This window comes from Collimonas sp. OK412 (genome assembly GCF_900112135.1).
In the GTDB taxonomy this organism is placed as follows: Bacteria; Pseudomonadota; Gammaproteobacteria; order Burkholderiales; family Burkholderiaceae_D; genus Collimonas; species Collimonas rhizosphaerae.
Genome location: NZ_FOLC01000005.1, coordinates 113,211 through 170,682 on the forward strand (window position 1 = coordinate 113,211; position 57,472 = coordinate 170,682).

Sequence of the window (57,472 nt, forward strand, 5' to 3'; positions counted from 1 at the left end):
GCAAGCACCTTTATTCCGGCGACCTGGCGATATCGCCGATGTCGACCGTATTCTGGACTTCCATGATCAGGCCGTAGGAAATATGGTTGAAGACACGGAAAATGAACAGGGTACCGTATTGTTCGTCCGGCAGTTTGACCTTGTTGTTGTGATCGGCAGGATCCTTGATGGTCTTGCCGAAACGGTACAGCTGTAGCACGGTGCCGATATCGATATTGTCAGCCTTGCCGCGGTTGATGCTGAGGATCTGGTTCTGCGCTGCGGTCGCCACGCCGCCGTAGATCGAGACCACACGGGCGTTGACTTCGCCGGCAGGCGCATGCGGCACATAATTCAGGATCGGTTCGACCGGACGCGGAATGATGCGGTCGCCGACCTGCATTTCCTCCTTGGTGTCGACCACGCTGAATGTAGCCGCTTCGTCAGGAGTCTTGCCCCTGCGCTCCAGCTTCAGGGTGCCGAGGTACAGCGCTTCATTGGCGATCACCTTGCCGGTGTCAGGATCCTTGAGCGGATTGCCTGGACGGAATACCTGGAACGCGCTGGCGTCCGCCAAGTCGCCGCGGACATAAGCCTTATCGCCCTTGCCGAGGCTCAGGTGGCCATCCTGGACCGCCACGATATGCGGCGAACTGTCCAGCGCGTCGTCTTCAACGATCAGCGGCTGCGACAAGAACGGCCCGATGGCGTCGGTGGAAATGGCGCTGATCGCATCGCGGCCAATGCCTTGCACGCGCGTTTGCGGCGACAATTTCACGACACCGGGCTCGCCTGCCGACTTGCCGAGGCGCAGGCGGCCGTTGACGCGGTCGAAATAAACGATCTGGCCTGGATAAATCCAGTGCGGATTGCGGATCTGGTCCTGGTTCAGGCCCCACACCTGCGGCCAGCACCATGGATGTTGCAGGAACTGCCCGGAGATTCCCCACAGCGTATCGCCACGCACTACAACGTGCTGATCCGGGGCATTGGGCAAGAATTCACAACGCATGGTCTTGACCGCTTGGGCATGGGCCATGCCGCCAAATCCGGCACTTAAAGCAAGAAGGAGTGCAGCTGTGCTAAACTTTTTCATATTGTTTCCGGTGGATACTGCGTTAAATTGGCGCCTACACCATCGTTTCGTCGCCACGGCTTTGATCGGCAAAGCAAAAAACTTGCCATAGTGAATCAAATTTTGCCCATAATCGATTGAACTAGCAAGAGAAAACCCCTTCCAAACCGCCTAAATTGTCACGCAATCTTGTATGTCCTTATTAAATATCCTGCGTTATCCTGACGTCCGTTTGCACAAAATTGCCAAGCCAGTGACAGTTTTTGACACACGGCTCAAAAAATTGATCGCCGACATGGCCGAAACCATGTACGAAGCGCCCGGCGTCGGGCTGGCCGCTTCGCAAGTCGACGTCCATGAACAGCTGGTGGTGATCGACACTTCCGATACCGGCACCGACCTGCGGGTTTTCATCAATCCGGAAATCCTCTGGGCCAGCGAAGAAAAACAGGTTTACGACGAAGGCTGCCTGTCGGTGCCCGGCGTCTACGACGGCGTCGAACGCCCGGCGCGCGTCAAAGTGCGCGCCCTGGATGCCGACGGCAATCCGTTTGAAGTCGATGCCGACGGCTTGCTGGCGGTGTGCATCCAGCATGAAATGGATCACCTGAAGGGCAAGGTTTTCGTCGAATACCTGTCACCGCTGAAACGCAACCGGATCAAGGCCAAGATGCTCAAGGAAGAACGCGAGCTGAAACGCGACAAGCAATACGCTACAAGATAAGCAATTTTTTTATATATTGCGGGACAAATTGCAAGGAACCCGGTTCCTGCATTTTGTCCCGCAACTATTTTGAGCTCCTGTACCATCCTCCTCATGAAAATCATCTTCGCCGGAACTCCCGAATTCGCCGCCGTGGCGCTCAAGGCCTTGCACGACGCCGGCCATCAGATCCCGCTGGTGCTGACCCAGCCCGACCGCCCGGCCGGCCGCGGCATGCAGCTGCATGCATCGCCGGTCAAGCGATTCGCGCTGGAGCACCAGATACCGGTGGCGCAGCCGGTATCGCTACGGCTGGACGGCAAGTACCCCGACGTCGCCAGGGAAGCGCATGCGCTGTTGCGCAACACGCCGCACGACATCATGGTGGTGGCTGCCTACGGCCTGATCCTGCCGCTCAGCGTGCTGGACATACCGCCGCGCGGCTGCCTCAACATCCACGGTTCGCTGCTGCCGCGCTGGCGCGGCGCGGCGCCTATCCACCGGGCGATCGAGGCCGGCGACAGCGAGACCGGCATCACCATCATGCAGATGGACCAGGGGCTGGATACCGGAGCGATGCTGCTGGTCGAGAAAATGGCGATCGGCGCCAGCGATACCACCGGCACACTGCATGACAAGATGGCAAAACTCGGCGGCGACATGATTGTCGAAGCGCTGCGCCGCCTGGAGCAGGACGCCCTGCCGGCAACACCGCAGCCGGAGCAAGGCGTAACCTACGCCGCCAAGATCAGCAAGGAAGAAGCCGTCCTCGATTTCTCGCTGCCGGCCGAAATCCTGGAGCGCAAGATACGCGCATTCAACCCGTTCCCGGCCGCCTGCGCCGTGTTCGCAGGCGTCACCCTGAAGCTGTGGCAGGCGCAAGTGCTGGCCGGCGACGGCAAGCATGCTGCGGGAACGATCATCAGCGCCGATCCGCAAGATGGCGTGATCGTGGCGTGCGGCAGCGGAGCATTGCGCATCACCGAATTGCAGAAACCGGGCGGCAAACGCTTGCCGGCGGCCGAGTTCCTGAAAGCCTTCCCGATGCAGGGCGGCAAATTCGACTAGGCGACCAGCACGCACTCCAGGTTTTGGGCGCCGCTCCAGCTCGTGTCCGGCGCCAGCAGGACCGGATGCTCAACTGTGGCGGCTTCGATGCAGACAAAATGCCGGTAAGAATCCAGCTTCAGGTCGGCAATTTTTGCGCAGCCGTTTTCCCAGGGATTCCACACCACCGCATCGGCAAACCCGGCCTGGGTCGCAATCATGCTTTGCTTGCGGCCGCCCAGGGTAATCGGCTTGTCGACCGCAAAATACACCCGGTCAACCTCCTCGGCGATATGCAGGATCTCCTCCTCCGCAATCTTGATGCGGCGGTTGTCGACCGAGTCGCGATAGCGATAGCCTTGCAGCCCGTACAGGGCAGCCTCCGCGACATGTACATTCAGATAGGTATGCAAGGCGCAGGTGAATGCGAAAGGCTGCTTTCCGGTATTTGTCACCACCAGCTCGGTATTCAGGCTCTGGCCGGAAAATGTGATGCGCAGCTCAAGCGTAAAGGCATGCGGAAAGACCTGCCTGGTCTGCTCTGAGTCGGCCAGCCCGAGACGGACCAGCCCGCTGCCGTCCAGCTGCCGCGAAGACTCTAGCAAAGCCCACGCGCTCAGGCGGGCAAAACCATGTTTCGGCAACGGCCCCTCGCTGGCGAACTGCGGGAAAATCACCGGGATGCCGCCGCGGATAGCCGCATCGCTGCGCCATGAATTCAGCGGACTCATGAACAAGCGCTCGACGCCGTCCGGCCCGCGCCAGGAACAGACGTGGGCGCCGTGCAGCGCCACTTCCACCCGCGCGCCATCGGCCGCGATGGCAATGATGAAATCGTTGGTTTCTTGCAGGTTTTCTGGATTTAGCATAATCATTTCTCCCGTCGCTAGCAGCACATCATGCAGAAGTTCATCCGTTTACCGATTGGGGAAGCGGGACCGCCAAACTGATTCCGTGCTGCGTGAAGCCGAAATGTTCATAGAAGCGATGCGCGTCCATGCGCTTCAAGTTGGACGACAGCGCAATCTTGTAGCAGCCGGCCTCGCCGGCGATGCGCACCGCATGGTCCAGCATCACGCTGCCGATACCCTGGCCGCGGCAAGCGCGGCTGATGACGACGGCGTCCATCACGGCCTGTTCGCTGCCTTCATGGGTCAGGCTGCAGAAAACCAGCAGGCTGAAAGTGCCGACCGCTACCCCGTCGGCAAACACCAGGAACGCCCGGAAGTATGGATAGGCCGCCATCCTGGCCATGATCTGGCGTGCGCCTTCAGCGTCCAGCACGGCGCGGGCGGGCTCATCATCCATCTCGGCCAGCAGCGCCACCAGGACCTCGGCGTCGCCAGGCGTGGCCTGGCGCACTGTCACGTGCGGCAAGGGATGGTCGGAAACGGCGGAAGTCATTGCTCTTTACTCCGTATCGAAATTATTCGAGAGAGTAAAGACTATACCGAAAATTCCGCGCATAGAAAAACGGCGCAGCCGCCTTGCGGTAAATCGCAAGCGGCGCGCCGGTTAGTGATATGAAAACTGAAACGGAATATTTAAATAAACAATTTGCGCAAACGCGACGAAACCAGGTCGATCATGCTCACCGCCAGCACGATCATGATCAGCACGGCGCAAGTCTGGCCATATTCGAAGCTGCGGATCACTTCCCATAAAATCACGCCGATGCCGCCGGCGCCGACCATGCCGACTACCGTTGCCGAACGGACATTGGCTTCGAAGCGATACAGCACGTAGGAAATCCACAACGGCATCACTTGCGGCAGCACGCCGTAGACAATCTCTTCCAGGGCGTTGGCGCCGGTGGCGCGTATTCCCTCGACCGGCTGCGGATCGATGGCTTCGACCGCTTCCGAAAACAGCTTGGACAAGGTGCCTGTGGTTGCCACAAACAAGGCCAGCACGCCGGCAAACGGCCCCAGCCCGACCGCCACCACGAACAGCATCGCAAACACCATTTCATTGATGGCGCGCGCCGCATCCATCAGACGCCGCACCGGCTGGTTGACCCAGGCCGGCGCGATATTGGACGAGGCCAGCAAACCGCAGGGCACTGCGCACACCACTGCCAGTGCCGTACCCCAGACCGCGATCTGTATGGTCACGATCAATTCCTGCAGGTAGGTGCGCCAGTCATGGAAATCGGGCGGAAAAAAACTGGCGGCGTAAGTGCCCATGTTGCCGCCGTCGCGCAGCAGTTCCAGCGGCCGCATGTCGGCCCCGCGCCAGGAAGCGATCAGGACTGCCAGCAGCACGCCCCAGAACAGGGTGCGGCCTATCGATTGCTTGGGCGGCGCGGGAAACGCGGTTTCCATTTTCAGGGACACAGGACTTGTCATTGCTTAGGATTTGGCCAGGTCGGACAATTTACGGTTGATATCGTCCAGCTTGGCTTTCTTGTCGTCGGCGCTGAGGTTGGCGTCCGCTTCCAGCTTGCCCTTTTGCTTGAACAGTTCGAGCTGGCGGATCGGATTCAGCTGCGCATCGCTGGATTCTTCAAAGCCGCTGTATTCCAGCTTGGCCAGCTGCGCTTTTTCCTGTGCGGCGTTAGGACCGGTCTTGCCGTAGGTAACGAAAAATTCCTTGATCTTGGCCTTGAGGTCGGCCGGCAAGTCTTTGCGCCATACCAGCGGATCGGCGGCGATCAGCGGCGATTTCCAGACGATCCGGACTTCCTTGGCAACGGCCGGCTGGCGCTCTTCGATGCGAGCCATGGTGTCGGAAGCAAACACGGCGGCGTCAATCTGCTTGTTGGCGACCGCCAGGATGTTGGCTTCATGATTGGAAGTACGGATCACTTTGAACGCTGTCTTCGAATCGACATTGTTCTTTGCAAAAATGTAGTAGCTCGGCACCAGGAAACCCGAGGTCGAATTCGGATCGCCGATGCCGAAGGTCAGGCTCTTGGCGTTTTTCAAGATGTCTTCGATGCTCTTGTTCGGGCTGTCCTTCTGCACGCCCACCAGGCTGTAGTAGCCGGCGCTGCCGTCCGGATTGACCACGTGCGCGAACACTTCGCCGCTCGCGCGGTCGACCGCTTCCATCGCCGACTTGTTGCCAAACCAGCCCATCTGCACCTTGCCGAAGCGCATGCCTTCAATGATGCCGGCGTAGTCGGAAGCAAAGAAACCGTTGACCTTGATGCCGGTACGCTTGCTCAGTTCATCGAGCACCGGCTGCCAGTCCTGCTTCAGGTTTTTCGACGATTCGGTTGAAATGATGCCGAAGTTCAGCACCTTGACGTCATCGGCGTGCGCAGCCGACGCTGCCAGCATCGCCATGGTGATTGCGGCGCCGGAAAATAATTTTGCAAACATGATGTGGAACTCCTGAGTGGAAAGAGGTGATATTCAATGACGAGATGTATTTCAGGCTGCCACCGCCAGCGCCGGTACGCTGTCGAAAGGCGTTGGTACGGCTACAGCGGGCCGGGTCAAGGTGTTGGAGCCGCCCAGGATGTCTTCCGCTTCGCTGCCATACAGTTCGCGCAGCATCGGCTCGGTCAGGGCGCTGGAAGGGCCGTCGTATACGACGCGGCCTTTATGCAAAGCCACCGTGCGCGGGCAAAAGCGCAAGGCGACATCGACCTGGTGCAGCGACACCAGGACCGTGCTGCCGTCGCGCTGGTTGACGTCGGCCAGCGTCTGCATCACACGCCGCGCCGACTCCGGATCGAGCGAGGCGATCGGTTCGTCGGCCAGCACCACGCGCGCCTTCTGCACGATGGTGCGGGCAATCGCGGCACGTTGCTGCTGGCCGCCCGAGAGTGCGGAAGCGCGTTTGTACGCATGGTCGGAAATGCCGACCCGCGCCAGCGCTTCCAGGCCCAATGCTTTTTCTTCGGCGGTAAACAATTTGAAGCAGCTGCGCCAGAGCGGCATGCGCGACAGGCCGCCGGTCAGGACATTGGTCAGCACCGGCAGCCGGCCCACCAGGTTGAATTGCTGGAAGACGAAACCGACGTTGGCGCGCACCGCGCGGATATTGCGGTCGACCATGCCGTCCTTCTGGACTGACTGGCCGTCGATGGAGATTGTGCCGCCGCTGTTATCTGCAGCCATCAATCCGGAAATATGGCGCAAAAGAGTCGATTTTCCAGAACCGGATGCGCCGATCAAGGCTACCATTTCGCCCTGCGCGAAGCGCAGGCTGACATTGTCGAGGGCGCGGAAACCGCCACGGAACGTCTTTGACAAACCTTTGATTTCAACCATGATATGTACCGCCGTTACGCTTTTGAATGGCGGAAGTATTGCGGTCAAATATGTCAGGCGTATGAAATTTGTGTGACCATTCGGTTACCGCAAACCGGGCCCGGCGCCACGGTCAGGGCCGATCCAGGCTCAGGGAGCCGAACCGCAAGAGGTGCGTTGCCATGCAACGATGGCAAGGAAGAACAAGGGAGAAGGTAGCAAATCTGCTAACGCTGCACGACAATCGCCGTAGCGCCGGAACGTTGCCGGATCTGCTGCAAGATGCTGTCGGCGTCAGCACGGCTGGAATACGGTCCGGCATATAAACGATACATGCCGTTCACCGCAACGCTGTCGAGCGATGTCACCACGCCCGACAGCTCCTGCATCAGGCGGGAACGCGCACCGTCCGCATTGGCTTGCTGTGCATAGGCGCCGAACTGCAGGTAGAAACCTGCCGCCAGCGAGCTACTGCTGGCTGCGGGAGGCGCTGCGGGCGTTGGCGACGTCTGGCTGATCAGCAGCGGTTGCGCGGTCAGCACTGGCATGTCGACCGATTCGGTTGTGACTACGGCAGGTGCCGTGTTATCCCTGGGCGGCTCGGCAGCCGGCGCCGGCAATGCCGCGGCCTGCGGCGCCGGCGTGCTGCCGCGCTGCCTGTTCAGCGCGATGATGTCGGCCGGCAGCAGGCGCTCCACCTCCAGCTGGCTGCTGCCGCTGCTCAGGTAACCGAGTTTCAGCGCCGCGGTGTAGGACAGGTCGATGATGCGGCTAGAGTGGAACGGACCGCGGTCGTTGACCCGCACGATCACCTGGGCGCCGGTCTTCAGGTTGGTTACCCGCGCATAGGAAGGAATCGGCAAGGTCGGATGGGCGGCGGTCATCTTGTACATGTCGTACAGCTCGCCGGAGGATGTCTTTTGCTTATGGAATTTCTTGCCGTACCAGCTGCCGATGCCGCGTTGCTTGAACGGCTGGTCGTCGGTCAGCGGCGTGTAGGTCTTGCCAAATACGACATAAGGCTTGTTGCCGGTACGCGAGTAGGGTTCAACCACGGGAACTGCGTCCGGGGTGTCCAGCAGCCCCTCAGGGGCGGAATCGCCCGGGCCGTCATCCTTGTAGTAGCCGCCGCGGCCGGATCCGGCAGGCGGTAGCGCCGGCACGTTGCGGCCGGCGATGCCGCCTGCGCCCGATTTGGCCGGGGCGGCCGGGATTGAAGAGGTTTTCGGCGAGGTGCCGCAGCCGGCCAGGATCAGCGACAGCAGCAAGGCGCTGGAATATGTAGCAACGTTGTGGCGGCGCCTTAGCATGCACTCTCCTGATGATGGCGATTCAAAACAGATAATTGCATCAATGGACCCGGTTCCGGCCGCACAAGTTCAACGTGCTCAAGTCTGTATCAGCTTGCGATGGCGCTGGATGCTCATCAGTATGCCGGCGCCCAGCCCCAGCGTGACCAGCGCGGTGCCGCCGTAGCTCATGAATGGCAACGGTACGCCGACCACCGGCAAAATGCCGCTGACCATGCCCATGTTAACGAATGCATAAGTAAAGAAAATCAAGGTGATGGAACCGGCCAGCAAGCGTGTAAACATGGTTGGCGCATTGGCGGCGATCATCATGCCGCGCCCGATCAGCAAAATATAGAGGAACAGCAGGACGCAGTTGCCGATCAGGCCGAATTCTTCAGAAAATACCGCAAAAATGAAGTCCGTGGTGCGTTCCGGGATGAATTCCAGGTGCGCTTGCGTGCCTTTCAGCCAGCCCTTGCCAAACACGCCGCCGGATCCGACCGCGATGGTTGACTGGATGATATGGAAACCTTTGCCGAGCGGATCCGAAGTAGGATCGATCAGCATCATCACCCGCTGCCGCTGGTAATCGTGCAGCACCGACCACAGCACCGGCAGGCTGGCGCCGGCGGCGACCGCCAGGCCGATCAGCACGCGCCATGACAAGCCCGCCAGGAAGATCACGTAGAAACCCGCGGCCAGCACCAGGGTGCCGGTGCCCAGGTCCGGCTGGCGAATGATCAGGCCGACCGGCAGCGCCAGCATCACCGCCGCCACCAGGTAATCGCGCCAGCTGATCATGCCCTCGCGCTTCTGGAAATACCAGGCCAGCATCAGCGGCATGGCGATTTTCATGATCTCGGAGGGCTGGATCACCACGCCGACATTGATCCAGCGGCGCGAACCTTTCTTGACGATGCCGAACACCGCCACTGCAATCAGCAGCGCCACCCCTATCGTATAAATCGGCACGGCAAACCGCATCAGGGTCTGCGGCGGCACGTTGGCGGCGACCCACATGATGACAAACGCGACCAGGATATTGCGCAGCTGGTCCTCGACCCGGCCCGGGAAATCGATGCCGGCCGAATACAAGGTGACAATGCCGACCGCCAGTATCAGGAAAATGATCAGCGACAGCGCGCCGTCAAATACCGCGATATGGGATTTGATGCTGCGCAGCCAGTGGTGTTTGTCGCTCAGGCTCATCGCTTGCTCTCGCTCATTCCCGCTTATTCCCTGTTGCCTGGCGTTTCTTCGCCCGGCTTGTAGCTGTTGTCGGTGCCGTCCGCCGGCTTCGTGTCTTCGTCGACCGGCGCCGGTTCTTCTTCCAGCACCGCGGCCTTGTTGCCATCGCCGGGGCGCTTGCCCAGCAAATAATAATCCAGCGCCTTGCGTACTATCGGCGCCGCCGCCGCCGCGCCGAAGCCGCCGTTCTCGACAATCACCGCAATCGCGATGCGCGGCTTGTCGGCCGGGGCGAACGCGGTGTACCAGGCGTGATCGTGCATGCGCGCATTGAGTTTCTTGGCATCGTATTTTTCACCTTGCTTGATGCCGACCACCTGCGCCGTACCGGTCTTGCCGCCCGACTCGTAGCCGGCGCCGGCAAACACCTTGGCGCCGGTGCCTTCATGCGTGACGCCGACCATGGCGCGCTTGATGAAATCGATGTTTTCCTGCTTCAGCGGGATACGGTAGCTTTCCTTCGGCACCGTCTGGGTGTGCTGGCGCGTGACGCCATCTTCGATGATCTTGACCAGGTGCGGCTTCATCACCACGCCGTCGTTGACCAGGGTCGCCACCGCGTGCGCCATCTGCAACGGCGTGAAAGCATTGAAACCCTGGCCGATGCCAAGCGAAATGGTGTCGCCGCCTACCCATTTCTGCGCCGCCACGCGTTTGTAGTATTTGCGCTTCCAGTCGGTCGACGGCAGGATGCCGCGCTGTTCATGTTCCAGGTCGATGCCGGTCAGCTGGCCGAAACCGAAGGGTTTCATGAAATCGTGGATGGTGTCAGGACCGAGGTCGTTGGCCAGCATGTAGTAATAGGTGTCGCAGGAAACCACGATCGATTTGTACATGTCGACCCGGCCGTGGCCGCCCACCTTGTCGTCGCGGAAACGGTGGCCGCCCAGCATGAAATAGCCGATATCGTTGATCGCGAAAGCCGGCGTGCGCTTGCCCAGCTCCAGCGCCGCCAGCGCCATGAACGGCTTGTAGGTCGAGCCCGGAGCATAGCTGCCGCTCATGGGGCGGTTGATCAGGGGATGGTCGGGCGAGTTGTTCAGCTCGTCCCAGCTTTGCTGGTCGATGCCTTCGACAAACAGGTTGGGATCGAACGATGGCTGCGAGACATATGCCAGCACGTCGCCGGTGGACGGTTCGATCGCCACCAGCGCGCCGCGGCGGTCGCCGAATGCTTCCTCCACCACCTTCTGCAATTCGATGTCGATCGACAGGATCAGGTTGTTGCCGGGCGTCGCTGAGACATGCGACATGCTGCGCACGGCGCGGCCGCTGGCGGCGATTTCGATTTCTTCGTAGCCGGTGTTGCCGTGCAGCTGCTGTTCGTAGCTCTTTTCCAGGCCATCCTTGCCGATGTAGCTGGTCCCTTTGTAGTTGGCGGCGTCCTCGCTGTCGTCGATGCGGTCGGCGTCTTTCTGGTTGATGCGGCCGATGTAGCCGATCACGTGCGCCGCCACTTCGCCCAGCGGATACTGGCGGAACAGGCGCGCCTGCACGTCGATCCCCGGGAAGCGGTAGCGCTGCGCGGTGAAACGCGCCACTTCTTCGTCGGTCAGGCGGGTGCGGATCGGCAGGCTGGCGAAACTCTTGGAATCTTCCAGCAGCTTCTTGAAACGGCGCCGGTCTTTCGGCGTGATGCTGACTACCTGCGCCAGCTCGTCGATCACGCCTTCCAGGTCGCCGCGGATCTTGGAGCGGGTGATTTCCAGCGTGTAAGCGGAATAGTTGCGCGCCAGGATGACGCCGTTGCGGTCCATGATCAGGCCGCGGTTGGGCACCACCGGCACCAGCGAAATCCGGTTGTCCTCGGCTTGCGCCGCGTAGGCATCGTGGCGCACCACCTGCAGCCAGATAAAACGCGCGCCGAGCAAGCCGAAGCAGATCAGCACAAAAGCCACGGCCGCGGTAATCCGCAGGCGGAACTTGCGCAGTTCGTGTTCGGTGTTTTTGAATTCAGTCATGAATGCGGCTAGATTGGACGGTTATCGTCGCGGTCGACCGCACGCCGTTGCGGCGCCAGCAGCAGCCACACCACGACAGGCCACAGCGCCACGCAGACGAAACTCTCGGCAAAATACAGCCAGCCCGGAAACTTGCCGCTGACGGACATCCGTATCACCAGCTGTATCAGCTGCGTCAGCAGCATCAGAGGCAGGACGTGCAGCGCCTGCACGCTGACCGAGAACCACAGCACGCGGCGATGGATCATGATGGCAAAGTAAGACAGCAGCGTGTACGCCAGCGCATTCTGGCCGAGCAAGGTAGCTTCGTGCACATCCATCAGCAAGCCCATGCAAAAGGCGATGCCGATGCCGATCTTGCGCGGCTGGTGGATGCTCCAGAACACCAGCACCAGCGCCACGAAATCCGGCACGCCGGGCCACTGGCCCCAGGGCAGCAGGTTAAGCAGGAATGCCAGCAGCAGCGTCATCGCAATGAACAGCGGATTGGCCGGCAACAGGATGTAATGTGGACGCATCATCGGACGCCGGCTCCTTGCGGATTTTTACGCGCGGCTTCGGCATTGCTTTCTTTCGCCGCTTCCCTGGTCTTGTCGCGCGTGCTTTCGGTCAGCCGGCGCTTGCTCAATATGTCGGCCTTGCTGTTGGGGATCGCAGCTTCATCATCCGGGCGCGCTACGGGATTGGGATCAACCAGCAGGATCAGCAGCTGGGTATGGCGGTCGATGCCGGCCACCGGTTCGCAGACGATATGCGCAAAGGCGTCAGCCGACTTGGTTTCGACCTGCACCACCTTGGCTACCGACAGGCCGGCCGGATAAACGCCGTCGATGCCGGAAGTCACCAGCAGGTCGCCCTTCTGGATATCGGCGTTGGAAGACATGAAACGCAAGTCCAGGTAGCCCGACTGGCCGCGCCCGTAAGCCACGCTGCGCAAGCCGTTGCGCAGCACCTGCACCGGGATCGCCTGGTCCTTGTCGGTCAGCAGCGTCACTTCGGAGGTAAACGGGAATACGCGCGTCACCTGGCCGACGATGCCGGCGTCGTCGATCACCGGCTGGCCGGTGGCGACGCCATGCTGGGAGCCGCGGTCCATGATCACCTTGCGGGCAAACTGGTCGCGCGCGTCGTACAGGATTTCGCTCATCACCGATTTCACGGACAGCCGCTGTTCGACCCCGAGCAGTTTGCGCAGCTGGGCATTTTCAGCGGCCAGCTGCTGCGCCTGCTGCAATTGCTGGGCGCGTTCGCCTTGCTGGTTGCGCAAGGTCTGGTTTTCTTTTTCCACCGTCGACAGCGAAGAAAAATAATCGACCACCCTGTTGGCCGCGTCACGCGGCATCAGGGCCACCATCTGCAAAGGATAAAGCGCGGTGCCGACCGCCTGGCGCAGCAACAGCAAGGCGTGGATACGCGAATCGGCAATCAGCAGGGCCAGCGCCAGCAGCGTGCATATCACCGCCTTGGCGCGGGCCGAAGCGCCTTGCTTGAAGAGGGGTGGTGGACTGTATTCCATCAGTAATGGACGGGTTCGGTTTGGTCAATGGCTGGCGGTACAAACACGTTCATGCGCATGTTCATGCCGTAGATACGAAAGCGGGTCGCATGCATCAATGCACCGACCCGGTTGCCGCTGCCCGACCTCAAGAGCACGCTGGAGAGGCTGGGCAAGCGTCGCATCAATCTGGTTTACTCGTAGGAAAAGATCGAGCCCAGCTTGTCCATCCGCTCCAGCGCCATGCCGGAGCCGCGCACCACGCAGGTCAGCGGGTCTTCGGCCACGATTACCGGCAAACCTGTTTCTTCCATCAGCAGGCGGTCCAGGTCGCGCAGCAAGGCGCCGCCGCCGGTCAGCATCATGCCCTTCTCGGCGATGTCCGCGCCCAGTTCCGGCGGGGTCTGTTCCAGCGCGTTCTTGACGGCGGAAACGATGTTGTTGAGCGGGTCGGTCAGGGCTTCCAGGATTTCATTGCTGGAGATGGTGAACGAGCGCGGGATGCCTTCCGACAGGTTGCGTCCCTTGACTTCCATTTCGCGCACTTCCGAACCCGGGAAGGCGGAGCCGATTTCCTTCTTGATCGCTTCGGCGGTCTGTTCGCCGATCAGCATGCCGTAGTTGCGGCGGATGTAATTGACGATGGCTTCGTCAAACTTGTCGCCGCCGACGCGGACCGAGCCCTTGTAGACCATGCCGCCCAGCGAAATGATGCCGACTTCGGTAGTGCCGCCGCCGATGTCGACCACCATCGAACCGGTGGCGTCCGATACCGGCAGGCCGGCGCCGATTGCCGCCGCCATCGGCTCTTCGATCAGGAATACCTGGGATGCGCCGGCGCCCAGCGCCGATTCGCGGATCGCGCGGCGCTCAACCTGGGTCGAGCCGCAAGGCACGCAGATGATGATGCGCGGCGATGGTTTGAACAGCTTGGTGTCATGCACCATGCGGATGAACTGCTTGAGCATCTGCTCGGTGACGGTGAAGTCGGCGATCACGCCGTCTTTCATCGGCCGGATCGCTTCGATATTGCCGGGAACCTTGCCCAGCATCTGTTTTGCTTCCCGCCCGACGGCCTGGATTGTTTTCTTGCCGTTAGGCCCGCCCTGCTGGCGAATTGCGACAACCGACGGCTCATCGAGGACAATACCTTGGTCGCGTACATAAATCAGCGTATTCGCGGTACCCAGGTCAATCGCCAGGTCATTCGAAAAGTAACTGCGTAAAAATCCAAACATGAATTGTTCCAATGCGCAACAATGATGCGCTCAAACGTTTTTTAGGGGGGTGTCTAGTATCCGGCGCATGGTAAAGATCGATTACCTGCCGCATGGACGCAACATTCTACCTTATAATTTGACTCAAATTAGGGCGTATAGCGCTCAAAATGCTTGCTTTTTACAAAAATCTGAGAAGTTATCGGCAAGCAAAGTGTTTCCATTTTAATCACATGCGCCTGAGTGCGCGCTCGAAAAACGAAAATCATGTCATTAGCCCTTTCCGACGTTAAGCGCATTGCCAACCTGGCACGCCTCGAACTCACTGAAGACCAGGCCGCTTCCACACTCGATAAACTGAACGGCATTTTCTCGCTGGTCGAGCAGATGCGCGCGGTAGACACCACCGGCATCGAGCCGCTGAGCCACCCGATTGCAGCGCTGCAGCAGGATTTGTCGCTGCGCTTGCGCGACGACGTGGTGACCGAATCGAATCATCGCGAGGAATACCAGAAAGTGGCGCCGGCAACCGAAGACGGCCTGTACCTGGTGCCGAAAGTAATTGAATGATTTGTGGGACAGAGCTGCCCGGGTAGGGTTTAAGAGCCGCCGAAGCGCGGCGAATTACACTTTCCGTGCGACTCTGTCCCCAACTGATCAGATAAAACATCTAAATTGCAAAGAAAAACATTGTGGGACATTGCTTAGCAACGCAGCTAACTTTGTTCACAAATTAGTCAGCAAATTTTAAAGATTCTCATGCATACCAAAACACTCAAGCAACTGTCTGTGCTGCTGCACGAAAAGAAGATCTCGGCCGAGGAACTGGCGCAGCTGTACCTGGCCAGGATCCAGCACAGCGACCTGAATGCGTTCCTGCACGTCGACCAGGAGTTGACGCTGCAACAGGCGCGCGCCGCCGACTCGCGCCTGGCGCAAAACGACAGCACGCCGCTGACCGGGGTGCCGATCGCCCACAAGGATATTTTCGTGACGCGCGGCTGGCGCGCCACCGCCGGTTCGAAAATGCTGGAAAACTACATCAGCCCGTTCGACGCCACCGTGGTGGAACATTTCAACAACGCCGGCATGGTGACCCTGGGCAAACTGAACTGCGATGAATTCGCCATGGGTTCGTCCAATGAAAATTCGCACTTCGGCCCGGTCAAGAATCCTTGGGACAAGACCGCGATTCCTGGCGGTTCATCGGGCGGTTCGGCAGCGGCCGTTGCGGCGCGCCTGACGCCTGCCGCGACCGCCACCGACACCGGCGGCTCGATCCGCCAGCCAGCCTCGCTGTGCGGCGTCACCGGCATCAAGCCGACTTACGGCAGCGTCTCGCGCTTCGGCATGATCGCCTTCGCCTCGTCGCTGGACCAGGCTGGCCCGATAGCGCAAACCGCGGAAGACTGCGCCTTGCTGCTGAACGCCATGACCGGTTTCGATGCGCGCGATTCGACCAGCCTGGAACGCAAGAAGGAAGACTTCAGCGCCGGCCTCGACCAAGACCTGAAGGGCCTGCGCATCGGCATTCCGCGCGAATATTTCAGCAGCGGCCTGTCGGCCGATGTCGAACAGGCGGTGCGCGCGGCGCTGCAGGAATATGAAAAGCTGGGCGCCACGCTGGTCGACATATCGCTGCCGAAAACCGAGCTGTCGATCCCGGTCTACTACGTGATCGCACCGGCCGAAGCATCGTCCAACCTGAGCCGCTTCGACGGCGTCCGCTACGGCCACCGCGCCGCCGATTACAAGGACCTGGCCGACATGTACAAGAAGTCGCGCGCGGAAGGTTTCGGCGAAGAAGTGAAGCGCCGCATCCTGGTCGGCGCCTATGTGCTGTCGCACGGTTATTACGACGCCTACTACCTGCAGGCGCAAAAGATCCGCCGCCTGATCGCCCAGGATTTCCAGAACGCGCTGACCGGCCCGGACCGCCAGTGCGACGTCATCATGGGGCCGGTCTCGCCGACAGTAGCCTGGGACCTGGGCGCCAAGGCGGACGATCCGGTCGCCAACTACCTGGCCGACATCTACACGCTGTCGACCAGCCTGGCCGGCCTGCCCGGCATGTCGATACCTTGCGGTTTCGGCCAGGGCGAGAAAAATGCGCGGCGCCCGGTCGGCCTGCAGATCATCGGCAATTATTACGAGGAAGCCAGGCTGCTCAACGTCGCGCACCAGTACCAGCGCGTGACCGACTGGCATTTGCGCAGCCCCGAGTAAAGAGCGATCGCCTCGTGATGTCATCGATCTTGCTTTTTTCCCGGAATCGCCGCGCCAGGCTGGCGGCATTGGCTTTGTTCGCCTTTGGCGCCACGCTGTTGACGCCGGCAATCCAGGCGCAGCAATTGCAGACCAAATTCGGCTGCAACCTGACGCGCGAAACGGATGGTGAAAAAGTGATCTACGGCGACACCGGTGAATTCAAGCTGGACGGCGACCGCATCGAAGCATTGCGCTGGGAATCGGCGCTGTACCGGCCGACCCACGGTTTCGAATGCAGCATCGACACCGGCGATGACCCGCAAGCCGAAGTCCGGCAGGATGGCGGCAAGGACAACTGGCGCATCACCTTGAAAGATGCGGCCGCCGCACGCCGCCAGCGCGGCTACGATTTTTACGATCACGGCATGAATTGCAGCATCCGCCTGCAGCGCGACGGCGACAGGTTGCACGTGATACCAAGCTGCCCGGCGCTGTGCGGCTCAAGAGCGAATTTTACGGAACTGTCGGTGGATTTGAAAACCGGCGAGTGTAGTTACCAAGATAAATAAGGAAATCATTATGCAGTGGGAAGTCGTGATCGGTCTGGAAACGCATACGCAACTCTCGACCAAGTCAAAAATCTTCAGCGGCTCGTCGACCCAGTTCGGCGCCGCTCCCAACACCCAGGCCAGCCCGGTCGACCTCGCGCTGCCTGGCGTGCTGCCGGTGCTCAACCGCGGCGCGGTGGAGCGTGCGATCCAGTTCGGCCTGGCGGTGAACGCGACGATTGCGCCGCAGTCGATCTTTGCGCGCAAAAACTATTTCTATCCTGACCTGCCGAAGGGCTACCAGATCAGTCAGTTTGAAATTCCGGTGGTCCAGGGCGGCAAGGTTTCCTTCGTGCTGGAAAAAGACGGCAAAAGCGAACTCAGGACCGTGCAGCTGACGCGCGCCCACCTGGAAGAAGACGCCGGCAAATCGCTGCATGAAGATTACCAGGGCATGAGCGGCATCGACCTCAACCGCGCCGGCACCCCGCTGCTGGAAATCGTCACGGAACCGGACATGCGCAGCGCCGCCGAAGCGGTGGCCTATGCCAAGGCGTTGCACTCGCTGGTGATGTGGCTGGGGATTTGCGACGGCAACATGCAGGAAGGATCGTTCCGCTGCGACGCCAACGTCTCGGTGCGCCCGGTCGGCCAGGCCGCTTACGGCACCCGCAGCGAAATCAAGAACCTGAACTCCTTCCGCTTCCTGGAAGAGGCCATCAACTACGAAGTGCGGCGCCAGATCGAAGTGATCGAAGACGGCGGCAAGGTGGTGCAGGAAACCCGCCTCTACGATCCTGACAAGAAGGAAACGCGCTCGATGCGCAGCAAGGAAGATTCCCAGGATTACCGCTATTTCCCGGATCCCGACCTGCCGCCGCTGGTGATCGGCGCGGAATGGGTTGAGCGCGTGCGGGCCACCATGCCGGAACTGCCGGGCGCGATGCGCGAGCGTTTCGTGCGCGATTTCGGCCTGTCGGAATACGACGCCGCAGTGCTGACCCAGTCGAAAGCGATGGCCGGCTACTTCGAAGCGGTTACCGTGAAAGCCGGCAAGGAGCAAGCCAAACCCGCCGCCAACTGGCTGATGGGCGACCTGTCTTCGGCGCTGAACCGTGAAAACGTCGAGGTTGCCGATGCGCCTGTCAGTGCGGTCCAGCTGGCAGTGCTGCTGCAGCGCATCGCCGACGGCACGATCTCCAACAAGATCGCCAAGGAAGTGTTCGGCGCCATGTGGGACGCCCGGTCCGCGCAGGAGAACCTGGCCGACGAGATTATCGAAAGCAAGGGACTGAAGCAGATTTCCGATAGCGGCGCGCTGGAAAAAATCATCGATGAAGTTTTGGCGGCCAACGCCAAATCGGTCGAGGAATTCCGCGCCGGCAAGGAAAAAGCGTTCAATGCCCTGATCGGCCAAGCCATGAAAGCCACCAAGGGCAAGGCCAATCCTGCGCAACTGACCGAGCTGCTGAAGCAGAAACTGACTGCTTAAAAAAAATAGCGGCTGGCGCTATCGCCAGCCGCTATGGCTTGACCATCTTCCTTCCTGCCTAGCGAGACACCTGCGCCTCCGGCATCGCACCAATCAATTCCCTGTAGTGTTTCAGCGTTTCGTCGAACTTGCCGTTGATGCGGCCTAGCTCAGCCTGGTGGTCCGCCATGCTTTTCTGGTTGTAGGCGATGTCGCGGTTGGCGTCGTCGATCTTGCTGCGCAGCGAGGCCGGCAAGGTTTTCCGGCGCTTGTAAAATTCAGCTTCGGTATTGGCGGCTTTCAGCTGGTTCTGCGCATCGTCGATGGCTACCTGGTCGCGTTTGATCAGGTCTTGCGACAGCGACAGGTAATAGCGGCGCGAAGCTTCGATGTCGGCTTCGCTGCGATAACGCGACAGCAGCGCGCGGTCCTGCTGGCGCCGCTGTTCTTCCGCCGCCTGCTCGACGCGGCGCTTGTCGTCCAGCGCCTGCTGCTGGCGCTTTTGCTCGGCCGTCAGCGGTGCCGGGATTTCGCGTTTGACCACGCCGGCCTTGCTCAGCTCCAGCACCTTGCTGTTGGAGCATTCCGGCATCGGATGGTCCCCGGTGATGGTGTGGCCGGCCGCATCCTTGCAGGTATAAATCTGGCCGTGCGCAAGCAACGGCAGCAGCCCAGCCGCACTGAAAAACAAACTCCGCAAAAAAGTTAGATCAATCCGATTCATTCCCATCATCCACGACAGCTACACATTGATTTGCCATCCGGCGCAGACGACGGGCCTGCCGTCATGCTACGCCGTAACGCTCGCGGTAAGCCGCCACTGCTGCCTGGTAGCGGTTCAGTTCAGCGTCGGCGCCAGCGCCGGAAATATATTCCAGCAAGTCGTTCAGGTTGCCGATCGAAATCACCGGCATGCCATACGCTTGCGTTACTTCTTCTACTGCCGAGTTGGCCGACAGCGCATCGTCCTTGCCGGATTTCTCCATCCGGTCCAGCGCGATCACCACCGCACATGGCGTGGCGCCGGCCGCGCGGATCATCTCTACCGATTCGCGCACCGAAGTGCCGGCCGAAATCACGTCGTCGATGATCAGCACGCGCCCCTTCAACGGCCCGCCGACGATATTGCCGCCCTCGCCGTGATCCTTGGCTTCCTTGCGGTTATAGGCAAACTGCACATTGCGTCCTTGCGCCGCCAGCGCCACCGCGGTCGCCGACGCCAGCGTGATGCCTTTATAAGCTGGCCCGAACAACATGTCAAATTGCAAACCAGAATCAATCAGGGTACGCGCATAAAACTGCGCCAGCTGCCCCAGCGCGGCGCCCTCGTTGAACATGCCCGCATTGAAGAAATACGGTGAGGTGCGCCCTGCCTTGGTCACGAACTCGCCGAATTTCAGTACTCCAGCCTTGACCGCAAATTCTATAAATTGTTGACGTAAATTGTTCAAAATGCACTCCAGACGGTTGAGGCTGACAAATTTTGTCGCTGTTTACGGCACATTAGCGACACCAGACCGCCATTTTAAATGGAGTTCATCCCTTCCACAGCAGTAAGTGCAAACACCATGCCTGCCCGCAGACCGTTTTTAACCTGCAACCTGCCTCGCGCACGACAACGGGCCTTCGGTTATCCTTAGGCATCTCCTTATACCCTTTTTTATCGACCAAACATGCCAAGAATCATTTCCGCCAATCTCAACGGTATCCGCTCAGCGGCCAGAAAAGGCTTTTTTGAATGGATGGCCAAGCAGTCAGCCGATTTCATCTGTGTCCAGGAACTGAAGGCGCAAGCCGCCGACATGACGCCGGAATTCCTGGCGCCGGAAGGCTACGTCGGCCACTTCCACTACGCTGAAAAGAAGGGTTATTCGGGCGTCGGCCTGTATAGCAAGCGTAAGCCCAACGCTGTGCGGATAGGCTTCGGCAATCCCGAATTCGACGCCGAAGGGCGTTATGTGGAGTGCGATTTTGGCGACCTGACGGTGATTTCGCTGTACTGCCCGTCCGGCTCCTCCAGCGAAGAACGGCAGATCGCCAAGTTCCGCTTCATGGAAGCCTTCCTGCCGCACCTGCAGCAACTCAGGGAAAGCGGCCGCGAAGTCGTCATCTGCGGCGACTGGAATATCGCGCACCAGGAACGCGACCTGAAAAACTGGAAGGGCAACAAGAAAAATTCCGGCTTCCTGCCGGAAGAACGCGCCTGGCTCACCCACCTGTTTGAACAAGTGGGCCTGGTCGACGTGTTTCGCCAGGTCGACCAGCGCGACGAACAATACACCTGGTGGAGCAACCGCGGCCAAGCCTGGGCCAAGAACGTCGGCTGGCGCATCGATTACCACATCTCCACTCCCGGCATCGCCGCCAATGCGCATGCCGTCGCCATCTACAAGGACGAGCGCTTCTCGGACCACGCGCCGCTGACGATCGACTACACCTGACTTAGGCCTGGACCGGCTGGCCGTCGACAAACACGATCAGCTCGCCTTCGCCGAACTTGGTCCACACTTCGTTGGTGGTGAGCGGTTCGGTGACGATCACCGCTACCCGGTCTTGCGGCGTCGTCACTTGCGAGAAGTCGACGCTGACGTCTTCGTCCGACAGATGGGCTTCGGCAAACGGAAACTGGCGCACGATGTAATACAGATTGGTGGAGCAATGCGTGTACAGGGCCGAGCCATCCGACAACATCACGTTGAAAGTACCGTGGGCGGCGATCTCCTGCGTCAGTTCGCGCACGGCGAGCGTCAGCTCGGCCTGCGCCGGCGGCGTATCGCCGAAACGGCGCCGCAGCTGCTGCAGCAGGTAGCAGAAAGCCAGTTCGCTGTCGGTATTGCCGACCGGCCGGTATGGCCCGTCCAGCTGCGGCGCAAATTCCTTGAGATCGCCGTTGTGGGCAAACACCCAGTAGCGGCCCCATAGCTCGCGCACAAACGGATGGCAGTTTTGCAAGGCGACCTGGCCCTGGGTAGCTTTGCGGATATGGGCGATGACATTTTTCGACTTGATCGGACAGCGCCGGATCAGCTCCGCTACCGGCGATGCAATTGCTGCCTGGTAATCGACGAAATGGCGCACGCCGCTGCCTTCGAAGAAGGCGATGCCCCAGCCGTCGCTATGATGGCCGGTCTGGCCGCCGCGGGTGGCGAACCCGGTAAAACTGAACACAATGTCGGTCGGCACATTGCAGTTCATTCCAAGTAACTGACACATATTCCTGAACCAAGTGAGATAAGCCGCTAATGACAGATCCTGCCTGTCGCCCGGTAACGTTATCACGCAGCAGCCGTAAGCAAAAGTTAAATATGGTGGCGATATCAGTTCGGCGCTATACCTTGTATAGCCTGCCTCAAATGGCCCGCGGCCGCTTTGCCAGCAATATGTACGGAAAATGAGCGCCGGCACCAGATCCGGCGCCTGACAAAGAGGAAGAGACAATGCCGCCGATCAGTCAAACGCCGCGTGCCGACGCACGCTCCCCCGCACCTTTCCCTATTCCCAGGCCAGAATACCCGCGCACCCGCTGGTGGCTGCTATTGCTGCCATTGGCGCTGCTGCTGGCCAGCGTCAGCGTTATCACCGGCGCCGCCGAACTGCCCAAGATCGTCTATGTGCGGCCGGTGCCCAACAATGACGACGTGCTGCTGCAGCAAGGAACCAGCGGCGTCAACAACGCCGCCAAGCTGTACCGGCTGCAAGCCAGCACCCTGGAAAGCCAGCCGACCCGCGCCGGCCGCCAGCAGCAGCTGGACAATGCGGTCCAGCAAGGCGCCGGGATCGTGGTGGTGATGGGCATCGAATTCAAGGAAATACTGGACAAGGTTGCGCGCCAGGCGCCGCAAACCCGCTTCCTGATCCTGGAACATTGCATCGATAATGCCGCCAGCAACATCACTTGCATCACTTTCCGGGAATCCGAAGCCAGCTACCTGGCCGGCATGCAAGCGGCACTGGCGTCGAGCAGCGGCAAGATCGGGCTGATCGGCGCCAGCAATACCGCATTGCGCCAAAAGAACAGCGCGGCTTTCGCCAACGGTGCGCGGGCCGCCAAGCCGGCAATTTCGGTGCATGAACCGCTGTGGGTGGAAGGCGCGCAACCTTTCAACGATCCGCCGCGCGCCGAGGCGCTGACCAAAACCATGCTGGGCGACGGCGTCGATGTCATCTGGGCCGCCGCCGCCGGCAGCAATCCCGGCATCTTCAAGACGCTGACGCCGCAATCGCGCGCCAAGGCGATCGGCAGCGGCGTCAACCAATGCATGCAAGCGCCGGGACGGGTGCTCGACAATGTCGAAGTCCATGCCGATACCGCGATTGTCCTGGCGGTGGGCCTGCTGGCGAACGGTTCGACCGCCTCGCGTTTTGACTTCGGCCTGAAAGAAGGCGCGGTGGCGCTGACCGCGCTGGGCCTGGACGCCGCTTATTCGGAATGCGAAATCCTGCGCCAGCGGCCGCTGCTGCTGAAGCTGCGCGAGACCGGCAGCGCCATCGCCAGCGGCAAGCTCAAAGTGGATTAGGACCTGTTGACCTGGCAGGCATGGCCCGATTCTGATAGCGTTGTGGTTTTATTCCGGGCGGAGCGGCATGGATCAACTGGCAGCGATGCGCGCATTCCGGCGCGTAGTCGAAACCGGCAGCTTCACCGCTGCGGCGGCAGAACTCAACCAGTCGCACACTATCGTCTCGCGCCAGGTGCGCCAGCTGGAGCTGGAGCTGGGCGCGCAGCTGCTGAACCGCACCACGCGCCGCTTCGCCCTGACCGAGGCCGGCCAGGAATATTATGAGCGCAGCCGCCAGATACTCGACCAGCTGGATGACGCCGCGCAAGCGGTGTCGGCGCACCAGGCGCGCCCGGCCGGCACCTTGCGGATCAACGCGCCGATGGCGTTCGGCACCCTGGAACTGGCGCAATGGCTGCCGCAGTTCATCCTCGCCAACCCGCAGCTCAAGGTTGACCTGGTCTGCAACGACCGCTTGGTCGACATCATCGAAGAAGGGTTCGACGTTGCGCTGCGCCTGACGCGCGCCCTGCCCGACTCGACCTTGGTCGCCAAGCGCCTGGCGACCTGCGGAATCCTGCTGGCGGCGGCGCCGGATTACCTGGAACGGCAAGGCGTGCCGCAGCAGCCGGCCGACCTGGCGCAGCACAATTGCCTGACTTACACGCTGGCGCAAAAGCCGAATGAATTCCTGTTCCAGGCCGCCGACGGCAGCGAACATGCAGTCAGCGTGCGCGGCAACCTGCAAGCCAACACCGGCATTGCATTACGCTCTGCAGCCTTGGCCGGCCTGGGCATTGCCGCCACCAGTTCGTTCATCGTGCATGAAGACTTGCGGCGCGGCGACCTGCTGCAGGTCTTGCCCGGGTACACGCTGAAACCGCGCGACCTGTATGCAATCTATCCGCAAAACCGGCACCTGTCGCCCAAGGTCAGGGCGTTTGTCGATTTTGCCGCTGACTGGTATCGCAGCCCGCGCTGGGAGTAATGGGCCTGCTTATAAATGCAGGTGAAAATGGCCGCCGCCGAACAAGCCAATCAGGCCGATGGCGATCAGGTAGAAAGCGACGATATAGTTCAAGAGTTTCGGCATGACCAGGATCAGGACGCCGGCGAGCAGGGAAACCACGGGTACGAGCGACAAATGAAGATTCATAGGCATTCTTTTTATGATGGAAAATGGCAAACACGCCCCGCTTCACAACGGAAACCGAGATTGCTGCCGGGCCGTCGATTTTACAAGATGAGCGCCATCATACGATGATTTTCCATACTGAATTCACTGTCCGCATCGAACCGAAGGGGTGGACCTTCACCACGCCGGAGGCCGTCCCTTTGCTGGAAGCCGCGCGCCGCTCCGCCATCAATTTGCCGAGTTCATGCAGGAACGGCACATGCCGCACCTGCATGTGCCGTCTGCTGAGCGGACAAATACGCTACCAGATCGAATGGCCGGGCCTGAGCAGCGATGAAAAGAAGGATGGCTACATCCTGCCCTGCATCGCCTATCCGCAATCCGACCTGGTCATCGAAGAACCCCGCGCCACAGCCCTGCCGACATCACGCTAGGCGCGCCGCCACGGCGCGATGCTGCTGCGTCAGCCCGCCAAAACCGTAAGCCGCGGCGCGTACGTCGTGGACATGGACATAACTTTCGTGATGCAGCTCGCCCAGCAATGCGCCGATTTCCTTGAAGACGGCGTCGATATACGCCGCCTTCTCGTCGGCGGTATTGGTCTCGTCGGTAATCCGGATATCGAGGAAAAAACTGGTTTTTCGCTGCGCCGCCAGGGACGGGCCGCCGACAAACCAGTGGGCCGGATCGACGTGCGAAATGGCGATCGAAGTCAGCTCCGGTTTCTTGTGCAGGATTGCCGCGGTCAGGCGCGACAGCGTGCTGGCGACCTTGGCGGAAACGACGGTGTCGGGCGTGGTGGATAGCAGTACGGTAAGGATAGGCATGATGTCAGCTCCATGTTTGGTTAAAAAACTCAGATGGCCAGTTCGAGGATTTCGCTGGTGGTACGGATTTCTGCGACGGCATCGGACAACCCGGTCAGCACCGCCTTGTGCAAGTCCTTGTGGCTGACCACGCTGCCGTCCCAGCTTTCGATGTCGCGGGTGGCGCTGGCGTCGCTGGCGATGATGACTTGATAGCCGTGGGCGCCGCCGTCGAAAGCGGAGGCCGCCACGCAATTGTTGGTCATCAGGCCGCTGATGATCAGTTTCTTGACACCGCGCGCCTGCAATTGCTGCTGCAGGTCGGTGCCGGCAAAAGAGCTCGGGAAAGTCTTGCGAATAATTGAATGATGCGCAGCGCGTTGCACCTCCGGATGGATTTCCGCCATGACGGTGTTTTGCGTAAACAGCGGCCGTTCGGCGGAACCCCATTGCTGGATATGGAATACCGGCATGCCATGCTTGTCGGCGAAGGCAATCAGGCGATTGGCGTTGCGCACCACCGCCAGCCCGTCAGGGATCGGCAGTTTTCCGGCGAAATATTCGTTCTGGATATCGATCACCAGCAAAGCCGTCGATTGCGGATCCAGGCTGGTGCTGGGAGCTGCGCCAACGATGGCGCGGATGGTCGGGTTGCCGCTTGGTTTTGCAGTCGAGTCAGTCATGTGAACTCCTGGTGGTGATCTGGAGTACACAGGTTAAGCCAGCGACCTAGCGGAGAACAGCAGGCTGGCGGCACATTATTTGTGCTGGAACAGCACAAATGCCTGAAAATTTAAATTTTCCGCTTTGCTTCGAGATACAAAGAAGACCAAATTCGGACTATAATCAGTCCATCAGTCGTAACAGCAGCTTCCAGCGGAAGGAGACCGGTAATGAAATTCTCGACTCAAGTCAAACCAATCAGCTACCTCAAGAGCCATGCGGCCGAGATCGTCAAGGACATCACCGAGAGCCGCGAGCCCATGCTTATTACCCAGAACGGCGAAGCCAAACTTGTCGTGATGGACGTGCGGTCATATGAGGAACACGAAGAAACCTTGTCCTTGCTGAAAATTCTGGCGCTAGGCAACCGCGAAATTGAACAAGGGCAGCTTCATTCCGTTGCTGACGTATTTGCGGAACTGGACAAAGAAGACGCGCAATGAGTTTTCAAGTCGTTTTCCTTAATTCGGCAAAGCTGGATTTGCAGGAACTGAAAACCTACATCACAAAGAATTTTGGCCAGGAAACGTGGCAGGCCAGTTACCGCAAACTGAAAGAAACCGTGCATGGCCTTGAGGATTTTCCCCTCAAAGGGAAAGTACCCGAAGAAATTCAAAGCCTGAATCTCACGCAATACCGGCAGGTCATCTCTGGCATGAACCGGATCATTTATGAAATCCGCCAGCAGACCGTCTTTATCCACATCGTCTGCGATACCCGCAAGGACATGAGATCGCTGCTGACTAAACGATTGCTGAGAATCTAGCTCCGCTTAATCTGCCAGCGGCAACGGACTGGACGGCTTGATCTCCTCCAGGCAAACCATGGACCGCACCCCCGCCACTCCCGGCACTTGCATCAGGCGATCGGTCAGGAACGCCGACAGCGATTTCAGGTCGCTGGCCGCCACCTTCAGCAAATAATCGAAATCACCCGAGATCGTGTAGCACTCCAGGATTTCCGGGAACAGCCGGATCGCCTTTTCCAGCTTGCGCACCTGCTTGAACTGTTCGCGCGCGATGTTCAGGTTGACGAAGGCCACCACTCCGAGTCCGATCGCGGCCGGCTCCACCTGCGCCGCATAGCCGCGGATGATGCCGTCTTTCTCCAGCCGCTGCACGCGCCGGTAGCACTGCGGCGGCGACAGGTTGACTTGCTCCGACAGCTCCACATTCGATGCGCGGCCGTTAGCCTGCAGGGTTCGCAGCAAAATACGGTCGTAGCGGTCGAGTTTTTCCATCCCAATCTCCTTTTATGCATGATTCGTGCACATTACAGTGAATTCATGAGCAATTATGCACAAATATTTCCAGTGCTTGTGATTATCATGTAACCAGATACAGCACACCTATAAAACAGCATTTTGCAGCTACCTCTAAGCACCGCAGCCGGCGCCCGCCAGCCGGGACCAGATGCGATTGGCGTTTGCGCCGGTCCATGCGCTAGGTTTTTAGAAGTGGCCTCACCAGGAGCCGACCATGAAGAACCATGCAATAACTCTCGAAGACCGATACTGCGCCCACAACTATGAACCGCTGCCGGTAGTGCTCAGCAGCGGCAAAGGCATCTGGCTGTGGGACCAGGACGGCAAGCGTTACATGGACATGATGTCGGCCTATTCCGCAGTCAGTTTCGGCCACAGCCATCCGGCCCTGGTGGCGGCATTGAGCAAGCAGGCCGGCCAGCTGGCCGTGGTCTCGCGGGCGTTTTACAGCGACCAGCTGGGGCCTTTCCTGCAATTGCTGTGCGAAATGACCGGCATGCCCAAGGCGCTGCCGATGAACAGCGGCGCCGAGGCCGTCGAAACCGCCATCAAGGCAGCCCGCAAATGGGGCCACAAGGTAAAAGGCATCGCCGACCAGACAGCTGAAATCATCGTCTGCCGCGGCAATTTCGCCGGCCGCACCACGACCATCGTCGGTTTCTCGTCGGAAGCCCAGTACCGCGACGGCTTCGGCCCGTTTTCCGGCGGCTTCGCCACGGTGCCGTTCGGCGACGCCGCGGCGCTGGAAGCCGCCATCACACCGCGCACCGCCGCTTTCCTGGTGGAGCCGATCCAGGGCGAAGCCGGCATCATCGTGCCGCCCGAAGGCTACCTGGCGAAGTGCCGCGAAATCTGCGACCGCCACAATGTGCTCCTGATCTGCGACGAAGTGCAGACCGGGCTGGGCCGCACCGGCCGCCTGCTGGCCAGCGACCACGACGGCATCAAGCCGGACGGCCTGATCCTCGGCAAGGCGCTGGGCGGCGGCTTGCTGCCGGTCTCGGCCTTCCTGGCCAGGGAAGACCTGATGGCTGTATTTACGCCCGGCGACCATGGCAGCACCTTCGGCGGCAATCCGCTGTCGGCCGCGGTCGGCCATGCCGCCTTGCGCCTGTTGCGCGAAGAAAAGCTGGCAGACAACGCGCAGCGCATGGGTGAGCGCTTGCTCACCGGGCTGCGGGCGATACAGCACCCGGCCATCCGCCAGGTCCGCGGCAAAGGCTTGCTGATCGGCATGGATCTCGACCCCGGCTTCATTTCCGCGCGCGAATTCTGCGAACGCCTGATGCAGCAAGGGATCCTGTCGAAAGACACGCACGACACGGTGGTGCGCTTTGCGCCGCCGCTGATCATTACCGCCAACGATATCGACGCTGCGCTGGAAGCGATCAAGCACACGTTTTCATCTTTACTCACACCCCCCGCTCACCTGACCGAAAGGAGCTACGCATGACCAACCACCTGCTGGACCATACCGCGGACGACACATTCCTCATGTGTGCTCCGGACCACTTTGAAGTGTCCTACGTCATTAATCCGTGGATGGCTGGCAATGTCGCGCATGGCAACCGGAGTCTCGCCATGCAGCAATGGCTGGCGCTGGTGGAAGCCATCGGACAGGTAGCGAAGATCAAGATGATGCCGGCCATGCCGGGTGTGCCTGACCTGGTGTTTACCGCCAATGCCGGCGTGGTGCTGGGCAACAAGGTGGTGCTGTCGCGTTTCCGCCACGTCGAGCGGCAAGCCGAGGAAGTGTATTTCGAGGCGGCGTTTACCGCCCATGGCTTCGAGGTCCTGACCCTGCCGCCGGAACTGCCTTTCGAAGGCGCCGGCGACGCCTTGATGGACCGCAGCGAAAACCTGCTGTGGTTCGGCCATGGCCACCGTTCCGACGTCGCCTGCGCAACCAGGCTGTCCGAGCTGCTGGAGATCGAAGTGCAGCCGTTGAAGCTGGTCGATGCCCGCTTCTATCACCTCGATACCTGCTTCTGCCCGTTGGCCGGCGGCTATGTCATGTATTTCCCGGAAGCCTTCGACGCTGCCTCGCAAGCGCACATTGCGGCGCGCGTTCCTGCCGACAAGCGGATCATCGTCGGCAGCGAAGACGCCTTGCATTTTGCTTGCAATACCGTCAATTCCGGCCGCCACATCTTCCTGAACCAGGCATCCGACACCCTGGTGACGCAGTTGCAGGCGCACGGTTTTGTTGTGCATCAGACAGCATTGACCGAGTTCCTCAAGGCCGGCGGCGCAGCGAAGTGCCTCACCCTGAAGCTCAATGAACCGCAGCAGACAGTCTCGCCGCAGGTCAGCCAGCAAGCGGCGTAGCAGCCAAGGAGCGTACGCAAGCCCTTGATTTAACGTATAATTTCTGGCATTGCCGTTGCAAAAAACCCGGCGCTATCGGCGACCGGGTTTTTTGCGTCCCCACTGACCAGAGTACGTTAATGACACCAACCGCTGCAGCTTCGACCGTATCCACCGAAACCCGCCTGCGCCAGCTGCTTGCGCAGCGCATCCTGATCCTGGATGGCGCGATGGGCACCATGATCCAGCAGTACAAGCTGACGGAAGAAGATTATCGCGGCGGTCCCAAGGGCCGTTTCATCGACTTTACCGGCCCCGGCCGCGAGCTGTTCGTCAAAGGCAATAACGAACTGCTGTCGCTGACCCAGCCGCACATCATCAGCGAAGTCCATGAGCAGTACCTGGCGGCCGGCGCCGACCTGATCGAGACCAACACCTTCGGCGCCACCACGGTGGCCCAGGACGATTACCATATGGCGCAGCTGGCCTATGAGATGAACGTGGTTTCGGCCAAGCTGGCGCGCGCCGCCTGCGACAAGTACTCGACGCCGGACAAGCCGCGCTTCGTCGCCGGCGCACTGGGGCCGACGCCAAAGACAGCGTCGATTTCGCCCGACGTCAACGATCCAGCCGCGCGCAACGTCACGTTCGACCAGCTGGTCGCTGCCTACCTGGAACAGACGCGCGGCCTGGTCGAGGGCGGCGCCGACGTGCTGCTGGTCGAAACCATTTTCGACACGCTCAACTGCAAGGCAGCGCTGTTCGCCATCGACACCTTCTTTGAAGAATCCGGCCTGCGCCTGCCGATCATGATTTCCGGCACCGTCACCGACGCTTCCGGCCGCATCCTGTCGGGACAAACCGTGCCGGCGTTCTGGAATTCGATCCGCCACGCCAAGCCGCTGACGGTCGGCCTCAACTGCGCGCTGGGCGCGGCCTTGATGCGGCCTTACGCTGAAGAGCTGTCGAAAATCGCCGATACCTTCGTCTGCATTTATCCGAACGCCGGCTTGCCCAACCCGATGAGCGACACCGGCTTCGATGAAACCCCGGACGTCACCTCGTCGCTGCTCAAGGATTTCGCCGAAAGCGGCTTCGTCAACATCGCCGGCGGCTGCTGCGGCACTACGCCGCCGCATATCAGGGCGATTGCCGACACCGTCGCCAAGATCCCGCCGCGCGCCGTGCCGGAGACCACGCATGAAATGCGCCTGTCGGGACTGGAGCCGTTCACCGTCGACGACGACTCGCTGTTCGTCAACGTCGGCGAACGCACCAACGTCACCGGCTCCAAGGCGTTCGCACGCCTGATCCTCAACGAACAGTACGATGAAGCGCTGGCGGTAGCGCGCCAGCAGGTCGAGAACGGCGCGCAAGTCATCGATATCAACATGGATGAGGCGATGCTTGATTCGATGGCGGCGATGCAGCGCTTCCTCAACCTGATCGCCTCCGAACCCGACATCGCGCGGGTGCCGATCATGATCGATTCGTCCAAATGGACAGTGATCGAAGCCGGCCTGAAGTGCGTGCAAGGCAAGGCGATCGTCAACTCGATCTCGATGAAGGAAGGCGAACCGGAATTCCTGCGCCAGGCCAAGCTGTGCCGCCGCTACGGCGCCGCCGTGATCGTCATGGCCTTCGATGAAAAAGGCCAGGCCGACACCTTCGAACGCAAGATCGAAATCTGCGAACGCGCCTACCGGTTGCTGGTGGACCAGATCGGTTTCCCGCCGGAAGACATCATTTTCGATCCGAACATTTTCGCCATCGCCACCGGTATCGAAGAACACAACAACTACGCCGTCGATTTCATCAACGCCACCCGCTGGATACGCGAGAACCTGCCGCACGCCAAGATCAGCGGCGGCGTCTCCAACGTCAGCTTCAGCTTCCGCGGCAATGATCCGGCGCGCGAAGCGATCCATACCGTATTCCTGTACCACGCGATCAAGGCCGGCATGACCATGGGCATCGTCAACGCCGGCATGATGGGCGTCTACGACAACCTGCCGGCCGAATTGCGCGAGCGGGTCGAGGACGTGGTGCTGAACCGCCGTGAAGACGCGACCGAGCGCATGATCGAGATCGCCTCGACCCTGAAGGCCGGCGACAAGAAGGAAGAAGCAACGCTGGAATGGCGCAGCGGCACCGTGCAGCAGCGGCTGGCGCATGCGCTGGTGCAAGGCATCACGCAGTGGATCGTCGAAGACACGGAAGAAGCGCGCCAGGAATTGCTGGGCAACGGCGGCCGGCCTATCCATGTGATCGAAGGCCCGCTGATGGACGGCATGAATATCGTCGGCGACCTGTTCGGCCAGGGCAAGATGTTCCTGCCGCAGGTGGTCAAGTCGGCGCGCGTGATGAAACAGGCGGTGGCTCACCTGATTCCCTACATCGAGGAAGAAAAGCGCCTGCATGAAGAACTGACCGGCATCGCCGCCAAGCCCAAGGGCAAGATCGTGATCGCCACGGTCAAGGGCGACGTGCACGACATCGGCAAGAACATCGTGTCCGTGGTCCTGCAATGCAACAACTTTGAAGTGGTGAACATGGGCGTGATGGTGCCGTGTTCGGAAATCCTGGCCATGGCGAAAGCCGAGAACGCCGACATCATCGGCCTGAGCGGCCTGATCACGCCGTCGCTGGAAGAAATGGCGCACGTCGCCAAGGAAATGCAGCGCGACCCGTATTTCCGCAGCGTCAAGATGCCTCTGCTGATCGGCGGCGCCACCACCAGCCGCGCCCATACCGCGGTGAAGATTGCGCCGAACTACGAAGGACCGGTGGTTTACGTGCCTGATGCATCGCGCTCGGTTTCAGTCGCGCAGTCGTTGCTCACGCCGGAGCAGCGCGACCAGTACATCGATGAAATCGCGGTCGATTACGAACGCATACGCGAACAGCACGCCAACAAGAAGGCGGTGCCTTTGCTGACCCTGGCGGCGGCTCGCGAGAATCGCGCGCGGCTCCGGTTTGCGCCGGTCAAGCCGAAATTCATCGGCCGCCGCGTATTCAAGAACGTCGACCTCGGCACGCTGGCGCGCTACATCGACTGGGGCCCGTTCTTCCAGACCTGGGACCTGGCCGGCCCGTATCCTGCCATCCTCAAGGATGAAGTGGTGGGCGAAGCCGCCAGCAAGGTGTTCGAAGAAGGCCAGGCGCTGCTGAAGAAGCTGATCGACGGCCGCTGGCTGACCGCCAACGGCGTCATCGCGCTGATGCCGGCCAATACGGTGAACGACGACGATATTGAAATCTATACCGATGAAACGCGAGAGAAAGTCGCATTCACTTACTACGGCCTGCGCCAGCAAACCGTGAAGCCGGTGATCGACGGCGTGCCCCGGCCCAACCAGTGCCTGTCCGACTTCATTGCGCCGAAGTCGTCCGGGATTGCCGACTATATCGGCCTGTTCGCCGTCACCAGCGGCATCGGCATCGAGAAATACGAAAAACGCTTCGAGGATGCCCACGACGATTATTCCTCGATCATGCTGAAATCGCTGGCCGACCGCCTGGCGGAAGCCTTTGCCGAATACATGCACGAACGGGTGCGCAAGGACCTGTGGGGTTACGTGCCTGACGAAAGCCTGTCCAACGAAGCCCTGATCAAGGAAAGCTACAGCGGCATCCGCCCTGCTCCCGGTTATCCCGCCTGCCCGGAACACACGGTCAAGGCCGACATGTTCCAGCTCTTGCAGTGCGACGAGATCGGCATGCAGGTCACCGAATCGTTCGCCATGTTCCCTGGCGCCGCGGTATCGGGCTTTTATTTTGCCCATCCTGAATCGAAGTATTTCGTGGTCGGCAAGATCGGCGACGACCAGGTCAGCGACATGGCGGCGCGGCGCGATGTCAGCAAAGACGATGTCGAACGCTGGCTGGCGCCGAATTTGTAAATCGCACTTATAAAAAAGGGAGCGTTTTGAAACGCTCCCTTTTTTTCGGCCATTATTTCAACCGGTAAGCAACCCCGTCGTCAGTCGCCGCCCAGGTGGATGAACTTGAACAGGAAGATCGCGGCAATCACCCACACCATCACCGGTACCTGCCTGGCGCGGCCGGTGAACAGTTTCAGCGCGGCGTACGAGATGAAGCCGAAGGCAATCCCGTTGGCGATCGAATAGGTGAACGGGATCATCAGCACCGTGATCACGGCAGGTACGCTTTCGGTGCTGTCTTCCCAATCCAGGTGCACCAGTTCGCGCAGCATCAGGCCGGCGACATAAAACAATGCCGGCGCGGTGGCATAGGCCGGCACCGCGCCAGCCAGCGGCGAAATGAACAGGCAAGCCAGGAACAGGATGCCGACCGCCAGCGAAGTCAGGCCGGTCCGGCCGCCGGCCTGGACCCCGGCGGCGCTTTCGACATAAGCGGTGGTGCTGGAGGTGCCCAGCAGGGTGCCGGCTACAATTGCCGTGCTGTCCGCCAGCAAAGCCTTGTTAAGACGCGCCATCTTGCCGTTGACCAGCAGGCCGGCGCGGTTCGCCACGCCCATCATGGTGCCGGTGGCGTCGAACATCTCGACCAGGAAAAACACCAGCACGATGTTGAGGATGCCCATCGACAAGGCGCCCATGATGTCGAGCTTGAACAGGGTCGGCTCGATCGACGGCGGCATCGCAACCACGCCGGTGAAGGTATTGCCGCCCACCAGGAAGCTCAGCACGGTCACGGCCAGGATGCCGATCAGGATCGCGCCCTTGACCTTCAGGTGGTCCAGCACCACGATCAGCAGGAAACCGACAATCGACAGGATCACCGGGATCTGGTGCAGGTCGCCGATCTGCACGAAGGTTGCCGGATTAGCAACTACCAGGCCCGAGCTCTTGAGCGCGATGAAACCGAGGAACAGGCCGATGCCGGAAGTAATCGCAATCCGTATCGTGGGCGGGATGCCATTGACGATCATGCCGCGGATGCCGACCAGGCTGACAATGATGAACAGGCAGCCGGAAATGAAGACCGCGCCGAGCGCCACTTCCCACGATACGCCCATGCCCTTCACCACGGCGTAGGCAAAGTAGGCGTTGAGGCCCATGCCGGGCGCCAGCGCAATCGGGTAGTTGGCATAGAGCGCCATGATCAGGGTGCCGATGGCGGCGGCCACGCAGGTGGCAACGAAAACGGCGCCTTTCGGCATGCCGGCGTCGCCCAGGATGGCGGGGTTGACGAAGATGATGTAGGCCATCGTCAGGAAAGTGGTCAGGCCGGCGATCAGCTCGGTGCGGACATCAGTACCGTTTTCCTTGAGTTTGAAGAAATTTTCTAGCAATTGCATTACGTGTGTCTCCTTGATTATTGTTGTTTTTGGTTTTCTGGCTGCCGCGCGGCCCCGCTTGGTGCGGGGTTCCGGCAAAGTAATGTGTTACAGAATGGGGTCACAAGTATGCTCCGGGATAAATATCAATTATTCCAGCGAGATGATAACCGCTCCCGCCGCCGTATTGATAGCCCCGGATTTGCGGCCGCCGACGATTTCCTCATTCTCGAAAATTCCGGAAATTATCAAATACACCACAAAATGCCAATACCCTGTTTGTGACACCAGTATTTGCTTCCATGAATTACTTATTCATTCCCTATTCCATTTTCCAGATACCTGACATCAGCCGTTTCGCTATATGGCGCGGCGGCGCAAATGCTAATCTGGGCTCATAATTAATAGGCCGTTGCAAAGCCAGCCTAGTCCTACCTAACCCGCACCCAGGCGATAGCGGCAATACGGTCCAAAGGCATGGTTTTTGCAGCAGCAGCTAAACCAGATTGGAGATTGCCTTGCCTACGCCAGCCCCTCATTCCACGGCCGATAGCGTCATCCGTTTCTACTACCGTGGAGAAATCCACGCGGTAGACCAGGCCGCGCCCACCCGCACCATCTTGCAGCACCTGCGGGAAGACCTGCACTGCACCGGCAGCAAGGAAGGCTGCGCCGAAGGCGATTGCGGCGCCTGCACTGTCGTCATCGGTGAACAGACTGCCGACGGCGTCACGCTCAAATCGGTCAATTCCTGCATCCAGTTCTTGCCGACGCTGGACGGCAAAGCCTTGTATACCGTCGAAGACCTGAAACAGAACAACGGCGCCTTGCATCCGGTGCAGCAAGCCATGGTCGAATGCCACGGCTCGCAATGCGGTTTCTGCACGCCCGGTTTTGTGATGTCGCTGTGGGACTTGTACCTGAAAAACGACGGCAGCCAGGCGCCTGCCTGCAGCGCCGCGGGCGCAAGCGCCTGCCAGCCGCTGCAACGCAAGGATATCGACATCGCGCTGTCCGGCAACCTGTGCCGCTGCACCGGCTACCGCCCTATCATCGACGCTGCGCACCGGATGGGTGAATTGCCGGCAGTCGGGTTCGACCGCCAGGCCCTGCAACAGGCGCTGCAGCCCTTGCAACGCGACGACATGTTCGTCTACCGCCACGATGGCCAGACTTTCTACGCGCCGCGCACCCTGGCGCAGCTGGTGGCGGTACGCGCCGCCAATCCCGGCGCGCGGATACTGGCCGGATCGACCGACGTCGGCTTGTGGGTGACCAAGCAGATGCGCGACCTGGGCGACATCATCTACCTCGGCCAGGTGAGCGAACTGAACGCTGTCGCCAGCCGCGACGGACAACTGGAAATCGGCGCCGGCGTAACGTTGAATGACGCCTATGCCGAGATCTGCAAGCACTATCCCGAACTGTCGGAAATGTGGCAGCGTTTCGCCTCGCTGCCGATCCGCAACGCCGGCACCCTGGGCGGCAACGTCGCCAACGGCTCGCCTATCGGCGACTCGCCGCCATGGCTGATCGCACTCGGCGCGCAAGTGGTGCTGCGCGGTCCGGCGGGGCAGCGCGCGATGCCGCTGGAAGCTCTGTACCTCGACTACATGAAGAAAGACATGCAGGCCGATGAATTCGTCGAAGCCGTGCGCATCCCGCTGCCGCATGCCGGGCTGCGCTTCCGCACCTACAAGCTGGCCAAACGCTTCGACCAGGATATTTCAGCCGTCTGCGCAGCGTTTTCGATCACGCTGGCCGGCGACACGATCAGCGATATCCGGATTGCCTACGGCGGCATGGCGGCAACGCCAAAGCGCGCCACGCTGACCGAGGCCGCCCTGCGCGGCCAGGTGTGGAGCGAAAGCGTGCTGGAAAACGCGGTAGCGCTGATGACGGACGACTACAAACCGTTGTCCGACATGCGCGCCTCCAGCGAATACCGGATGAAGACGTCGCAAAACCTGTTGCGCCGCTTCTGGCTGGAAACCCGCATCGATGCGCCGTTGCGCAGCGATCAGGTGAATCCTTTTGTGTGTGCCTGAGTCGACATCATGAATAAGCAAACTGAAGTTTTTATGAAACCAACGCCGCAAGGCAACAGTTCGGCCTGGGCCGAAGTCGGCCAGTCGCATCCGCACGAATCGGCGATATTGCATGTGCTGGGCGAAGCTACCTATACCGACGATATCCCGGAAGCGCAAGGCACTTTGCACGCCGCGCTCGGCATGTCGCAAAAGGCCCACGCCCGGATCCGTTCGATCAACTTCGACGCGGTGCGCAGCGCGCCTGGCGTGGTGGCAGTCTTCACCGAGGCCGACATCCCCGGCACCAACGACTGCGGTCCGATCCTCCACGATGATCCGATCCTGGCCAAGGGCCTGGTCGAATACGTGGGGCAGCCGATCTTCGCGGTGGTCGCGGACAGCCACGACAATGCGCGCCGCGCGGTGCGCAAGGTGGTCATCGATTATGAAGAGCTGCCAGCCATCCTGACGCCGCAAGCGGCGCATGCGGCGAAATCCTATGTATTGCCGCCTATGCACCTGGCGCGCGGCAATGCGCAGCAAGCTTTCGAAACCGCGGCGCACCGCGTCAGCGGCCAGCTGTATGTCGGCGGCCAGGAACAGTTTTACCTGGAAGGCCAGATTTCCTACGCCATCCCGAAAGAACAGAACGGCATGCTGGTGCTGTGCTCGACCCAGCATCCCACCGAGATGCAGCACGTGGTGGCGCATGCGCTGGGCGTGCATTCGCATAACATCGTGGTGGAATGCCGGCGCATGGGCGGCGGTTTCGGCGGCAAGGAATCGCAATCCGCCTTGTGGGCGGCAGTGGCGTCGATCGCCGCGGCCAAGCTGAAACGTCCGGTCAAGCTGCGCGCCGACCGCGATGACGACATGATGGTGACCGGCAAGCGCCATTGCTTCTATTACGATTACGAAGTGGGTTACGACGACGCCGGCCGGATTGTCGCCGCAAAAGTCGACATGGTGAGCCGCGCCGGCTTCTCGGCCGACCTGTCGGCGCCGGTGGCTACCCGCGCGGTCTGCCATTTCGACAATACCTACTACCTGTCCGATGTCGACATCAAAGCGAGCTGCGGCAAGACCAATACCCAGTCGAACACCGCCTTCCGCGGTTTTGGCGGCCCGCAGGGCGCGATTGCGATCGAATACATCGTCGATGAAATCGCCCGCAACCTGGGCCGCGATCCGCTCGATATCCGCAAACTGAATTTCTACGGCCGCAACGATGAAGAAGGCCGCAACGTCACCCAGTACGGCCAGAAAATCGTCGACAACGTGATCCATGAACTGGTGGCCGAACTCGAAGCCAGCAGCGAATACCGGCAACGGCGCGCTGCCATCGAAACCTTCAACGCCGGCAGCCCGGTGCTGAAAAAAGGCTTGGCGCTGACCCCGGTCAAATTCGGCATCGCCTTCAACGTCACCCACTTCAACCAGGCCGGCGCGCTGGTCCACGTGTACACCGACGGCTCGGTGCTGGTCAATCACGGCGGCACCGAAATGGGCCAGGGCATCAATACCAAGGTGGCGCAGGTCGTGGCGCATGAACTCGGGATCCCGCTGGAACTGGTGCGCGTCAGCGCCACCGACACCAGCAAGGTCGCCAACACGTCGGCCACTGCGGCGTCCACCGGCGCCGACCTGAACGGCAAGGCCGCGCAGGATGCCGCCCATACGATTCGCCGGCGCCTGGCGGAGTTCTTCGCCAAATTGCATGGCGGCGACGCCAAGGCGGTGGTGTTCGCCGCCGGCGCAGTCCATCTCGGCGAACACAGCATGGCTTTCGGCGACCTGGCGCAGAAAGCGTATCTGTCGCGGGTCCAGCTGTGGTCGGATGGTTTCTACGCCACGCCAGGCTTGCACTGGGATCCGAAAACCATGACCGGACGCCCGTTCTCCTACTTCGCTTACGGCGCCTCGGTGTCGGAAGTGGTGGTCGACACCTTCACCGGCGAATGGAAGCTGCTGCGCGCCGACGCCTTGTACGATGCCGGCCAGTCGCTCAATCCGGCGCTGGACATCGGCCAGGTTGAAGGCGCTTTCATCCAGGGCATGGGCTGGCTCACCACCGAAGAACTGTGGTGGAACAAGGACGGCAAGCTGATGACGCACGCACCGTCGACTTACAAGATCCCCGGCGTTTCCGACTGTCCCCAGGATTTCCGCGTCAAGCTGTTCAAGAACCGCAATGTCGAAGACAGCATCCATCGCTCCAAAGCCGTCGGCGAACCGCCTTTGCTGCTGCCGTTCTCGGTCTTTTTCGCGATCCGCGATGCGATCGCCAGCGTCGGCGGCAAGCGCTTCAATCCGCCGCTGAACGCACCGGCGACCAGCGAAGCGATCCTGAAGTCGGTCGACGCGGTGCGCGCCATGGCGCGCGCTGCCTGACCGGGAGGCACATCATGAGCAACTGGCTGGACGCACTCACCACGCTGATTACGCAACCCGCGCAAACCACCACGGCGATCCTGGTCACCGTGGCCCAGGTCGAAGGTTCCGGTCCGCGCGAGCCGGGCGCAAAGATGGTGGTGACCGCAGTCGGGCAGTTCGACACCATAGGCGGCGGCCATCTCGAATTGCAGGCGGTCAGGATTGCCCGCGAGATGCTGGACGAAGGCTTGTCGCTGAGCCGCGAGCGCCGCTTGCAGCGTTTTTCTCTCGGGCCATCGCTGGGCCAATGCTGCGGCGGCGTGGTACACCTGGCGTTTGAACGGGTGACCCCGGCCGCGGCCGACTATTTCAGTTTCCTGCAGCGCCGCCTGCGCGAAGCAGAGGACAGCTGGCGCCTGGTGGCGCTGGACGACGCCGCGCCGCCGGCTTTGTGCGACGGCGACGGCGAACGCCTGCACGGACCGGGACGGTTGCCGACCCTGCCCTCTTTGTCGACGCCATCCGTCAACGCCCTCGGCGCCTGCCTGGTCTTGCGCGACGATAACGGCAAGCGCTGGCTGCTCGATGCCTGCCTGGCGACCCGGCCGCTGCTGTTCCTGTTTGGCGCCGGCCATGTCGGCGCGGCCATCGTCAGGGCGCTGGGCGACCTGCCGTGCCGGGTAGTCTGGATCGACGAGCGGGAAGAAATGTTCCCGGACGAATTGCCGGCCAATGTCCGCGTGGAAGCAACCGATACGCCGGAAGCCATCGTGGATGGCGCCCCGGCCGGCTCCAGCTTCCTGGTCATGACGCACAACCATGCGCTCGACCAGCGCTTGTCGGCGCAGATCTTGCAGCGCGACGGCGTGGTCTGGTTCGGCCTGATCGGTTCGAAAAGCAAACGCATGCAGTTCGAACATCGTCTGCACGAGCGCGGCATTGCTCTTGAACGGCTGGCCGACATGGTCTGTCCGATCGGCATCCCGGGCATTGTCGGCAAGGAGCCGGCGGTCATCGCCGCCTCGGTCACCGCGCAGCTGCTGCAGGTCTGGGAACAGATCGCCAGGCAACAGCAGACCGCGGCGCCGCAGTTGCACTCGCAGCTGGTCAGCCCGATATAGTTCGCATCAGTTATTCATAGCAGCGCTTGCACGCGCTTTCATTCAAGGATAGTTTCATGGCAGTCATCAGCTTCAGCAATATCGACCAATCCTCCTTGCAGGCATACCGCGCCGGCGTTCTCCATTTCCATGCCGATCCGGCGCACCATGCCGACGCTTATGCATGGCATGAAGACGGCTTGCTGCTGGTGGCCGACGGCAAGGTGGTGGCGGCCGGCGATTACCAGCAGCTGTCGGCGCAATTGCGGGCTGAGCTGAAAGGCGAACTGAAGATCCAGGACTACCGCGGCAAGATCATCATGCCCGGCTTCATCGATACCCACCTGCACTACCCGCAAACCGACATGATCGCGTCGCCGGCGCCGGGTTTGCTGCCGTGGCTGGAAAAATATACGTTCCCGACCGAGCGCAAGTTCAGCGATCCGGCCCACGCCAAGGATGTCGCCACCTTCTTCATCGATGAGCTGCTGCGCTGCGGCACCACCACCGCGATGGTGTACTGCACCGTCAATCCGGTTTCGGTGGATGCCTTCTTCAGCGCCAGCGAAGCACGCAACCTGCGCATGGTGACCGGCAAGGTGCTGATGGACAGGAATTGTCCTGAGTTCCTGCAAGACACCGCCGAAGGCGGCATCCGCGACAGTGAAGAGCTGCTGAAGAAATGGCACAAGCGCGGCCGCCAGCTGTATGCAATCACGCCGCGTTTTGCGCCGACCTCCAGCAACGCCCAGCTGCAACTGGCCGGCGAGCTGGCGCAGGCGCATCCGGACGTCTACCTGCAAACCCACGCTGCGGAAAATATCGATGAAGTTGCCTGGGTTAAGTCGCTGTTCCCCGAATCGCGCAGCTACATGGATGTTTACGACAAATACGGCATGCTGCGTCCGCGCTCCATGTACGGCCATTGCGTCTGGCTCGACAACCATGATCGCCAGCGCATGGCGGAGACGCAATCGGCTATCGCGATCTGTCCGACTTCCAACCTGTTCCTCGGCAGCGGCCTGTTCGATTTCAAAGGCGCCGATGCGGCGGCCGTGCCGTTGTCGCTGGCGACCGACGTCGGCGGCGGCACCAGTTTCTCCATGCTGCAAACCATGAACGAAGCCTACAAGGTGGCGCGCATGGCGACCACCTACCTGCCGGCAATGCGGATGTTCTACCTGGCGACGCTGGGCGGCGCGCGCAGCATGCAGCTGGAAGGCACGATCGGCAATTTCGCGGCCGGCGCCGAAGCCGATTTCATCGTGCTCGATCCGCAAGCCACGCCGCTGCTGGCGCGCCGCAGCGAACGTACCGAGAGCCTGGAAGAACTGCTGTTTGCGCTGGCCTTGCTGGGCGACGACCGGGCGATTGCCGCGACCTATGCCGCCGGCAAGCTGGTGCATAGCCGGGCTGCGGCCAGCCAGTAAAAAAACAGCCCGGTTTGACCGGGCTGGCTGCTTGTATCAGCGTCGTTGCCAATCGTGTTTCATGGCCGCAGCGCATACTTGTTTTCGCTGACGCATTCATAGCGTTGCAAGACATTGCCGCTGTCGTCGACGCTCTCCAGGTACACATCAAACTGCCACAGGCGCGCCATATGCCGCAGGATTTCGTCGGTGCCGTCCGCCAGCGGCCGGCCGTCGCTGCGGAAATGGCGCAGCGTCAGGCTGCGGTCGCCGCGTGTGTTGACCGACCAGACCTGGATGTTCGGTTCGCGGTGGTTGATGTCGTACTGCCGTGACAGGGCTTGCCGCACATACTGGTAACCGGCGTCGTTATGGATCGCCGAGACTTCCAGTTCGCTACGGTTCTCGTCGTCCAGTACCGCGAACAGGCGCATGTCGCGTATCAGCTTCGGCGACAGGTACTGGGCGACAAAACTCTCATCCTTGAAATTGCGCATCGCGTAATGCAAGGTGTCCAGCCAAGGCGTTCCCGCCAGTTCGGGAAACCATTGCCGGTCTTCGTCGGTGGGCTTTTCGCAGATGCGGCGGATGTCGCTCATCATGCCGAAGCCCAGCGCATACGGATTCATGCCGCTGTAATACGATTTGGTCACCGGCGGCTGGTACACCACGTTGCTGTGCGAATGCAGGAACTCCATCATGAAGCCGTCGGTCAGCTTGCCCTCGTCGTACAGCGTGTTGAGGATGGTGTAATGCCAGAACGTGGCCCAGCCTTCGTTCATGACCTGGGTCTGGCGCTGCGGATAGAAATACTGTGCGATCTTGCGCACGATGCGGATCACTTCGCGCTCCCATGATTCCAGCAGCGGGGAATTCTTTTCGGCGAAATACAGCAGGTTCTCTTGCGTCTCGGGCGGGAAGCGCCCTTCCACCTGCTCGGCCGCTTCCGATTTTTTCTCCGGCAAGGTGCGCCACAATTCATTGACCTGCGATTGCATGTATTCGGCCCGCTCGCGCCGTTGCGCCCGCTCTTTTTCCAGCGACAGTTTCTGCGGCCGCTTGTAGCGGTCGACACCGTAATGCATCAAGGCATGGCAGGAATCGAGCAGTTCCTCGACCTTGGAAAAACCGTAGCGTTCTTCGCATTCGGCAATGTAGGCCTTGGCATAGACCAGGTAATCGATGATGGCGTGGGCGTCGGTCCACAGCTGGAACAGGTAGTTGCCCTTGAAGAAAGAATTATGCCCATACGCCGCATGCGCCACCACCAGCGCCTGCATGGTCATGGTGTTTTCTTCCATCAGGTAGGCGATGCACGGATTCGAATTGATGACGATTTCGTAGGCCAGCCCCATCTGTCCGCGCTTGTAGTCGCGTTCGGTCATCAGGAAATGCTTGCCGAACGACCAGTGCCGGTAATTCACCGGCATGCCGGCGGAAGCATAGGCATCCATCATCTGTTCGGCGGTGATGATTTCGAGCTGGATGGGATAGATATCCAGCTTGTAATTGGCCGCGACGCGGGCAATCTCATCGTTGTACAGCTCGATCAGGTCGAAAGTCCAGTCAGACGGACAAGGCAAGGGCTGGCGGATCAGACGGTCGTTCATGACTGCACCTGCTTTTCAAACAGTTCGCGGAACACCGGATAGATCTCGCTGGCAGCCTGCACTTTTTTCATGGCAAACTGGGGATTGACCGCAGCGATCTGCTGATATTCTGTCCATAGGTTCTGTTCTTCGACGGTAACCTGGATGTAGGCGAAATAGCGCGAACGCGGCAGTATTTCGAGTTCCAGCAGCTGCCGGCATTTGGGCGAATCGTCATTCCAGTTATCGCCGTCGGAGGCTTGCGCGCCGTAGATATTCCAGTCGCCCGGCGGATAACGGTCGTCGATGATCTGCTTCATCAGCTCCAGCGCGCTCGATACTACCGTGCCGCCGCTTTCCTGGGAATGAAAGAAGGTTTCTTCATCGACCTCGTCGGCGCGCGTGTGATGGCGGATGAAAACCACTTCGATATGTTCATAGTTACGGGTCAGGAACAGGTAAAGCAGAATAAAGAAACGCTTCGACAAGTCTTTGCGCTGCTCATCCATCGAGCCCGATACGTCCATCACGCAAAACATCACGGCCCGGCTTGACGGCTGCGGCACCTTGACCCGGTTGACGTAGCGCAGGTCGAAAGGATCGATGAACGGAATGCGCCAGATGCGCCCCTTCAGGTGATGGATATCGTCCTCCAGGCGCTTGATTTCATCACGCCGGTCTTGCGGATCGGCCTTGAGCGTCTCCATCAGCAGTTCCAGCTCGCGCAGCTTGACCACCAGCGGCGAACCAAGCGCAATCCGGCGTCCCAGCGAGCTGCGCAGGGAACGCACGATGTCGATGTTGTTGGGCGTGCCGTCTGTCGAATAGCCGGCGCGCATGTTTTTCCAGCTCGGCACCGCCAGCAGGTTGGTCTTGATCAGGCGCGGCAACTCCAGGTCTTCAAAGAAATACTGCATAAATTCTTCGCGCGAGAGCTGGAACACGAACTCGTCTTCGCCTTCGCCGTGGTCGCTGGCCGAGCTGCCGCCACCGCCCTGGCCGCCTTCCGGGCGGGCAATGCGGTCGCCTTGCAGGTAATCCTGGTTGCCGGGATGGACCATCTCGCGCTTGCCGCCGGGGCCGTGGCCGAATACCGGTTCGCTGATGCCCTTGCGCGGGATGCTGATGCTCTTGGCGTTCTCGATTTCCTTGATGCCGCGGTCGCGCACGGCTTCCGTCACCGAGCGATGGATGGCCGCCCGGAAGCGCCGCAAGAAACGCTCCCGGTTGGCAATGCTTTTGTTCTTGCCAGACAGTCTACGGTCGATTATCTGATGCAACACGGTCGGCTCTCCTAGGGTGAGTCGCTGCATTTATCCAATGCGTGCCCAATTCCCACCTTACGACGATTTGCGCACGCGCAGATACCATTCGCACAGCAAGCGCACCTGTTTCGGCGTGTAACCCTTGCTGACCATGCGATTGACGAAATCTTCATGCTTGCGCAATTCTTCGTTCGAACCTTTGGCGTTGAATGAAATGACCGGTAACAAGTCTTCGGTATTCGAGAACATTTTCTTCTCGATCACCACGCGCAGTTTTTCGTAACTGGTCCAGAGCGGATTCTTGCCGGCGTTCGAGACCCGTGCGCGCAACACGAAATTAACGATTTCGTTACGGAAATCCTTGGGATTGCTGATGCCGGCAGGTTTTTCGATTTTTTCCAGCTCGCCGTTCAAGGCCGCGCGGTCAAAGCTTTCGCCGGTGTCATGGTCGCGGAATTCCTGGTCCTGTATCCAGAAATCGGCATAGGTGACGTAGCGGTCGAAGACGTTCTGGCCGTATTCGGAATACGATTCCAGGTAGGCGGTCTGGATTTCCTTGCCGATGAACTCGGCATAACGCGTCGCCAGCGTATCTTTCACGTACGACAGGTACTTCTGCTCGACCTCTTGCGGGAACTGCTCGCGTTCGATCTGCTGTTCCAGCACATACATCAGGTGCACCGGATTGGCAGCCACTTCGGTCGAATCGAAATTGAATACGCGCGACAGTATCTTAAAAGCGAAGCGGGTCGAGACCCCGGTCATGCCCTCGTCGACACCGGCATAATCGCGGTATTCCTGGAACGACTTGGCTTTCGGATCGCTGTCCTTCAGGTTCTCGCCGTCATACACCTGCATTTTCGAGAAGATGCTGGAGTTCTCCGGCTCGCCCAGCCGCGTCAGGATGGAAAACTGCGCCATCATTTTCAGCGTGCCCGGCGCGCAGATCGCCTTGCCCAGCGATGAAGTGCGGATCAGCTTTTCGTAGATCTTGATTTCTTCCGACACCCGCAGGCAATACGGCACCTTGACGATGTAGATGCGATCCAGCAAGGCTTCGTTGTTCTTGTTGTTGCGGAACGCCTTCCATTCCGACTCGTTGGAGTGGGCCAGGATGATGCCGTCGAACGGGATCGCGCCGAAACCTTCGGTGCCCTTGAAATTGCCTTCCTGGGTTGCAGTCAGCAAAGGATGCAGCACCTTGATCGGCGCCTTGAACATTTCGACGAATTCCAGCAAACCCTGGTTCGACAGGCACAGCCCGCCGGAGTAGCTGTAGGCGTCGGCATCGTCTTGCGAATATTGCTCCAGCTTGCGGATATCGACCTTGCCGACCAGGGTGGAAATGTCCTGGTTGTTTTCATCGCCCGGCTCTGTCTTGGAAATCGCGACTTGCCGCAGGATCGACGGATAGCGTTTGACCACGCGGAACTTGCGGATGTCGCCGTTGAACTCATGCAGCCGCTTGACCGCCCACGGGCTCAGTATCGATTTGAGATAGCGGCGCGGGATGCCGTACTGTTCTTCCAGGATGGCGCCGTCCTCTTCGTAATCGAACAGGCCCAGCGGCGACTCGTTGACCGGCGATCCCTTGAGGGAATAGAACGGCACATGCTCCATCAATTGTTTGAGGCGTTCGGCGATCGACGATTTGCCGCCGCCCACCGGACCGAGCAGATAGAGGATCTGCTTGCGTTCTTCCAGGCCTTGCGCCGCGTGCCGGAAATAAGCGACCACTTGTTCGATCACTTCTTCAGCGCCGTAGAATTCCTTGAACGCCGGATAGACCTTGAGCACCTTGTTGGCAAAGATCCGCGACAAGGAAGGGTCGTGCCGCGTATCGACCTGATGCGGTTCGCCTATCGCCATCAGCATGCGTTCCCCGGCTGTTGCATAACAGCTGGGGTCAGTCTTACAAAGCGCAAGATATTCTTCTAAGGAAAATTCTTCTTCTCTGGTTTTGTCGAACCGACTCGCAAAGCTGCTGTAGATATCCATATCACCCCCGCATCAACGATGTTGCGAAAACAAATTGAAGATTATTTCTACCGAATTCGACCTCTTCAGATACGCACAGTTCCTTGGTCAGCCAGCTTCGTTTTTCGATGCGGCCCAGAAGAGGATTACACGATTTGATTCTAAACCTTTTTCTAAGATGCAACAGGGTTTTCTGTTTTTTCATTCCACGGTGCGACCTTGAATAAAATCAACATCCCCGGCAGCGCCAGCACAAAACATAAAATGAAAAAATGGAACCAGCCGGTTTCAGCAACAATATAACCGACCGAGGAATTGATAAAGGTGCGCGGCACCGCAGCAAGGCTGGTAAACAGGGCGTATTGGGTCGCCGTGTAGCGCGGATCGGTGGTGCGCGCGATATAGGCCACGAAAGCGGCGGTGCCGAGGCCGACGCCGAACGCCTCGCCGCCGATCACGATGGCCAGCACCAGCGGATCCGGGCCGGCCTGGGCCAGCCAGGCAAAACCGAGGATGGTCACAGCCTGCACCACGCCGAAGATCCACAAGGCGCGGTTAATCCCGATCTGCACCATCCAGATGCCGCCGACCAGGCCGCCGACCAAGCTGGCCCACAAGCTGGTGGTCTTGGAAATGACGCCGATCTGGGTCAGCGAAAAACCGAGATCGATATAAAACCTGGTAGCAAGCGCGGTCGCCATGCTGTCGCCGAGCTTGTACAGGAAGATGAAAGCCAGCACCCACAACGCGCTGCGCCAGCCGTCGCGGGCGATGAATTCCTGGAACGGCAATACCACAGCCTGCCGCAGGTTCTTGGGCGGCGCGCCGTATACCGCCGGTTCCTTGATCATCAGGGTACAGACCAGGCCCGGCAGCATGAACCCTGCCGTGATCCAGAATACCGCTTGCCAGCTCATGTGGTCGGCCAGGAACAGCGACAAGGCGCCCGGCACCATGCCCGCTACCTTGTAGGCGTTGACGTTGATCGCCGCACCCAGGCCCTGCTCGCTGTCGGGCAGGATCTCGCGCCGGTAGGCGTCGATCACGATATCCTGGCTGGCCGACAGGAACGCCACCAGCGACGCCATGAAGGCAATCGCCGCCACCTGGGCGTGCGGATCAAGCATGCCCATGCTGCCGATGGCGACGAACAGGCTGGCCTGAGTCAGCATCATCCAGCTGCGCCGGCGGCCCAGCTTGCCGAAATGAAAGCGGTCCATCAGCGGCGACCACAGGAATTTCCAGGTGTAGGGAAACATCACCAGCGCGAACAGGCCGAGCGCTTTCACATCAAGGCCGGATTTACTCAGCCAGGCTTGCAGCAAACTGAGCAGGATGAACAGCGGCAGGCCAGAACTGAAGCCGAGGAAGGCGCAGATCAGCATGCGCCGGTTGAGATAGTGATGCCAGGGATTTGAATCTGATGTCATGGATGCGCCCGCGGCGGCGGGAGTTCAGGATAAACCGCCAGGCTGCGGCTTCAGCAGCAGCCCGGCGGCATATCCTTTATTTTTTAGGTTATTTCTTACGAAATCGGAATACCGCAAGACTACCACGCCAGTTTGGCAGCACCGAGATCGGCCGGCCATCGTGCAGGGCGACGCATTCGAGCACTTCCAGGCCGACTTCATTGGCCAGCTCTTCAAAATCCTTGATGGTGGCGCAGCGCAGGTTGGGCGTGTCATACCATTCGTAAGGCAAGGACTTGGACACCGGCATGCGCCCGCGCAACAGCGCTACCCGGTGCGGCCAGTAGGCAAAGTTGGGGAAGGAGACGATTGCTTCGCGGCCGACGCGGGCGATGTCGCGTAATACTCCTTCAACATTTTTCATCATCTGCAGCGCCGACAGGCACAGCACCGTGTCGAAGGCGTTGTCGGCGAACAGCGTCAATCCGGCTTCCATGTCTTGCTGGATCACCGAAACGCCGCGCGCCACGCAGACCGGAATCTTGGCGTCGTCGATTTCGACGCCATAACCCGCGCATTGCTTGTCGGACTGCAGGTAATCGAGCATGACGCCGTCGCCGCACCCCAGGTCCAGCACCTGCGACTCGCCGCGCACCCAGTGCGCGATAAAGGCCAGGTCGGGCCGCAAGCTGCTCAATTGATCAAAATTCATGTACTGCTCCTGCTGCTTCAGTCACTGCGCTCGGCGCCGCCGGCTGTTCCAGCTCCTGCCAGATCCGGTTGTAATATTCGCCCACCACGCTCATGTAACGCGGATCGTCCAGCAAAAATGCATCGTGGCCGTGCGGAGCGTCGATCTCGGCGTAGCTGACGCGGCGCTTGTTGTTGACCAGGGCCTGCACTATTTCACGGCTGCGTTCCGGCGAAAAACGCCAGTCGGTCATGAACGAGACCAGCAGGAACTGCGCCTGGGTCTTGCTCAAGGCGAGGGTCAGGTCGCCGCCGTATTCCTTGGCCGGATCGAAATAATCGAGGGCCTTGGTGATCAGCAGATAGGTGTTGGCGTCAAAGTATTCGGAAAATTTGTCGCCCTGGTAGCGCAGGTAGGATTCGATTTCAAAATCGATGCCGAAGCCGAACTGGTAGGCGCCGGAACGCAGGTCGCGGCCGAATTTCTCGGCCATGTCGTCATCCGACAGATAGGTGATGTGGCCCACCATGCGCGCCACCCGCAAACCGTTCTTGGGCACCACGCCATGGGCGTAATAATCGCCGCCATGGAAACCGGGATCGGTCAGGATAGCCTGGCGCGCGACGTCGTTGAAAGCAATGTTCTGCGCCGACAGCTTGGGGGTCGAGGCAATCACCACGCAATGCCGCAGGCGGGTTGGATACGCCAGGCTCCAGGCCAGCGCCTGCATGCCGCCCAGCGAACCGCCCATGACGGCGGCGAACTGCCTGATGCCAAGCGCATCGGCCAGGCGTGCTTGCGCTTGCACCCAGTCTTCCACGGTCACCACCGGGAATTCCGCGCCGTATGGCTTGCCGGTGGCGGCATTGATGTGCATCGGACCGGTCGAACCGAAACAGGAACCCAGGTTGTTGACGCCGATGACGAAGAACTTGCTGGTGTCGAGCGCCTTGCCCGGCCCCACCATGTTGTCCCACCAGCCGACATTCTTTTCATCGTCCTGGTACACGCCGGCGACGTGATGCGAGGCGTTCAGGGCGTGGCAGACCAGCACCGCATTCGACTTGTCGGCGTTGAGGCTGCCGTAGGTTTCATACACCAGCGTGTAATCCGCCAGCAGCGCGCCGCTTTGCAACTGCAGCGGCGTCGCGAAATGCATGGACTGCGGGGCTACTATTCCTTGGGACATGGCTGGTACGGTAGGCATGAGAGTTGTATGGAAATAAAAAAAGCCCGAGAGCTTTCGCTAATCGGGCTAAATTCTGGGCTTGTACGTCAAGCTCGCTTTAGCCGTATTTATTTGGCATCGCCTGGTCCTTGGACCGGGTGATGCCGCGCGCCCGCAAGCTGAGGTGGTGAAACCATTCAAATCGGCGCGATAAGCTTAAGAATAACCAAGTCGGGGCCTGGCGTCAAACCTGAACGCATGGAACAGGTAATTATTATGCGGTCATGCGCATCTGGTTGACTGCCGCCGCAATCGCGCTCGGCTCGGTGTTGCGCAGGATTTTCCGGGTTTGCAGCGTCAGTTCGTCCAGGTCGCTGTTCAGTACTTCCTGCTTCACCGCCAGCAGCTGCGCCGGATGCATGGAAAATTCCAGCAAACCCATGCCCAGCAGCAATCGGGTGAACTTGACGTCGCCCGCCATTTCGCCGCAGACCGACACCGGGATGCCGGCCTTGCGCCCCAGCGCGATCACGGTCGACAGCAGGAACAGGACCGCCGGGTGCAGCGGATTATACAAATGCGCTACTTCGTGGTCGACGCGGTCGATCGCCAGCGTGTACTGGATCAGGTCATTGGTGCCGATCGACAGGAAATCCATGCGCTTGATGAACATCGGCAAGGCCAGCGCCGCTGCCGGGATTTCGATCATGGCGCCGGTCTGGATCGCCTCGTCGAAGGCGACGCCTTCATCGCGCAGCTGCTGCTTGGCTTGCGCGATCATGGCCAGGGTCTGGTCGATCTCGAAAGCATGCGCCAGCATCGGGATCAGCAGCTTGACCTTGCCAAAGGCCGAAGCGCGCAAGATTGCCCGCAGCTGCGTCAGGAACAGCTGCGGCTCGGCCAGGCAGTAGCGGATCGCGCGCAGGCCCAGCGCCGGGTTGAGCGCGGTCTGTTCTTCGGTGTTGATGGGCTTGTCGGCGCCGACGTCCAGCGTGCGGATCGTCACCGGCCGGCCCTTCATCGCCGTTACTGCCTGCCGGTAGGATTCGAACTGCTCATCCTCGGTCGGCAGCTCGTGCTGGGGGCCGATGCGGCCCATGAACAGGAATTCCGAACGGAACAGGCCGACCCCGCTGGCGCCGGCATCCATCGCCGCCGCGCAATCGCTGGGCAGTTCAATGTTGGCCAGCAGGCTGATTTCCGTGCCGTCCAGGGTCACCGCGCGGGTCTTCTTGATCTTGCCGAGTTTCCTGCGCGAACGCAGCAGGTGCACCTGCCGTTCGCGGTATTGTTTGAGTATCACTGTTGCCGGGTCGACAATGACAACACCGGCGTCGCCGTCGATGATGATCCAGTCGTCCTGCTTGATCAGGCGCGAAGCGTTGTTCATGCCGACCGCGGCCGGGATATCCAGGCTGCGCGCGACGATCGCGGTATGCGAATTCTGGCCGCCGAGGTCGGTGACGAAACCGGCGAACGCGCGGTCGCGGAACTGCAGCATGTCGGCCGGGGAAATGTCATAGGCGACCACCACGATATTGGCGAACGAAGCGCCGTCGCTGTCGACTTCCGGCAACCGGGTGGAGGTGCCGGTCAGCACTTTCAGCAGGCGTTCGCCCACCTGCAGCACATCCATCTTGCGCTCGCGCAGGTAGGTGTCTTCGATTTCATCGAACTGCGCCGACAATTCGTCGATCTGGGTTACCAGCGCCCACTCGGCGTTGTATTGGCGGTTGCGGATGATATCGAGCGACATCTCGGCCAGCATCGGGTCCGACAGGATCAGCAGGTGGACGTCGACAAAGGCGCCCAGCTCGGGCGGCGATTCTTTCGGCAGGTCGGCGCGTATGGTCTGCAGCTCGGTACGCACCCTGGTGACGGCGTTCTGCAAGCGCTGGACTTCGGCTTCGACCTCGGTTTCGCCGATCAGGTAATGTTTGACGTCCATCGCCGCCGGCGCCAGCAGATGGGCGCGGCCGATCGCGATGCCGCGTGAAACCGGGATGCCGTGTAAGGTGAAAGATGCCATCTGGTCGCCCAATTTTATACATTGTGGAGCAGGACCCGGGAGACGCCTGGATCAACCTTGCGGCGAATTGCGCTCCCGGTGCGGCCCTGTCCTCAACTGACTAGATAAAACGTTTAAATTGCAAAGAAAATAATTGGGCAGTGCCCGGACACGCGTCTCGGCGCGTCCGTTCACAAATCAGGATCATTCCCCCTCGCCGAACTTGTCTTGAATCAGCTGGTATAAGGCATCAAAGCAGGTCTTCTCATCCTCGCCGTCGGCTTCCAGCAATATCGTGCTGCCCTTGCCGGCCGCCAGCATCATCACGCCCATGATCGACTTGGCGTTGACGCGGCGCTTGTTGCGGGTCATCCAGACTTCACTTTTGAATTTGCTTGCCAGTTGCGTAAATTTGGCTGACGCGCGAGCGTGCAAGCCGAGTTTGTTGATGATTTCGATTTCTTGTTGAATCATTTGTCTTTTATCTAATATTGGATTTATTGAAAGACCCGGCCCTGGCAAATCAGTGCGCCACCCGCACCCGGTTATCGACCCTGACCGCCCCGCCCTGGCCGCCGGCCAGCGCCATTTCGGTCACCACGTCCAGCGTGTCGTTGCGATAGGTCAAGGCGCGCAGCAGCATCGGCAAGCTGATGCCGGCAATCACCTGGGTCTGGTTGCCGGTGCAAAACGGCAGCGTGCAATTGGATGGCGTACCGCCCATGACGTCGGTAATCACCAGCACCCCCGAACCATCGTCCAGGCGTGCAGCGGCCTGCTTGGCCAGTTTTTGCACTTCGACGGGATTCTGGTCGGCGACCACGTCGATCGCTTCAAGCCGCTCCGGCGTCTGGCGAAACACATGAGAGGCAGCCGCGATGAATGCCTGGCCCAGGGGGGCGTGGGTTAAAAGGAGAATGCCAATCATAGTTTCAATTTCAAATCCGGCTTACGGATTCGTCCCGGTTTACAACGGTTTTACAGCAACGACCATCCTGGTCCACAGCTTTGGCTGTCAACAACCAGAACAACAAAATAAGTTACAGCGCCGCTTCCAGCGCGTCGATAAACATCTCGGCGACATCAAAACCGGCCTGCTGCTTGATTTCCTGGAAGCAAGTCGGGCTGGTGACGTTGACTTCAGTCAGATAATCGCCAATCACATCTAATCCTACCAGTAACAGGCCGCGCTGTGATAACACCGGCCCAAGTGCTTCGCCGATTTCACGGTCGCGCGCCGTCAGCGGCTGCGCCACGCCGACGCCGCCGGCCGCCAGGTTGCCGCGCACCTCGCTGCCTTGCGGAATCCGCGCCAGCGAATAGGGCACGACTTTACCGCCAATTACCAGCACGCGCTTGTCGCCGGCGACTATTTCCGGGATGAAGCGCTGGATCATGATGGTGCGATGGCCGTTGTCGGTCAGGGTTTCGATGATCGAGCCCAGGTTCAGGCCGTCTTGCCGCACCCGGAAAATACCGGTGCCGCCCATGCCGTCGAGCGGCTTCAGGATCACATCCTGGTGTTCTGCGTGGAAGGCGCGCAAGCGTGCCGCATCGCGCGTCACCAGGGTCGGCGAAGTGTATTTGGAGAATTGGGCAATCGCCAGCTTTTCATTGTGGTCGCGGATCGCCTGCGGTTTGTTGAATACCCGGGCGCCTTGTGTTTCCGCCAATTCCAGCAGGTAGGTGGTGTAGATGTACTCCATGTCGAAAGGCGGGTCCTTGCGCAACAGGATCGCATCGAATTCCGACAGGAACATGGCGGCGGGCGCGCTGGCCCGGTACCAGTCCTTGTCGTCGCCGGTCAGGCTGACGCGCACCACGTTGGCGGTGACAACCCCGCTTTCCAGCGCCATGTCCTTTTGCTCGAACGCATAGATGGTGTGGCCGCGCTTGACGGCTTCGACCATCATGGCGTAAGTCGAATCCTTGTACGTCTTGAAGGTATCCAGCGGATCGGCGAGGAAAGCTATTTTCATTTTCTATCCTGTATTAGTATTCTTTGCACATCAATCGTTTTATCTGATCAGTTGGGGACAGAGTCGCACAGACCGTGTAATTCGCCACGCTGCGGTGGCTCTTAAACCCTACCCGGGCAGCTCTGTCCCACAATCAGTATTCCTCTGGATTGGGATCGGTCTTTTCCATTTCAAGCGAAGCCGCCAGCAAACCGAGACGTGCGACCACGCCATACATATAGAAGCGGTTCGGCGCGGTAGTGCCCGGCTTGGCCAGCATGTCCGGCAGCGCATGCTGCTGGGCGAACGCCAGCGGCACGAAATGGGCGCCCGGCGCATTCAGGTTTTCATTGATGCCGCGTTCGGCATGCACGCGGTAAAAGCCGCCGACCACGTAACGGTCGATCATGTACACCACCGGTTCCGCCACCGCATCATTGATATGCTCGAAAGTATGGACGCCTTCCTGGATGATCAGGTCGTGGATTTCGCCGCCGGCCTTGCCCAGCGACAGCTTCTCGCGCTGCTTGCGGCTCAGCTCCTTGATCTGGCTGACGTCGGTCACGCTCATCACGCCCATGCCGTCGGTGCCGGCGTCGGCCTTGACGATCACGAACGGTTTTTCCGTGATGCCGTATTCCTTGTATTTCTTGCGGATCTTGGCCAGCAGCGAGCTGACGGCGGCCGCCAGCTTGTCGTCGCCGTCCGCCGCGTCGAAATCGACCTGGTCGACCTTGGCGAAGAACGGATTCAGCATCCACGGATCGACATCCACCAGCTTCGAAAACTTCTTCACCACTTCGTCGTAGGCCATGAAATGGTTGCTCTTGCGGCGCACGGTCCAGCCGGCGTGCAGCGGCGGCAGCACATTTTGTTCGTTCAGGTTCTCCAGTATCGACGGCGTACCGGAAGACAGGTCGTTATTCAGCAAAATGGTGCACGGGTCGAAATTCTTCAAACCCAGCCGGCGGCCGTTGGCGGAGCGCTCCATCGGCTCCAGCGTAATGGTGCTGCCGTCCGGCAATTCGATCGTCTGTGCTTCTTTCACGCTTTCATCGAGCGTACCCAGCCGCACATGCAAGCCGGTCTGGCGGAAAATCTGCATCAGCCGCGCCACGTTCTGCAGATAAAAGGTATTGCGCGTGTTCAGTTCCGGCAGCAGCAGCAGGTTCTTGGCGTCCGGACAATATTTTTCGATGGCGGCCATGGCCGCCTGTATCGCCAGCGGCAACATTTCGGGCGAAAGATTGCTGAATCCGCCCGGGAACAGGTTGGTATCCACCGGGGCCAGCTTGTAGCCCGAGTTGCGCAGGTCGACCGAGCAATAGAACGGCGGCGTATGCTCTTGCCATTCCATCCGGAACCAGCGCTCGATAGCCGGGGTGGCTGCGAGGATTTTCTTTTCCAGATCGAGCAAAGGGCCGTTCAGGGCGGTGACAAGGTGCGGAACCATATAAAACTTTCTTTTGGGAACTATGCAGCGAACTTGCGCAACTGCCCATGACAGGAATGTCTTTCAGGACTCCCATGACAGGCAAGAGACGCAGATTCTAACGGGAAATGCATTATTTCGCCGGTCTACCGCCGGGATGCCATCCACGGCGACGCTCCGGCAGGTGCGTCTATGAGCCAAGTTTACATCGGGCCGGTCGCGGATTTTTAAAGTCCCGGAAAAACAAAAAAGCGCCGTCAGGCGCCTTGTAAATCGTGTCACATTGTTATCGGATTCGAGCGTAATTGCCGCTAACCCCTCAGGATCAGATCCGTTTATACATGAAGCTGCTGTCGCTCAGCTTGCCGGTGGTCGAGCGGGCATAGGCGGGAACGATGCCGGCCAGTTCAAATCCGAGCGAGCTATACAGGGATTCCGCCGCGTCGCCGGTGCGTGTCTCCAGGAACAGCAGCGAGCGGCCGTCGGCGCGCGCAATCGTCTCTGTCTTTTGCATCAGCACGCGCGCCACGCCTTTGCGCCGCACGTCGGGATGCACCAGCAGCTTGGAAATCTCGGCGCGGTGACGGCCGTTGGCCGGCGCCGCCAGCACCAGCTGCACGGTGCCGACGATCTGGCCGGCAAAGCGCGCCACCAGCAAGCGCCGGCCGCCGCTCACCAGCGAGCCGCTGACGCCGTACCAGAATGAAAAAGCATCTTCGGTATTCGGCGTATCCAGGAATCCGATGCTGGCGCCCTGCTCCACGCACGCCATCAGGATATCGGTGAGCGGCCCCACCACCTGATCGAACTGGTTCGCCTTGACGTCTTCAACCGTGCATGCGGTCAGGCGTTGCGGGGTGATGGTCGGGTCCAAGCTGGAATCTCCTGAAACGGCTACGTCAAAAAAACAAATCCCAGGACGAGCCCGGGATTGCATCGAACATCGCACCGGATAGCCAATGCTGCAGCTATCCAGCGCAATCAGGCAAGACTCAGTCGTGATAAGCAGATTCGCCATGGCTGGAGATGTCCAGGCCTTCGCGTTCTTCTTCTTCGGTCACGCGCAAGCCCATGACGATGTCGACCAGCTTGAATGCGATCAGCGACACCACGCCCGACCAGACCAGGGTCGTCAGCACGCCTTCAAACTGGATCCACAGCTGGCCAGTGATCGAATAGTCTGGCAGCACTGCATTGGTGACATAGTCATAGATGCCGACGCCGCCCAGGCTAGGCGCCGCAAACACGCCGGTCAGCAATGCGCCCAGGATACCGCCGACGCCATGCACGCCGAACACGTCCAGCGCATCGTCCGCACCAAGCAGGCGTTTCAGGCCGGTGACACCCCACAGGCAGATGAAGCCAGCCAGCAAGCCCATGATCAGAGCGCCCATCGGGCCGACGAAACCGGCGGCAGGCGTAATCGCCACCAGGCCGGCGACCGCACCCGAAGCGCCGCCCAGCATCGACGGCTTGCCCTTGCCGATCCATTCACCGGCGCTCCAGCTCAACACCGCAGCGGCAGTCGCCAGCAAGGTATTGATGAAAGCCAGTGCGGCGCTGCCGTTGGCTTCCAGCGCGGAGCCGGCGTTGAAACCGAACCAGCCGAACCACAGCAGCGAAGCGCCGACCATGGTCAGGGTCAGGCTATGCGGCTTGAATGCTTCCTTGCCGAAGCCGACGCGCTTGCCGATCACGTACGAACCAACCAGGCCCGCGATAGCGGCATTGATATGCACCACGGTGCCGCCGGCGAAATCGAGCGCGCCCTTCTGGAACAGCCAGCCGCCGGTAGCGGTCAGTTTTTCCGCGGCAGCGGCATCGGTAAAGCCATCAGGACCAGGCCAGAACCAGACCATGTGCGCCATCGGCAGGTAAGCGAACGTGAACCACAGGACCGTGAACACCAGGATCGCGGAGAACTTTGCGCGCTCGGCGAAGGCGCCGATGATCAGCGCACAGGTGATCGCGGCAAACGCCCCCTGGAACACCACGTAGGCAAACTCAGGCACTACCACGCCTTTGCTGAAAGTGGCGGCAACCGAATCCGGCGTCATGCCGTGCAAGAACAGGCGGCTGAATCCGCCGAAGAAGGCATTGCCCTCGGTGAACGCAATGCTGTAACCGTAAAGTATCCACAGTACGATGATCAGCGAGAACACCGTGAAGCATTGCATCAGCACCGACAGCATGTTCTTGCTGCGCACCAGGCCGCCGTAGAACAGGCCCAGGCCCGGCAAAGTCATCAGGATCACGAACGCGGTCGATACCAGCAGCCAGGCAGTATCGCCCTTGTTCGGCACCGGCGCCGCAGGCGCGGCGGCAGCCGGAGCGCTGGCGGCCGGAGCGGCCGCTGCCGGCGCCGCAGCAACCGATGCCGCAGGCGCGGCAGCCGGAGCTGCGGTGGAAGCATCCGCACTGGCAGCCGCCACGCTTGCGCTTGCGCTAGCGCTTGCCGATGCCTCGTCGGCGGCACGGGCCGGCAACATGGAAGTAGCCGCGATCAGCGTGCAAGCCGCCAAAATCGTAGCAAACGTACTTTTGATGTTCATATTTTTTATCCCCTTAGATTGCATCTTTGCCGGTTTCACCGGTACGAATACGAATAACTTCCTGCAGA

The 57,472-nt window shown here is 60.2% G+C and carries 53 protein-coding genes (1 of these 53 running past the window's edge); 19 read left to right on the forward strand and 34 right to left on the reverse strand.

The features are described from left to right. Positions 1–10: 10 nt before the first annotated feature. Positions 11–1,075: a LysM peptidoglycan-binding domain-containing protein gene (locus BM062_RS07460; protein ID WP_092395393.1), complete on the reverse strand. Its 1,065-nt coding sequence runs from the start codon at positions 1,073–1,075 to the stop codon at positions 11–13. A gap of 172 nt (positions 1,076–1,247) precedes the next feature. Here BM062_RS07460 and def point away from each other — a divergent pair, with 172 nt between their 5' ends. Then, the gene (def, locus tag BM062_RS07465) at positions 1,248–1,778 is read left to right on the forward strand and encodes a peptide deformylase (RefSeq protein WP_092395395.1); all 531 of its coding nucleotides are present in this window, start codon (positions 1,248–1,250) and stop codon (positions 1,776–1,778) included. 93 nt (positions 1,779–1,871) lie between these two features. Further along, positions 1,872–2,825, forward strand: coding sequence for a methionyl-tRNA formyltransferase (gene fmt / locus BM062_RS07470; RefSeq protein ID WP_092395397.1), 954 nt, complete (start codon positions 1,872–1,874; stop codon positions 2,823–2,825). Here the strand turns inward: fmt and BM062_RS07475 are convergent. The 11 genes from BM062_RS07475 to BM062_RS07525 form a co-directional block, all read right to left on the reverse strand. Further along, complete coding sequence (locus BM062_RS07475; protein WP_175500921.1) at positions 2,822–3,673, reverse strand: D-hexose-6-phosphate mutarotase; 852 nt, start codon at positions 3,671–3,673, stop codon at positions 2,822–2,824. The genes fmt and BM062_RS07475 overlap by 4 nt on opposite strands. A 40-nt stretch (positions 3,674–3,713) precedes the next feature. Then, positions 3,714–4,208 (reverse strand): GNAT family N-acetyltransferase, encoded by a 495-nt coding sequence (locus BM062_RS07480; protein ID WP_092395401.1) that lies wholly within the window; start codon positions 4,206–4,208, stop codon positions 3,714–3,716. Between the two features lie 140 nt (positions 4,209–4,348). Continuing rightward, complete coding sequence (gene phnE, locus BM062_RS07485) at positions 4,349–5,128, reverse strand: phosphonate ABC transporter, permease protein PhnE (RefSeq protein WP_371326566.1); 780 nt, start codon at positions 5,126–5,128, stop codon at positions 4,349–4,351. A gap of 27 nt (positions 5,129–5,155) precedes the next feature. Next, complete coding sequence (gene phnD, locus BM062_RS07490; RefSeq protein WP_092395405.1) at positions 5,156–6,130, reverse strand: phosphonate ABC transporter substrate-binding protein; 975 nt, start codon at positions 6,128–6,130, stop codon at positions 5,156–5,158. 51 nt (positions 6,131–6,181) lie between these two features. Continuing rightward, positions 6,182–7,027 (reverse strand): phosphonate ABC transporter ATP-binding protein, encoded by an 846-nt coding sequence (gene phnC / locus BM062_RS07495; RefSeq protein ID WP_092395407.1) that lies wholly within the window; start codon positions 7,025–7,027, stop codon positions 6,182–6,184. 206 nt (positions 7,028–7,233) lie between these two features. Then, entirely contained in the window at positions 7,234–8,316 is a 1,083-nt protein-coding gene (locus BM062_RS07500; RefSeq protein WP_092395409.1) for a septal ring lytic transglycosylase RlpA family protein, read from the reverse strand. A 78-nt stretch (positions 8,317–8,394) separates the two neighbouring features. Beyond that, a complete protein-coding gene (rodA, locus tag BM062_RS07505; RefSeq protein ID WP_092395411.1) occupies positions 8,395–9,507 on the reverse strand; it encodes a rod shape-determining protein RodA in 1,113 nt (370 codons plus the stop codon). A gap of 23 nt (positions 9,508–9,530) precedes the next feature. Further along, positions 9,531–11,507 (reverse strand): penicillin-binding protein 2, encoded by a 1,977-nt coding sequence (gene mrdA, locus BM062_RS07510; RefSeq protein ID WP_092395413.1) that lies wholly within the window; start codon positions 11,505–11,507, stop codon positions 9,531–9,533. 8 nt (positions 11,508–11,515) lie between these two features. Next, the gene (gene mreD / locus BM062_RS07515; RefSeq protein ID WP_014008092.1) at positions 11,516–12,028 is read right to left on the reverse strand and encodes a rod shape-determining protein MreD; all 513 of its coding nucleotides are present in this window, start codon (positions 12,026–12,028) and stop codon (positions 11,516–11,518) included. Next, positions 12,025–13,023: a rod shape-determining protein MreC gene (gene mreC, locus BM062_RS07520; protein WP_092395415.1), complete on the reverse strand. Its 999-nt coding sequence runs from the start codon at positions 13,021–13,023 to the stop codon at positions 12,025–12,027. Before mreC ends, mreD begins: the two co-directional genes overlap by 4 nt. 173 nt (positions 13,024–13,196) lie before the next feature. Further along, entirely contained in the window at positions 13,197–14,240 is a 1,044-nt protein-coding gene (locus BM062_RS07525) for a rod shape-determining protein (RefSeq protein WP_041742639.1), read from the reverse strand. Between the two features lie 246 nt (positions 14,241–14,486). Between BM062_RS07525 and gatC the strand changes: the two genes are divergently transcribed. The 4 genes from gatC (at position 14,487) to gatB (ending at position 18,467) form a co-directional block, all read left to right on the forward strand. After that, entirely contained in the window at positions 14,487–14,789 is a 303-nt protein-coding gene (gatC, locus tag BM062_RS07530; RefSeq protein ID WP_014008095.1) for an Asp-tRNA(Asn)/Glu-tRNA(Gln) amidotransferase subunit GatC, read from the forward strand. Positions 14,790–14,978: 189 nt separating this feature from the next. Then, positions 14,979–16,445, forward strand: coding sequence for an Asp-tRNA(Asn)/Glu-tRNA(Gln) amidotransferase subunit GatA (gene gatA, locus BM062_RS07535; RefSeq protein ID WP_092395417.1), 1,467 nt, complete (start codon positions 14,979–14,981; stop codon positions 16,443–16,445). Between the two features lie 17 nt (positions 16,446–16,462). Then, positions 16,463–16,996, forward strand: a complete 534-nt coding sequence (locus BM062_RS07540; protein ID WP_092395419.1) for a hypothetical protein — start codon at positions 16,463–16,465, stop codon at positions 16,994–16,996. A gap of 10 nt (positions 16,997–17,006) precedes the next feature. Further along, positions 17,007–18,467, forward strand: a complete 1,461-nt coding sequence (gene gatB, locus BM062_RS07545) for an Asp-tRNA(Asn)/Glu-tRNA(Gln) amidotransferase subunit GatB (protein ID WP_092395421.1) — start codon at positions 17,007–17,009, stop codon at positions 18,465–18,467. A gap of 58 nt (positions 18,468–18,525) precedes the next feature. Here gatB and BM062_RS07550 read toward each other — a convergent pair whose 3' ends face one another. Together BM062_RS07550 and pyrE are read right to left on the reverse strand one after the other, a co-directional pair. After that, the gene (locus tag BM062_RS07550) at positions 18,526–19,137 is read right to left on the reverse strand and encodes a DUF4124 domain-containing protein (RefSeq protein ID WP_175500922.1); all 612 of its coding nucleotides are present in this window, start codon (positions 19,135–19,137) and stop codon (positions 18,526–18,528) included. A gap of 94 nt (positions 19,138–19,231) precedes the next feature. Further along, on the reverse strand, positions 19,232–19,897 hold the full coding sequence (gene pyrE, locus BM062_RS07555; RefSeq protein WP_092395425.1) for an orotate phosphoribosyltransferase: 666 nt from the start codon (positions 19,895–19,897) through the stop codon (positions 19,232–19,234). Positions 19,898–20,119: 222 nt separating this feature from the next. Here pyrE and BM062_RS07560 point away from each other — a divergent pair, with 222 nt between their 5' ends. Beyond that, positions 20,120–20,887, forward strand: a complete 768-nt coding sequence (locus BM062_RS07560; protein ID WP_092395427.1) for an exodeoxyribonuclease III — start codon at positions 20,120–20,122, stop codon at positions 20,885–20,887. 1 nt (position 20,888) lies between these two features. Here the strand turns inward: BM062_RS07560 and BM062_RS07565 are convergent, their stop codons facing one another. Next, on the reverse strand, positions 20,889–21,659 hold the full coding sequence (locus tag BM062_RS07565; RefSeq protein WP_092395429.1) for a class II glutamine amidotransferase: 771 nt from the start codon (positions 21,657–21,659) through the stop codon (positions 20,889–20,891). Positions 21,660–21,883: 224 nt separating this feature from the next. Between BM062_RS07565 and BM062_RS07570 the strand changes: the two genes are divergently transcribed. Further along, a complete protein-coding gene (locus BM062_RS07570) occupies positions 21,884–22,963 on the forward strand; it encodes a BMP family ABC transporter substrate-binding protein (RefSeq protein WP_092395431.1) in 1,080 nt (359 codons plus the stop codon). A gap of 67 nt (positions 22,964–23,030) precedes the next feature. Further along, positions 23,031–23,933, forward strand: a complete 903-nt coding sequence (locus BM062_RS07575) for a LysR family transcriptional regulator (RefSeq protein ID WP_175500923.1) — start codon at positions 23,031–23,033, stop codon at positions 23,931–23,933. Positions 23,934–23,942: 9 nt separating this feature from the next. On the opposite strand, the gene BM062_RS07580 is transcribed toward BM062_RS07575, so the two are convergent. Further along, positions 23,943–24,101 carry a DUF3096 domain-containing protein gene (locus tag BM062_RS07580; RefSeq protein WP_092395435.1) on the reverse strand — a complete coding sequence of 53 codons (159 nt, stop codon included), beginning with the start codon at positions 24,099–24,101 and terminating at the stop codon, positions 23,943–23,945. 23 nt (positions 24,102–24,124) lie between these two features. Between BM062_RS07580 and BM062_RS07585 the strand changes: the two genes are divergently transcribed. Next, entirely contained in the window at positions 24,125–24,514 is a 390-nt protein-coding gene (locus BM062_RS07585) for a 2Fe-2S iron-sulfur cluster-binding protein (RefSeq protein ID WP_371326561.1), read from the forward strand. Here the strand turns inward: BM062_RS07585 and BM062_RS07590 are convergent. Together BM062_RS07590 and BM062_RS07595 are read right to left on the reverse strand one after the other, a co-directional pair. Further along, positions 24,506–24,907 carry a tautomerase family protein gene (locus BM062_RS07590; RefSeq protein ID WP_014008107.1) on the reverse strand — a complete coding sequence of 134 codons (402 nt, stop codon included), beginning with the start codon at positions 24,905–24,907 and terminating at the stop codon, positions 24,506–24,508. The two genes, BM062_RS07585 and BM062_RS07590, sit on opposite strands and share 9 nt — an antisense overlap. A 29-nt stretch (positions 24,908–24,936) precedes the next feature. Beyond that, positions 24,937–25,569 carry a cysteine hydrolase family protein gene (locus BM062_RS07595; RefSeq protein WP_254784985.1) on the reverse strand — a complete coding sequence of 211 codons (633 nt, stop codon included), beginning with the start codon at positions 25,567–25,569 and terminating at the stop codon, positions 24,937–24,939. Positions 25,570–25,779: 210 nt separating this feature from the next. On the opposite strand from BM062_RS07595, the gene BM062_RS07600 reads away from it, so the two are divergent. Together BM062_RS07600 and BM062_RS07605 are read left to right on the forward strand one after the other, a co-directional pair. After that, entirely contained in the window at positions 25,780–26,052 is a 273-nt protein-coding gene (locus BM062_RS07600; RefSeq protein ID WP_092395439.1) for a type II toxin-antitoxin system Phd/YefM family antitoxin, read from the forward strand. Further along, complete coding sequence (locus tag BM062_RS07605; protein WP_092395441.1) at positions 26,049–26,375, forward strand: type II toxin-antitoxin system RelE/ParE family toxin; 327 nt, start codon at positions 26,049–26,051, stop codon at positions 26,373–26,375. The genes BM062_RS07600 and BM062_RS07605 overlap by 4 nt, the downstream gene beginning before the upstream one ends. A 6-nt stretch (positions 26,376–26,381) precedes the next feature. On the opposite strand, the gene BM062_RS07610 is transcribed toward BM062_RS07605, so the two are convergent. Continuing rightward, positions 26,382–26,849, reverse strand: coding sequence for an Lrp/AsnC family transcriptional regulator (locus tag BM062_RS07610; RefSeq protein ID WP_014008110.1), 468 nt, complete (start codon positions 26,847–26,849; stop codon positions 26,382–26,384). Positions 26,850–27,087: 238 nt separating this feature from the next. Between BM062_RS07610 and rocD the strand changes: the two genes are divergently transcribed. From rocD to metH, 3 genes are all read left to right on the forward strand, one after another. Next, positions 27,088–28,326, forward strand: a complete 1,239-nt coding sequence (rocD, locus tag BM062_RS07615; RefSeq protein WP_092395443.1) for an ornithine--oxo-acid transaminase — start codon at positions 27,088–27,090, stop codon at positions 28,324–28,326. Continuing rightward, positions 28,323–29,201 carry a dimethylarginine dimethylaminohydrolase family protein gene (locus BM062_RS07620; RefSeq protein ID WP_092395445.1) on the forward strand — a complete coding sequence of 293 codons (879 nt, stop codon included), beginning with the start codon at positions 28,323–28,325 and terminating at the stop codon, positions 29,199–29,201. Before rocD ends, BM062_RS07620 begins: the two co-directional genes overlap by 4 nt. A gap of 119 nt (positions 29,202–29,320) precedes the next feature. Next, complete coding sequence (gene metH / locus BM062_RS07625; protein ID WP_092395447.1) at positions 29,321–33,082, forward strand: methionine synthase; 3,762 nt, start codon at positions 29,321–29,323, stop codon at positions 33,080–33,082. An 80-nt stretch (positions 33,083–33,162) separates the two neighbouring features. On the opposite strand, the gene BM062_RS07630 is transcribed toward metH, so the two are convergent. Continuing rightward, positions 33,163–34,464: an NCS2 family permease gene (locus tag BM062_RS07630; protein ID WP_092395449.1), complete on the reverse strand. Its 1,302-nt coding sequence runs from the start codon at positions 34,462–34,464 to the stop codon at positions 33,163–33,165. A gap of 497 nt (positions 34,465–34,961) precedes the next feature. Between BM062_RS07630 and xdhA the strand changes: the two genes are divergently transcribed. The 4 genes from xdhA to guaD are packed head-to-tail and all read left to right on the forward strand — an operon-like array spanning position 34,962 to position 41,376. Next, a complete protein-coding gene (xdhA, locus tag BM062_RS07635; RefSeq protein ID WP_254784986.1) occupies positions 34,962–36,491 on the forward strand; it encodes a xanthine dehydrogenase small subunit in 1,530 nt (509 codons plus the stop codon). 9 nt (positions 36,492–36,500) lie between these two features. Beyond that, positions 36,501–38,864: a xanthine dehydrogenase molybdopterin binding subunit gene (gene xdhB, locus BM062_RS07640; RefSeq protein WP_092395453.1), complete on the forward strand. Its 2,364-nt coding sequence runs from the start codon at positions 36,501–36,503 to the stop codon at positions 38,862–38,864. Positions 38,865–38,878: 14 nt separating this feature from the next. Further along, complete coding sequence (xdhC, locus tag BM062_RS07645; RefSeq protein WP_092395455.1) at positions 38,879–39,967, forward strand: xanthine dehydrogenase accessory protein XdhC; 1,089 nt, start codon at positions 38,879–38,881, stop codon at positions 39,965–39,967. 56 nt (positions 39,968–40,023) lie between these two features. Continuing rightward, positions 40,024–41,376: a guanine deaminase gene (guaD, locus tag BM062_RS07650; RefSeq protein ID WP_092395457.1), complete on the forward strand. Its 1,353-nt coding sequence runs from the start codon at positions 40,024–40,026 to the stop codon at positions 41,374–41,376. A gap of 59 nt (positions 41,377–41,435) precedes the next feature. On the opposite strand, the gene BM062_RS07655 is transcribed toward guaD, so the two are convergent. The 14 genes from BM062_RS07655 to BM062_RS07720 form a co-directional block, all read right to left on the reverse strand. After that, positions 41,436–42,965, reverse strand: a complete 1,530-nt coding sequence (locus BM062_RS07655; RefSeq protein ID WP_092395459.1) for a SpoVR family protein — start codon at positions 42,963–42,965, stop codon at positions 41,436–41,438. Continuing rightward, on the reverse strand, positions 42,962–44,227 hold the full coding sequence (locus BM062_RS07660) for a YeaH/YhbH family protein (RefSeq protein WP_092395461.1): 1,266 nt from the start codon (positions 44,225–44,227) through the stop codon (positions 42,962–42,964). The genes BM062_RS07655 and BM062_RS07660 overlap by 4 nt, the downstream gene beginning before the upstream one ends. A gap of 57 nt (positions 44,228–44,284) precedes the next feature. Next, positions 44,285–46,207 (reverse strand): PrkA family serine protein kinase, encoded by a 1,923-nt coding sequence (locus BM062_RS07665; protein ID WP_092395463.1) that lies wholly within the window; start codon positions 46,205–46,207, stop codon positions 44,285–44,287. Between the two features lie 152 nt (positions 46,208–46,359). Beyond that, on the reverse strand, positions 46,360–47,616 hold the full coding sequence (locus BM062_RS07670; protein ID WP_092395465.1) for an AmpG family muropeptide MFS transporter: 1,257 nt from the start codon (positions 47,614–47,616) through the stop codon (positions 46,360–46,362). Between the two features lie 88 nt (positions 47,617–47,704). Beyond that, positions 47,705–48,307 (reverse strand): methionine biosynthesis protein MetW, encoded by a 603-nt coding sequence (gene metW / locus BM062_RS07675; protein WP_092395467.1) that lies wholly within the window; start codon positions 48,305–48,307, stop codon positions 47,705–47,707. Continuing rightward, complete coding sequence (locus BM062_RS07680; protein WP_092395469.1) at positions 48,297–49,475, reverse strand: homoserine O-succinyltransferase MetX; 1,179 nt, start codon at positions 49,473–49,475, stop codon at positions 48,297–48,299. Before BM062_RS07680 ends, metW begins: the two co-directional genes overlap by 11 nt. A 253-nt stretch (positions 49,476–49,728) precedes the next feature. Beyond that, positions 49,729–51,483 (reverse strand): phosphoenolpyruvate--protein phosphotransferase, encoded by a 1,755-nt coding sequence (ptsP, locus tag BM062_RS07685; RefSeq protein ID WP_092395683.1) that lies wholly within the window; start codon positions 51,481–51,483, stop codon positions 49,729–49,731. Between the two features lie 183 nt (positions 51,484–51,666). Continuing rightward, positions 51,667–51,936, reverse strand: a complete 270-nt coding sequence (locus BM062_RS07690; RefSeq protein WP_092395471.1) for an HPr family phosphocarrier protein — start codon at positions 51,934–51,936, stop codon at positions 51,667–51,669. Between the two features lie 49 nt (positions 51,937–51,985). Beyond that, complete coding sequence (locus BM062_RS07695) at positions 51,986–52,390, reverse strand: PTS sugar transporter subunit IIA (protein WP_092395473.1); 405 nt, start codon at positions 52,388–52,390, stop codon at positions 51,986–51,988. A gap of 112 nt (positions 52,391–52,502) precedes the next feature. After that, positions 52,503–53,441 (reverse strand): glutathione synthase, encoded by a 939-nt coding sequence (gshB, locus tag BM062_RS07700; RefSeq protein WP_092395475.1) that lies wholly within the window; start codon positions 53,439–53,441, stop codon positions 52,503–52,505. 133 nt (positions 53,442–53,574) lie between these two features. Next, positions 53,575–54,873, reverse strand: coding sequence for a glutamate--cysteine ligase (gene gshA, locus BM062_RS07705; RefSeq protein WP_092395477.1), 1,299 nt, complete (start codon positions 54,871–54,873; stop codon positions 53,575–53,577). A 304-nt stretch (positions 54,874–55,177) separates the two neighbouring features. After that, positions 55,178–55,726, reverse strand: a complete 549-nt coding sequence (locus BM062_RS07710; protein WP_254784987.1) for a GNAT family N-acetyltransferase — start codon at positions 55,724–55,726, stop codon at positions 55,178–55,180. Positions 55,727–55,844: 118 nt separating this feature from the next. Beyond that, positions 55,845–57,404 carry an ammonium transporter gene (locus BM062_RS07715; RefSeq protein ID WP_092395481.1) on the reverse strand — a complete coding sequence of 520 codons (1,560 nt, stop codon included), beginning with the start codon at positions 57,402–57,404 and terminating at the stop codon, positions 55,845–55,847. Between the two features lie 13 nt (positions 57,405–57,417). Continuing rightward, positions 57,418–57,472: the 3' end of a P-II family nitrogen regulator gene (locus BM062_RS07720; RefSeq protein ID WP_014008135.1), read on the reverse strand. It continues 284 nt past the right edge of the window; the window shows 55 of its 339 coding nt (coding positions 285–339); its start codon lies off the right edge, out of view — the gene reads right to left on this strand; its stop codon occupies positions 57,418–57,420.

Coding starts and splice junctions, on each gene's coding strand:
- BM062_RS07460 (WP_092395393.1), bottom strand. CDS start 1,075: ATGAAAAAGTTTAGCACAGCTGCACTCCTTCTTGCTTTAAGTGCCGGA.
- def (WP_092395395.1), top strand. CDS start 1,248: ATGTCCTTATTAAATATCCTGCGTTATCCTGACGTCCGTTTGCACAAA.
- fmt (WP_092395397.1), top strand. CDS start 1,872: ATGAAAATCATCTTCGCCGGAACTCCCGAATTCGCCGCCGTGGCGCTC.
- BM062_RS07475 (WP_175500921.1), bottom strand. CDS start 3,673: ATGCTAAATCCAGAAAACCTGCAAGAAACCAACGATTTCATCATTGCC.
- BM062_RS07480 (WP_092395401.1), bottom strand. CDS start 4,208: ATGACTTCCGCCGTTTCCGACCATCCCTTGCCGCACGTGACAGTGCGC.
- phnE (WP_371326566.1), bottom strand. CDS start 5,128: ATGGAAACCGCGTTTCCCGCGCCGCCCAAGCAATCGATAGGCCGCACC.
- phnD (WP_092395405.1), bottom strand. CDS start 6,130: ATGTTTGCAAAATTATTTTCCGGCGCCGCAATCACCATGGCGATGCTG.
- phnC (WP_092395407.1), bottom strand. CDS start 7,027: ATGGTTGAAATCAAAGGTTTGTCAAAGACGTTCCGTGGCGGTTTCCGC.
- BM062_RS07500 (WP_092395409.1), bottom strand. CDS start 8,316: ATGCTAAGGCGCCGCCACAACGTTGCTACATATTCCAGCGCCTTGCTG.
- rodA (WP_092395411.1), bottom strand. CDS start 9,507: ATGAGCCTGAGCGACAAACACCACTGGCTGCGCAGCATCAAATCCCAT.
- mrdA (WP_092395413.1), bottom strand. CDS start 11,507: ATGACTGAATTCAAAAACACCGAACACGAACTGCGCAAGTTCCGCCTG.
- mreD (WP_014008092.1), bottom strand. CDS start 12,028: ATGATGCGTCCACATTACATCCTGTTGCCGGCCAATCCGCTGTTCATT.
- mreC (WP_092395415.1), bottom strand. CDS start 13,023: ATGGAATACAGTCCACCACCCCTCTTCAAGCAAGGCGCTTCGGCCCGC.
- BM062_RS07525 (WP_041742639.1), bottom strand. CDS start 14,240: ATGTTTGGATTTTTACGCAGTTACTTTTCGAATGACCTGGCGATTGAC.
- gatC (WP_014008095.1), top strand. CDS start 14,487: ATGTCATTAGCCCTTTCCGACGTTAAGCGCATTGCCAACCTGGCACGC.
- gatA (WP_092395417.1), top strand. CDS start 14,979: ATGCATACCAAAACACTCAAGCAACTGTCTGTGCTGCTGCACGAAAAG.
- BM062_RS07540 (WP_092395419.1), top strand. CDS start 16,463: ATGTCATCGATCTTGCTTTTTTCCCGGAATCGCCGCGCCAGGCTGGCG.
- gatB (WP_092395421.1), top strand. CDS start 17,007: ATGCAGTGGGAAGTCGTGATCGGTCTGGAAACGCATACGCAACTCTCG.
- BM062_RS07560 (WP_092395427.1), top strand. CDS start 20,120: ATGCCAAGAATCATTTCCGCCAATCTCAACGGTATCCGCTCAGCGGCC.
- BM062_RS07565 (WP_092395429.1), bottom strand. CDS start 21,659: ATGTGTCAGTTACTTGGAATGAACTGCAATGTGCCGACCGACATTGTG.
- BM062_RS07570 (WP_092395431.1), top strand. CDS start 21,884: ATGCCGCCGATCAGTCAAACGCCGCGTGCCGACGCACGCTCCCCCGCA.
- BM062_RS07575 (WP_175500923.1), top strand. CDS start 23,031: ATGGATCAACTGGCAGCGATGCGCGCATTCCGGCGCGTAGTCGAAACC.
- BM062_RS07580 (WP_092395435.1), bottom strand. CDS start 24,101: ATGAATCTTCATTTGTCGCTCGTACCCGTGGTTTCCCTGCTCGCCGGC.
- BM062_RS07585 (WP_371326561.1), top strand. CDS start 24,125: ATGGCAAACACGCCCCGCTTCACAACGGAAACCGAGATTGCTGCCGGG.
- BM062_RS07590 (WP_014008107.1), bottom strand. CDS start 24,907: ATGCCTATCCTTACCGTACTGCTATCCACCACGCCCGACACCGTCGTT.
- BM062_RS07595 (WP_254784985.1), bottom strand. CDS start 25,569: ATGACTGACTCGACTGCAAAACCAAGCGGCAACCCGACCATCCGCGCC.
- BM062_RS07600 (WP_092395439.1), top strand. CDS start 25,780: ATGAAATTCTCGACTCAAGTCAAACCAATCAGCTACCTCAAGAGCCAT.
- BM062_RS07605 (WP_092395441.1), top strand. CDS start 26,049: ATGAGTTTTCAAGTCGTTTTCCTTAATTCGGCAAAGCTGGATTTGCAG.
- BM062_RS07610 (WP_014008110.1), bottom strand. CDS start 26,849: ATGGAAAAACTCGACCGCTACGACCGTATTTTGCTGCGAACCCTGCAG.
- rocD (WP_092395443.1), top strand. CDS start 27,088: ATGAAGAACCATGCAATAACTCTCGAAGACCGATACTGCGCCCACAAC.
- BM062_RS07620 (WP_092395445.1), top strand. CDS start 28,323: ATGACCAACCACCTGCTGGACCATACCGCGGACGACACATTCCTCATG.
- metH (WP_092395447.1), top strand. CDS start 29,321: ATGACACCAACCGCTGCAGCTTCGACCGTATCCACCGAAACCCGCCTG.
- BM062_RS07630 (WP_092395449.1), bottom strand. CDS start 34,464: ATGCAATTGCTAGAAAATTTCTTCAAACTCAAGGAAAACGGTACTGAT.
- xdhB (WP_092395453.1), top strand. CDS start 36,501: ATGAATAAGCAAACTGAAGTTTTTATGAAACCAACGCCGCAAGGCAAC.
- xdhC (WP_092395455.1), top strand. CDS start 38,879: ATGAGCAACTGGCTGGACGCACTCACCACGCTGATTACGCAACCCGCG.
- guaD (WP_092395457.1), top strand. CDS start 40,024: ATGGCAGTCATCAGCTTCAGCAATATCGACCAATCCTCCTTGCAGGCA.
- BM062_RS07655 (WP_092395459.1), bottom strand. CDS start 42,965: ATGAACGACCGTCTGATCCGCCAGCCCTTGCCTTGTCCGTCTGACTGG.
- BM062_RS07665 (WP_092395463.1), bottom strand. CDS start 46,207: ATGGATATCTACAGCAGCTTTGCGAGTCGGTTCGACAAAACCAGAGAA.
- BM062_RS07670 (WP_092395465.1), bottom strand. CDS start 47,616: ATGACATCAGATTCAAATCCCTGGCATCACTATCTCAACCGGCGCATG.
- metW (WP_092395467.1), bottom strand. CDS start 48,307: ATGAATTTTGATCAATTGAGCAGCTTGCGGCCCGACCTGGCCTTTATC.
- BM062_RS07680 (WP_092395469.1), bottom strand. CDS start 49,475: ATGTCCCAAGGAATAGTAGCCCCGCAGTCCATGCATTTCGCGACGCCG.
- ptsP (WP_092395683.1), bottom strand. CDS start 51,483: ATGGCATCTTTCACCTTACACGGCATCCCGGTTTCACGCGGCATCGCG.
- BM062_RS07690 (WP_092395471.1), bottom strand. CDS start 51,936: ATGATTCAACAAGAAATCGAAATCATCAACAAACTCGGCTTGCACGCT.
- BM062_RS07695 (WP_092395473.1), bottom strand. CDS start 52,390: ATGATTGGCATTCTCCTTTTAACCCACGCCCCCCTGGGCCAGGCATTC.
- gshB (WP_092395475.1), bottom strand. CDS start 53,441: ATGAAAATAGCTTTCCTCGCCGATCCGCTGGATACCTTCAAGACGTAC.
- gshA (WP_092395477.1), bottom strand. CDS start 54,873: ATGGTTCCGCACCTTGTCACCGCCCTGAACGGCCCTTTGCTCGATCTG.
- BM062_RS07715 (WP_092395481.1), bottom strand. CDS start 57,404: ATGAACATCAAAAGTACGTTTGCTACGATTTTGGCGGCTTGCACGCTG.